55 protein-coding genes (1 of these 55 only partly in view) are annotated in these 56742 nt (G+C 60.9%); 47 read left to right on the forward strand and 8 right to left on the reverse strand.

The annotated features are described in order from the left end of the window. Positions 1-237 precede the first annotated feature (237 nt). From AC0L3X_RS18305 to AC0L3X_RS18320, 4 genes are all read left to right on the forward strand, one after another. Positions 238-2001 carry a relaxase/mobilization nuclease domain-containing protein gene (locus AC0L3X_RS18305; protein WP_473316574.1) on the forward strand — a complete coding sequence of 588 codons (1764 nt, stop codon included), beginning with the start codon at positions 238-240 and terminating at the stop codon, positions 1999-2001. Positions 2002-2041: 40 nt separating this feature from the next. Next, entirely contained in the window at positions 2042-4030 is a 1989-nt protein-coding gene (locus tag AC0L3X_RS18310; protein ID WP_473316575.1) for a conjugal transfer protein TraG, read from the forward strand. 6 nt (positions 4031-4036) lie between these two features. Further along, positions 4037-4462, forward strand: a complete 426-nt coding sequence (locus AC0L3X_RS18315; RefSeq protein ID WP_473316576.1) for a CopG family transcriptional regulator — start codon at positions 4037-4039, stop codon at positions 4460-4462. A 131-nt stretch (positions 4463-4593) separates the two neighbouring features. Next, positions 4594-5916: an MFS transporter gene (locus AC0L3X_RS18320; RefSeq protein ID WP_473316682.1), complete on the forward strand. Its 1323-nt coding sequence runs from the start codon at positions 4594-4596 to the stop codon at positions 5914-5916. 191 nt (positions 5917-6107) lie between these two features. Here AC0L3X_RS18320 and AC0L3X_RS18325 read toward each other — a convergent pair whose 3' ends face one another. Next, on the reverse strand, positions 6108-7433 hold the full coding sequence (locus AC0L3X_RS18325; RefSeq protein ID WP_473316577.1) for an MFS transporter: 1326 nt from the start codon (positions 7431-7433) through the stop codon (positions 6108-6110). A gap of 109 nt (positions 7434-7542) precedes the next feature. Between AC0L3X_RS18325 and AC0L3X_RS18330 the strand changes: the two genes are divergently transcribed. From AC0L3X_RS18330 to AC0L3X_RS18395, 14 genes are all read left to right on the forward strand, one after another. Then, a complete protein-coding gene (locus AC0L3X_RS18330; RefSeq protein ID WP_473316578.1) occupies positions 7543-8232 on the forward strand; it encodes a GntR family transcriptional regulator in 690 nt (229 codons plus the stop codon). Next, the gene (locus AC0L3X_RS18335) at positions 8233-8976 is read left to right on the forward strand and encodes an HAD family hydrolase (RefSeq protein ID WP_473316579.1); all 744 of its coding nucleotides are present in this window, start codon (positions 8233-8235) and stop codon (positions 8974-8976) included. Next, complete coding sequence (locus AC0L3X_RS18340; protein ID WP_473316580.1) at positions 8973-10178, forward strand: pyridoxal phosphate-dependent aminotransferase; 1206 nt, start codon at positions 8973-8975, stop codon at positions 10176-10178. Before AC0L3X_RS18335 ends, AC0L3X_RS18340 begins: the two co-directional genes overlap by 4 nt. 437 nt (positions 10179-10615) lie before the next feature. Beyond that, the gene (gene trbB, locus AC0L3X_RS18345) at positions 10616-11530 is read left to right on the forward strand and encodes a P-type conjugative transfer ATPase TrbB (protein WP_473316683.1); all 915 of its coding nucleotides are present in this window, start codon (positions 10616-10618) and stop codon (positions 11528-11530) included. 1 nt (position 11531) lies between these two features. After that, positions 11532-11858: a TrbC/VirB2 family type IV secretion system protein gene (locus tag AC0L3X_RS18350; RefSeq protein ID WP_473316684.1), complete on the forward strand. Its 327-nt coding sequence runs from the start codon at positions 11532-11534 to the stop codon at positions 11856-11858. Beyond that, the gene (locus AC0L3X_RS18355; RefSeq protein ID WP_473316581.1) at positions 11858-12121 is read left to right on the forward strand and encodes a VirB3 family type IV secretion system protein; all 264 of its coding nucleotides are present in this window, start codon (positions 11858-11860) and stop codon (positions 12119-12121) included. The genes AC0L3X_RS18350 and AC0L3X_RS18355 overlap by 1 nt, the downstream gene beginning before the upstream one ends. An 11-nt stretch (positions 12122-12132) precedes the next feature. Continuing rightward, on the forward strand, positions 12133-14574 hold the full coding sequence (gene trbE, locus AC0L3X_RS18360) for a conjugal transfer protein TrbE (RefSeq protein ID WP_473316582.1): 2442 nt from the start codon (positions 12133-12135) through the stop codon (positions 14572-14574). Continuing rightward, positions 14571-15302 (forward strand): P-type conjugative transfer protein TrbJ, encoded by a 732-nt coding sequence (gene trbJ / locus AC0L3X_RS18365; protein WP_473316583.1) that lies wholly within the window; start codon positions 14571-14573, stop codon positions 15300-15302. The genes trbE and trbJ overlap by 4 nt, the downstream gene beginning before the upstream one ends. Further along, positions 15302-15673 (forward strand): putative entry exclusion protein TrbK-alt, encoded by a 372-nt coding sequence (gene trbK-alt / locus AC0L3X_RS18370; protein ID WP_473316584.1) that lies wholly within the window; start codon positions 15302-15304, stop codon positions 15671-15673. The genes trbJ and trbK-alt overlap by 1 nt, the downstream gene beginning before the upstream one ends. After that, entirely contained in the window at positions 15670-16896 is a 1227-nt protein-coding gene (gene trbL, locus AC0L3X_RS18375; RefSeq protein ID WP_473316585.1) for a P-type conjugative transfer protein TrbL, read from the forward strand. Before trbK-alt ends, trbL begins: the two co-directional genes overlap by 4 nt. A 101-nt stretch (positions 16897-16997) precedes the next feature. After that, positions 16998-17681 carry a conjugal transfer protein TrbF gene (gene trbF / locus AC0L3X_RS18380; protein WP_473316586.1) on the forward strand — a complete coding sequence of 228 codons (684 nt, stop codon included), beginning with the start codon at positions 16998-17000 and terminating at the stop codon, positions 17679-17681. Continuing rightward, positions 17678-18712, forward strand: coding sequence for a P-type conjugative transfer protein TrbG (trbG, locus tag AC0L3X_RS18385; RefSeq protein WP_473316587.1), 1035 nt, complete (start codon positions 17678-17680; stop codon positions 18710-18712). The genes trbF and trbG overlap by 4 nt, the downstream gene beginning before the upstream one ends. Further along, positions 18709-19920 carry a TraB/TrbI/VirB10 family type IV secretion system protein gene (locus AC0L3X_RS18390; RefSeq protein ID WP_473316588.1) on the forward strand — a complete coding sequence of 404 codons (1212 nt, stop codon included), beginning with the start codon at positions 18709-18711 and terminating at the stop codon, positions 19918-19920. The genes trbG and AC0L3X_RS18390 overlap by 4 nt, the downstream gene beginning before the upstream one ends. A 4-nt stretch (positions 19921-19924) precedes the next feature. Next, on the forward strand, positions 19925-20170 hold the full coding sequence (locus AC0L3X_RS18395) for a DUF2274 domain-containing protein (protein ID WP_473316589.1): 246 nt from the start codon (positions 19925-19927) through the stop codon (positions 20168-20170). Here AC0L3X_RS18395 and AC0L3X_RS18400 read toward each other — a convergent pair. The 4 genes from AC0L3X_RS18400 to AC0L3X_RS18415 form a co-directional block, all read right to left on the reverse strand. Next, on the reverse strand, positions 20137-21096 hold the full coding sequence (locus tag AC0L3X_RS18400; protein WP_473316590.1) for a LysR family transcriptional regulator: 960 nt from the start codon (positions 21094-21096) through the stop codon (positions 20137-20139). The genes AC0L3X_RS18395 and AC0L3X_RS18400 overlap by 34 nt on opposite strands. A gap of 84 nt (positions 21097-21180) precedes the next feature. Continuing rightward, positions 21181-21813, reverse strand: coding sequence for an acyl-homoserine-lactone synthase (locus AC0L3X_RS18405; protein ID WP_092117184.1), 633 nt, complete (start codon positions 21811-21813; stop codon positions 21181-21183). A gap of 85 nt (positions 21814-21898) precedes the next feature. Continuing rightward, a complete protein-coding gene (locus AC0L3X_RS18410; protein WP_473316591.1) occupies positions 21899-22627 on the reverse strand; it encodes a LuxR family transcriptional regulator in 729 nt (242 codons plus the stop codon). 292 nt (positions 22628-22919) lie between these two features. Further along, positions 22920-23519, reverse strand: a complete 600-nt coding sequence (locus tag AC0L3X_RS18415; RefSeq protein ID WP_473316592.1) for a TetR/AcrR family transcriptional regulator — start codon at positions 23517-23519, stop codon at positions 22920-22922. Between the two features lie 331 nt (positions 23520-23850). Here AC0L3X_RS18415 and AC0L3X_RS18420 point away from each other — a divergent pair, with 331 nt between their 5' ends. From AC0L3X_RS18420 to AC0L3X_RS18450, 7 genes are all read left to right on the forward strand, one after another. Further along, positions 23851-25053, forward strand: a complete 1203-nt coding sequence (locus AC0L3X_RS18420; RefSeq protein ID WP_473316593.1) for an LLM class flavin-dependent oxidoreductase — start codon at positions 23851-23853, stop codon at positions 25051-25053. Between the two features lie 28 nt (positions 25054-25081). Further along, positions 25082-25876 (forward strand): enoyl-CoA hydratase/isomerase family protein, encoded by a 795-nt coding sequence (locus AC0L3X_RS18425; protein ID WP_473316594.1) that lies wholly within the window; start codon positions 25082-25084, stop codon positions 25874-25876. Positions 25877-26038: 162 nt separating this feature from the next. After that, complete coding sequence (locus tag AC0L3X_RS18430; protein WP_473316595.1) at positions 26039-26887, forward strand: enoyl-CoA hydratase/isomerase family protein; 849 nt, start codon at positions 26039-26041, stop codon at positions 26885-26887. 25 nt (positions 26888-26912) lie between these two features. Next, positions 26913-28814: an AMP-dependent synthetase/ligase gene (locus AC0L3X_RS18435; protein ID WP_473316596.1), complete on the forward strand. Its 1902-nt coding sequence runs from the start codon at positions 26913-26915 to the stop codon at positions 28812-28814. Positions 28815-28828: 14 nt separating this feature from the next. Next, positions 28829-29620 (forward strand): creatininase family protein, encoded by a 792-nt coding sequence (locus AC0L3X_RS18440; RefSeq protein ID WP_473316597.1) that lies wholly within the window; start codon positions 28829-28831, stop codon positions 29618-29620. Next, positions 29608-30096, forward strand: coding sequence for a flavin reductase family protein (locus AC0L3X_RS18445; protein ID WP_473316598.1), 489 nt, complete (start codon positions 29608-29610; stop codon positions 30094-30096). Before AC0L3X_RS18440 ends, AC0L3X_RS18445 begins: the two co-directional genes overlap by 13 nt. Positions 30097-30253: 157 nt before the next feature. Continuing rightward, a complete protein-coding gene (locus AC0L3X_RS18450; protein WP_473316685.1) occupies positions 30254-31486 on the forward strand; it encodes an ABC transporter substrate-binding protein in 1233 nt (410 codons plus the stop codon). Between the two features lie 148 nt (positions 31487-31634). Here AC0L3X_RS18450 and AC0L3X_RS18455 read toward each other — a convergent pair whose 3' ends face one another. Next, positions 31635-32102, reverse strand: coding sequence for a MarR family winged helix-turn-helix transcriptional regulator (locus AC0L3X_RS18455; RefSeq protein WP_473316599.1), 468 nt, complete (start codon positions 32100-32102; stop codon positions 31635-31637). A gap of 334 nt (positions 32103-32436) precedes the next feature. Here AC0L3X_RS18455 and AC0L3X_RS18460 point away from each other — a divergent pair, with 334 nt between their 5' ends. The 9 genes from AC0L3X_RS18460 to AC0L3X_RS18500 all read left to right on the forward strand — a co-directional run bounded on the left by AC0L3X_RS18460 (position 32437) and on the right by AC0L3X_RS18500 (position 42021). Next, on the forward strand, positions 32437-34779 hold the full coding sequence (locus AC0L3X_RS18460) for a xanthine dehydrogenase family protein molybdopterin-binding subunit (protein WP_473316600.1): 2343 nt from the start codon (positions 32437-32439) through the stop codon (positions 34777-34779). Positions 34780-34783: 4 nt separating this feature from the next. After that, positions 34784-35233, forward strand: a complete 450-nt coding sequence (locus tag AC0L3X_RS18465) for a CoxG family protein (RefSeq protein WP_473316601.1) — start codon at positions 34784-34786, stop codon at positions 35231-35233. A 2-nt stretch (positions 35234-35235) separates the two neighbouring features. After that, positions 35236-36108 (forward strand): FAD binding domain-containing protein, encoded by an 873-nt coding sequence (locus AC0L3X_RS18470; protein ID WP_473316602.1) that lies wholly within the window; start codon positions 35236-35238, stop codon positions 36106-36108. Next, entirely contained in the window at positions 36105-36635 is a 531-nt protein-coding gene (locus AC0L3X_RS18475) for a (2Fe-2S)-binding protein (protein ID WP_473316603.1), read from the forward strand. Before AC0L3X_RS18470 ends, AC0L3X_RS18475 begins: the two co-directional genes overlap by 4 nt. Then, positions 36632-37876 carry an FAD-dependent monooxygenase gene (locus tag AC0L3X_RS18480; protein ID WP_473316686.1) on the forward strand — a complete coding sequence of 415 codons (1245 nt, stop codon included), beginning with the start codon at positions 36632-36634 and terminating at the stop codon, positions 37874-37876. The genes AC0L3X_RS18475 and AC0L3X_RS18480 overlap by 4 nt, the downstream gene beginning before the upstream one ends. Next, positions 37873-38589 (forward strand): isochorismatase family protein, encoded by a 717-nt coding sequence (locus AC0L3X_RS18485; RefSeq protein WP_473316604.1) that lies wholly within the window; start codon positions 37873-37875, stop codon positions 38587-38589. Before AC0L3X_RS18480 ends, AC0L3X_RS18485 begins: the two co-directional genes overlap by 4 nt. Next, positions 38586-39476, forward strand: a complete 891-nt coding sequence (locus AC0L3X_RS18490) for an alpha/beta fold hydrolase (protein WP_473316605.1) — start codon at positions 38586-38588, stop codon at positions 39474-39476. Before AC0L3X_RS18485 ends, AC0L3X_RS18490 begins: the two co-directional genes overlap by 4 nt. Then, complete coding sequence (locus tag AC0L3X_RS18495; protein WP_473316606.1) at positions 39457-40509, forward strand: 2,5-dihydroxypyridine 5,6-dioxygenase NicX family protein; 1053 nt, start codon at positions 39457-39459, stop codon at positions 40507-40509. Before AC0L3X_RS18490 ends, AC0L3X_RS18495 begins: the two co-directional genes overlap by 20 nt. 162 nt (positions 40510-40671) lie before the next feature. Next, positions 40672-42021: an MFS transporter gene (locus AC0L3X_RS18500; protein WP_473316607.1), complete on the forward strand. Its 1350-nt coding sequence runs from the start codon at positions 40672-40674 to the stop codon at positions 42019-42021. 880 nt (positions 42022-42901) lie between these two features. Here the strand turns inward: AC0L3X_RS18500 and AC0L3X_RS18505 are convergent. Continuing rightward, complete coding sequence (locus AC0L3X_RS18505) at positions 42902-43525, reverse strand: Lrp/AsnC family transcriptional regulator (protein WP_473316608.1); 624 nt, start codon at positions 43523-43525, stop codon at positions 42902-42904. A 476-nt stretch (positions 43526-44001) separates the two neighbouring features. On the opposite strand from AC0L3X_RS18505, the gene AC0L3X_RS18510 reads away from it, so the two are divergent. The 12 genes from AC0L3X_RS18510 to AC0L3X_RS18565 all read left to right on the forward strand — a co-directional run bounded on the left by AC0L3X_RS18510 (position 44002) and on the right by AC0L3X_RS18565 (position 55147). After that, the gene (locus AC0L3X_RS18510; protein WP_473316609.1) at positions 44002-44352 is read left to right on the forward strand and encodes a VOC family protein; all 351 of its coding nucleotides are present in this window, start codon (positions 44002-44004) and stop codon (positions 44350-44352) included. Positions 44353-44451: 99 nt separating this feature from the next. Then, the gene (locus AC0L3X_RS18515) at positions 44452-44937 is read left to right on the forward strand and encodes a flavin reductase family protein (RefSeq protein WP_473316610.1); all 486 of its coding nucleotides are present in this window, start codon (positions 44452-44454) and stop codon (positions 44935-44937) included. Positions 44938-44946: 9 nt separating this feature from the next. Then, positions 44947-45816, forward strand: coding sequence for a branched-chain amino acid ABC transporter permease (locus AC0L3X_RS18520; RefSeq protein WP_473316611.1), 870 nt, complete (start codon positions 44947-44949; stop codon positions 45814-45816). Then, positions 45800-46831 carry a branched-chain amino acid ABC transporter permease gene (locus AC0L3X_RS18525; RefSeq protein ID WP_473316612.1) on the forward strand — a complete coding sequence of 344 codons (1032 nt, stop codon included), beginning with the start codon at positions 45800-45802 and terminating at the stop codon, positions 46829-46831. Before AC0L3X_RS18520 ends, AC0L3X_RS18525 begins: the two co-directional genes overlap by 17 nt. Continuing rightward, a complete protein-coding gene (locus tag AC0L3X_RS18530; protein WP_473316613.1) occupies positions 46828-47553 on the forward strand; it encodes an ABC transporter ATP-binding protein in 726 nt (241 codons plus the stop codon). The genes AC0L3X_RS18525 and AC0L3X_RS18530 overlap by 4 nt, the downstream gene beginning before the upstream one ends. Continuing rightward, entirely contained in the window at positions 47546-48265 is a 720-nt protein-coding gene (locus tag AC0L3X_RS18535; RefSeq protein ID WP_473316614.1) for an ABC transporter ATP-binding protein, read from the forward strand. The genes AC0L3X_RS18530 and AC0L3X_RS18535 overlap by 8 nt, the downstream gene beginning before the upstream one ends. A gap of 17 nt (positions 48266-48282) precedes the next feature. After that, on the forward strand, positions 48283-49047 hold the full coding sequence (locus tag AC0L3X_RS18540) for an enoyl-CoA hydratase/isomerase family protein (protein WP_473316615.1): 765 nt from the start codon (positions 48283-48285) through the stop codon (positions 49045-49047). Then, positions 49048-49815: a creatininase family protein gene (locus tag AC0L3X_RS18545; RefSeq protein ID WP_473316616.1), complete on the forward strand. Its 768-nt coding sequence runs from the start codon at positions 49048-49050 to the stop codon at positions 49813-49815. A gap of 186 nt (positions 49816-50001) precedes the next feature. Further along, positions 50002-51132, forward strand: a complete 1131-nt coding sequence (locus AC0L3X_RS18550; protein WP_473316617.1) for an LLM class flavin-dependent oxidoreductase — start codon at positions 50002-50004, stop codon at positions 51130-51132. Between the two features lie 29 nt (positions 51133-51161). Next, positions 51162-51941 (forward strand): enoyl-CoA hydratase/isomerase family protein, encoded by a 780-nt coding sequence (locus tag AC0L3X_RS18555; protein WP_473316618.1) that lies wholly within the window; start codon positions 51162-51164, stop codon positions 51939-51941. A gap of 1 nt (position 51942) precedes the next feature. Continuing rightward, the gene (locus AC0L3X_RS18560) at positions 51943-53814 is read left to right on the forward strand and encodes an AMP-dependent synthetase/ligase (RefSeq protein ID WP_473316619.1); all 1872 of its coding nucleotides are present in this window, start codon (positions 51943-51945) and stop codon (positions 53812-53814) included. Between the two features lie 100 nt (positions 53815-53914). Beyond that, positions 53915-55147 carry an ABC transporter substrate-binding protein gene (locus tag AC0L3X_RS18565; protein WP_473316620.1) on the forward strand — a complete coding sequence of 411 codons (1233 nt, stop codon included), beginning with the start codon at positions 53915-53917 and terminating at the stop codon, positions 55145-55147. 49 nt (positions 55148-55196) lie between these two features. Here AC0L3X_RS18565 and AC0L3X_RS18570 read toward each other — a convergent pair whose 3' ends face one another. Further along, complete coding sequence (locus AC0L3X_RS18570; protein ID WP_473316621.1) at positions 55197-56060, reverse strand: AraC family transcriptional regulator; 864 nt, start codon at positions 56058-56060, stop codon at positions 55197-55199. 596 nt (positions 56061-56656) lie between these two features. Between AC0L3X_RS18570 and AC0L3X_RS18575 the strand changes: the two genes are divergently transcribed. Next, a protein-coding gene (locus AC0L3X_RS18575) for a hypothetical protein (protein WP_473316622.1) crosses the window boundary here: on the forward strand, positions 56657-56742 show its 5' end (the start). The gene runs 571 nt beyond the window's last position; the window shows 86 of its 657 coding nt (coding positions 1-86); its start codon is at positions 56657-56659; its stop codon lies beyond the right edge, outside the window.

Consider the following 56742-nt stretch of genomic DNA (forward strand, 5'->3'; position numbering starts at 1 on the left):
GTCGGTAATGGCTGAAGTACGAAGAGTCGAAGAAAAGCGTAGGAATGAGTTGACTTTGCCCGCCCGATTAGGAAGGCGAGATAAAAGGGGCTCGCCGGTCGAACCGCAAGCCATTGACATGGCTTGTGTTCCGACGTGCCGGTCGGTCGGGGAGCGTGCCGCGCCCAAGATTTTCTCCAGAAGATTCAGGGATGTTTTCGGCACTGTGGGAGCCTGTGCAGGTTTCGAGGCCCGGCCATGACCGCTGATGACAGCGATCTTCGTATTCGGCCCGGGCGCATCCGTGGCACCCGCACACCGAAGCCCAAGAGCTTCATCAACCAGGTACTTCGTGCCGCGAAGAAGGCCGGACACACCTCGGGTCAGGCCGCGGGTGGCAGGCGTTCTGCGGTCTATGGGCGCTCGACGTTTGGCCGCGGCCGGCTAGCGTTCAGTCGCAGCCGGTTGTTCAGCCCAACGCGCCGAGTCGTTGTGAAGGCGCGCGTTGTTCGCCACAAGGGACGAGCCTTCCGCTCGGCACCACTGTCTGCACATCTCTCGTATTTGAAACGCGATGGCGTCACCCGAAGCGGCGAGAGGGCCGAGATGTTCGATGGCGGCAGCGACCGTGCTGACGGCACGGCTTTCGCAGAACGCTGCAAGGACGACCGCCATCATTTCCGGTTCATCGTCTCGCCCGAAGACGCCGGCGACATGACCGATCTCAGGGCTTTCACCCGTGACTTCGCCAGGCAGATGGAGACCGATCTCGGCACGCGGCTCGATTGGGTAGCCGTCGATCACTGGAATACGGACAACCCTCACGTCCATCTTCTCGTCCGGGGCGTCGATGAGAACGGGGCCGATCTCGTGATCTCCCGCGACTACATCAGCCGAGGCCAGCGCTCACGCGCCGAGGAACTGGTCGCCATCGAACTAGGCCCAAAGCCCGAGCATGAGATCCGCAATTCCCTGGAGGGGGAAGTCACGGCGGAGCGATGGACGCGGCTCGATCAGCAGATACGGCTGGCGGCTGATGAAACCGGCTATGTCGATCTTCGTCCCGAAAATCCCGCGAGGTCTGATCCCGAGATCCGGCGCCTGATGGTCGGCCGGCTTCAACACCTGGAGAAGATGGGCCTTGCTGCATCGGCCGTACCTGGGCGGTGGATGGTGGGACTCGAGGCCGAACGTAGGTTGCGTGACCTCGGCATGCGCGGCGACATCATCAAGACCATGCACCGCGCCTTCACCGAGCGTGGGGAAGCGCGCGGCGTCGCCGACTACGTCATCGAAGGTGGGCCGCCGACGTCCCAGATCACTGGACGACTGGTTGATCGGGGATTGCACGACGAACTGACGGGCGAGGCTTATGCCCTGATCGACGCAACGGACGGACGCGCTCACCACGTGCGCTTCAGAGGGATCGAGGCCTTCGAACATGCTCCGCGAGTCGGGGGGATCGTCGAAGTCCGACGCTTCGGTCAACCCGGCGATGCGCACCCCACCTTGGTCCTCGCGACTCGTTCCGATCTGGATCTCAGCGCGCAAGTTACGGCGAACGGGGCGACCTGGCTCGATCATCGGCTGGTCGAACGCGATCCGATGGCGCTCGCTATGGGCGGATTCGGGCGCGAAGTCCGCGCCGCCTTGGAAGCTCGTACTGAGCATCTGATCCGGGAGGGCCTGGCACGGCGACAGGGCCAGCGCATTATCCTGCAGCGCGACCTCCTGAACACGTTGCGGCGACGTGAACTGGACGTGGTGGCAGCGAAGGTCTCAGCTGACACCGGCTTGCCTTATGTGAGGGCCTCCTCCGGCGAGCATGTGGCGGGCACGTATCGCCAGCGGCTGACGCTCGCCTCGGGACGTTTCGCCATGATCGACGACGGGCTTGGCTTCCAACTCGTGCCCTGGTCGCGCGACCTCGAAAAAAGGCTCGGCCAACACGTCGCCGGCTCGGTGACGGACGGGAGCGGCATCGAATGGGGCTTTGGTCGGAAGCGCGATCTCGGCCTCTAGCTTGATCTCCCTCAATTCAATTCTGCAAAGGACTTTCGGGATGTCCGGAACCAAGATCCTCTGGGGACAATTGTTCGCTGTCGGTCTGATTGTCTTGCTCGCCATCTGGGGAGCAACCGAGTGGACGGCCTGGCGGCTGGCCTACCAGCCGGAGCTCGGGCGGCCCTGGTTCGAACTGTCGGGCTTCAAGGTCTATTACCCGCCATCCTTCTTCTGGTGGTGGTTCGTCTACGACGCCTATGCGCCGCAGGTCTTTGCCGAGGGGGCCTTCATCGCGGCGTCGGGGACCATCGTTTCGATTGCCGTGGCGATCGGCATGTCGGTCTGGCGGGCGCGTGAAGCCAAGAATGTCGTCACCTATGGGTCGGCCCGCTGGGCCGATGCGGACGAGGTTCGAGCGGCCGGACTTCTCGGTCCGGATGGCGTGGTGCTGGGCAAGCTCGACCGCGACTACCTCCGCCATGACGGACCGGAGCATGTATTGTGTTTTGCACCCACTCGATCCGGCAAAGGCGTCGGTCTTGTCGTGCCCTCGCTGTTAGCGTGGCCCGGCTCGGCCATCGTGCACGATATCAAGGGAGAGAACTGGCAACTGACCGCCGGCTTCCGCTCGCAGCGTGGCCGAGTCTTGTTGTTCGACCCGACCAACCCAAAGTCCTCAGCCTACAATCCGCTCCTCGAGGTCCGGCGCGGTGAGTGGGAGGTCCGCGACGTTCAGAACGTAGCCGACGTCCTAGTTGACCCCGAAGGCTCGCTCGACAAGCGGAATCATTGGGAGAAGACCAGTCATTCGCTCCTGGTGGGTGCAATCCTCCATGTCCTCTATGCCGAGGCAGACAAATCTTTGGCCGGCGTGGCCGCCTTTCTGTCCGACCCGAAGCGGCCAATCGAAGCCACGTTGAAGGCGATGATGACCACGCAGCACCTTGGCGAGCAGGGCGCTCATCCCGTGGTCGCCTCGACCGCGCGCGAGCTCCTCAACAAGTCGGAGAATGAACGATCCGGCGTCCTCTCGACCGCGATGTCGTTCCTGGGACTCTACCGCGATCCCGTGGTGGCCCAGGTGACCTGCCGTTGCGACTGGCGGATCGCTGATCTGATCGCCGATGGCAGCCCGACGACGCTCTACCTCGTGGTGCCGCCCTCTGATATCTCGCGGACCAAGCCGCTGATCCGCCTGGTGCTGAATCAAATCGGCCGGCGCCTGACCGAGGATTTGCATGCCCGCGACCGCCGGCATCGAGTCCTCATGATGCTTGACGAGTTTCCGGCACTTGGGCGGCTTGATTTCTTCGAGTCCGCGCTCGCCTTCATGGCTGGATACGGCATCAAGAGTTTTTTGATCGCGCAGTCGCTCAATCAGATCGAGAAGGCCTACGGGCCAAATAACGCCATCCTCGACAACTGCCACGTCCGCGTCAGCTTCGCGACGAACGATGAGCGAACCGCCAAGCGGGTATCCGACGCGCTCGGCACAGCGACCGAGATGCGGGCGATGAAAAATTATGCGGGACATCGGTTGAACCCCTGGCTGGGGCACCTCATGGTCTCGCGCCAGGAGACGGCAAGGCCCCTGCTGACCCCGGGCGAAGTCATGCAGCTTCCGCCGATGGACGAGATCGTCATGGTGGCGGGCACGCCGCCGATCCGGGCGAAGAAGGTTCGCTACTACGAGGATCGGCGGTTCACCGAACGGGTCTTGCCGCCGCCCGATCCGGCGGGGGCCGGTCGATCATCACGAACGGACGGATGGTCAACGCTTGGAACGCTGAAGCCGGCGACTGGTCCAACCGAGAGCGCCGCGGAGGGCGAGGAAGACACCGCAAACAGCGGCCTCCGCCGCGAGCCCGAGCTTCCCGATCACGTCGCGATCGCCAAGGAGACAACCGAGCTGACGCCGGTAGAAGAATTTTCCGTCGTTCTTGACGACGACGAGGATGCCGTCCGTCAGTCCCGACTTATGCGTCAGCTGATGCGCGGCGTCGCCCGTCAGGTAGCCATGGACCCGAACGACGGTTTGGAGCTTTGAGGCAGTATGCGTGACCGGATGAACGTCTATTTCCCGCCAGAGCTTTTGAAGCAGATTTCAGATCTCGCTGATCGCAAGAAGCTTTCCCGGTCTGCGATCGTGGAAGCGGCTGTTGCTTCGTTTCTGTCGCCCGACGGAGCGGAGCGGCAGGAGGCGGCGTTTGCCCGTCGCCTCGATCGGTTGTCGCGTCAGATGCAACGGCTGGAGCGTGATGTTGGTTTGACGGCAGAGGCCCTGGCCCTCTTCATCCGCTTCTGGCTAACGATCACTCCGCCCTTGCCCAACGATGCGCAGGCGGCCGCGCAGATGAAGGGCAGGGAGCGCTTTGAAGGATTTGTGGAAGCGCTCGGGCGTCGCTTGCAAAAGGGGCAAAGCTTTCTGCGCGAGGTCCCAGAAGATATCGGCCGTCAGGAACCCGCCGGCGACGCTTGATTGAGCGTCCTAACACTATCGTGCCCGCTCCTTCTTTTTCTACGCCAGCCTACGACCGCAGCAATTTAGCCGAACTGAGAAAAGCTGACCGCGCTATCGGCTCGAATGAGCCGAGAGCAAAAGGGGCCAGCATGCGATTATCAACAGTATGGCATCGAATTGTGCGCGTTTTTCTCCCCTTTGCCGCTGGGTATTATCTTTCGTATCTCTTTCGCACGATCAACGCCTTGATCGCCGGTCATCTCAGCTCGGATACCGGGATTGGGATTGCCGACCTCGGATTGCTTACGTCAGTCTATTTCTTGGTATTCGCGGCGGCTCAGATCCCCGTCGGCATCTTGTTGGACCGCTTTGGTCCGCGTCGCGTCCAGAGCGCTCTGCTTTTGCTCGCAGCAGTGGGCGCCGGACTGTTCGCGGTCTCGACCAGCTTCCTGTCGCTCTTGATCGCGCGAGCAATGATCGGACTTGGCATGGCGGCGGCGCTGACGGCCGGATTGAAGTCCATCATCCTTTGGTTTCCCAGGGAACGAGTAGCCTTGCTGAACGGCTACATGATCATGTTGGGATCACTGGGGGCAGTCACCGCCACGGCTCCGGCCGAGCACCTGCTCACTTTGATGGGCTGGCGACAGCTGTTTGAAATCCTGGCGACCGCTACCGGTGCGATGGCCATGCTCATCTATGTCGTGGTGCCTGAACGAAGCATTGTCCCATCGACAACGTCCGCCACCCTTAGCTTCGTTTTCGGCGATCGACGCTTCTGGCGAACGGCACCATTGTCGGCGGCCTGCGTTGGATCGGCCTGGTCCCTGCAAGGCTTGTGGGCATCGTCGTGGCTGATGGACGTGGAGGGCCTCGATCGTGCGAGCCTCGTTGGACAGCTGTTCATAATGTCGATCGTACTAAGCGGCGGCGCCTGGTTATTCGGTACGACGGTCCACAGCTTTAGGCGAAGGGGAGTCGGGGCGGAGATCGTATTGGCGGTAGTTGCGCTGCTGTTCATCGCAGCGCAGCTTGCCGTGATCCTGCGCGTGCCTTTGCCATCCATTTTGCTCTGGTCCGTTGTCGCAATTGTTGGAACGGCACCCGTGGTCAGCTTCGCGGTGATAGCCGACTACTATCCGCCGGAGCTTGCCGGTCGTGCCAATGGCGCCTTGAACGTACTCCACTTTGGATGGGCATTTCTGGCGCAATACGCGACAGGACTGATCCTGGAGCAATGGCCCATGAACGATGGCCACAGGTCCATCGAAGCCTATCAAGTCGCGTTCGGTTTCAGCGTAGCGCTGCAGATCTTGACGTTAGTTTGGTTCGCGCTGCCTTCGCTTCAATGTCTCTTTTGGCGGATTGGTTCATTTTATATGGTCATCGCCATATCCGACGAAGTGAAGCCAATCTTTTTGTATGAGGAGGCGGGTATGCTCATGCCCTTGGATTATGACGCGGAGTGGTGAGTAACGCCCTGCAACGCCATGCGGTAGCACTGTTTTGCGAACATCAGCTTGATCAGCGGGGCGCAGTTGGCTGCTGCGCCACTTGCTCGCCGGTGATTGTCATCGCGTGGCAATTTGAGTTTGCGCCGTGCGTTTCTGCCATCGGACGTGAGAATGTGCCCGGTCGCTTCTGGGCACACTCTCTTTGATGCTCAATCCATTTCTTCGGACAGTGACCGCGATCGCGTTTCGGGCGCGGCAACCGCGGCGATCAGGCTCACCAAGGCGAGGCCCGCGAGCCAAGCGGGAGCCGGCCAGTAATTGCCATCCGCCCATTTGACCAATGCGGTCGCGATCAGCGGGGTCAGTCCGCCGCCGAGCGCGGCTGACAATTGATAGCCCAGCGAAGCCCCGGTGTAGCGGACGCTGGTCTTGAAGAGCTCGGGGCCGAACGACCCCATGATTCCGAACAGGACACCGTTGGATATTCCTCCGATGGCCATGCCGAGGAAGATCAACGAGGTCACTTTGGTGTTGACGAGCCAGAACAGGGGGAAAGCGAACAGTATCGTGAAGATCGCAGCCGCCATGAAGACCGGCCGCCGTCCGATCCGATCGGAGAACGCGCAAACCGGCACAATGATCAGCAGCTCGGTGATTGCAAACGTCAGAACCCCGTTGAGCATCAGCTCCCTGGACAAACCGAGGTTCGTCGAGCCATAGGCGACCATGAAAGTCACATAGACGTAGAAGCCGCCGCTGGTGACGAGAAACAATCCAGCCGCGAGCAAAACCTCCCGCCACTGGGTGCGAAATGTTTCCACGAGCGGAAACGCCGCGATTGCATTGGTGCGCTTCGCCTTCGAAAAAGCTTCGCTTTCGGGCATGGAGAATCTGGCGAGCGCGCCGACCACCACCAGCACAATGCTCAGAAGGAAAGGCAGTCGCCAGCCCCAGGACGCAAATTGATCCTTACCCAGAATTGCCGTGGTTGCGGCAAAGACCAATGTCGCGATCACCAATCCGGCAGGAGATCCCAACTGGGGAAGGCTGCCGAGAAGCCCGCGCCGTGTTTGCGCCTTGCTTTCGGTCATGACCAGCACGGCACCACCCCATTCACCGCCGAGGCCAATGCCCTGGACAAGGCGAAGCAGCACGAGAAGGACGGGCGCGAATACGCCAATCGCATCGTAGTTCGGAAGACAGCCGACAAGGAGTGTCGCAACGCCAGTGAGCAGGAACGTTGCGATCAGCGTCGACTTCCGGCCGATGCGATCACCCATATGGCCGAAGATGATCGCGCCGATCGGGCGCGCGAGAAACCCGACGGCGAACGTGGCGAATGACAGCAGCGTGCCGGCCAGCGGGTCGAAGTTCGGGAAGAATTGCGAGTTGAAGATGAGCGCCGCAGCCAGGCCGTAGACCTGGAAATCGTACCATTCGATCGTGGTGCCGACCGTGGCCGCCAGGGCCGTCCGGGATAGCGTGCCGGGCCGAGCCCCGGTCGCAAGAATCGTCGTCTCCGAAATTTCCGCCATTTTTTCAGCTCCTTACGCGCTTGGCTATGCAAGCAAAGGCCTCTTGATTTCATATCGATATTAGATTATCGATAATCGAAGATCACGCGATACGACAGGAATGTCAAGAATGACGCTCTCCGACGCCCTCGCAGGCATCTCGGCAGTCAAGCTCTCAACCTCGGACCTCATCGCCGAGCAACTGCGCCGCGCCATCCTGCTAGGAACGATCACCGGCGGTGCGCAGCTCAAGCAGAACGACGTTGCCGCACGGTTCGGCGTCAGCGTTGCGCCAGTGCGCGAAGCGCTTCAGCGGCTGATTGCCGACGGGCTGGCCGTGCTGCATCCCAACCGCGGCGTGACCGTCTCTCCAATCTCGGAGCAGGACTTTCTCGAGATCGCCGAACTGCGCGGTCTGCTCGAACCGCATGCGCTCCGCCACTCGGCCCCACGCCTCACCGCGGCGGACCTGCAATATTCCGAAACTGTTCTGAACAGGGCCGCGCAGGCATCGGATCCGCTCGACCGCGCGAACCTGCATTGGGAGTTTCATCGCAGCCTCTACAAGCGGGCCGAGCGGCCGCGCCTGCTCGCGCAAATCGGGGGCCTGTACCAGGGCATCAACCGCTATCTGCTCCCGGCGTGGGCCAATTCCGGCCTCAGCGCCGACTGGGTCGACAGCCATCTCCTCATCGTCGCGAAGATTCGCGATGGCGACGTCGACGAAGCCTGCCGCTTGATCGTCGATCAGACAGACGCGTCGACCAGACGCGTACAGACGCACCTGCACCGGGACGAACTTTCCAAGGAAGAGAAGTAAATGCTCGCGTTCTCCAAATTCAAACTGCTGACGTTCGATTGCTACGGCACGCTGATCGACTGGGATTCTTCCATATCCAAACTGGTGCAGCCGTGGCTCGCGGAGATGAAGTCCCAGGTCCCCGCGGATCTCGTCGTCAGCACGTTCGCGCTCATGCAGGCCAAGCATCAACAAACGCGTCCGACGTTGCTGTATCCCGAAGTGCTGCGTCGCTCGTGGCGGGACATCGAGGAGCAGTTCGGCTGGGATGAGAACCCCGCCCGCGCGGACGAGTTCGCGCGCTCGGTGCCGTTCTGGCGTCCGTTCGCGGACACTGTCGAGAGCCTGCGATACCTGAGCCAGCACTTCGCTCTCGGCATCCTCTCGAACGTCGACAACGCCTCGCTCACGGGCACGCTCAGGATGCTGGAGGTGCCGTTCCTGTTCACGGTCACGGCGGAAGATGTGAGCTCTTACAAGCCCGGCCAGCCGCATTTCGACTCGGCCATCGCGCAAGCCGCGCGGCACGGGATCGGGAAGAGCGAAATCCTTCACACCGCGCAAAGCAAACACCACGACATCACGCCCGGAAACCGGCTTGGCCTGACCACGGTTTGGGTGAATCGCCGTCACGGGAAGAAGGGCACCGGAGCGACCCTGGCCGCCACCGCTGATCCGACCCTGACCGTCAACTCGCTCGCCGAATTGGTCGACCTGCACAAATCGGCGCAAGATGCACCGCGACCAGTCTCGCTGCCGCAATGATCATCGACAAGTTCGCGGCGCTGGCCACCGCAAGTGCGCCGGGCCAGGAGGTGCGTCAAGCAGCCGGAAACGTCGGCAATTTGATGCGTGGTGAGAAAATTCCGGGACGCCCGGTCGATTTCTCGCACGGTGACGTCGATGCCTTTCCGCCGACGCCCGGTGCATCCGACCGTTTTTCGGAGGCGCTCGCGGCCGGAGGACGACAGGCCTACACGGAGTATCGCGGTTCGGCCGACATCCGCGCCAAGCTTTCCGCAGCACTCGCCACGTTTACGGGCGCTCCAATCTCCGCCGACAATGGCACGATCGTCACGCCGGGCACGCAAGGCGCGCTGTTCTTGGCGGTCGCATCGCTAGTCGATTCCGGCGATAAGGTCGCCATCGTCGAGCCGGACTATTTCGCCAACCGCAAACTCGTCGAATTCTTCGGCGGGCATCCGGTACCGGTGACGATGAATTATTTGGGGGGCTCGGAGGACGCCGGCCTGGACCTCGCGCAACTCAAAGCCGCCTTCGAAGCGGGCGCGCGCGTCTTTCTGTTTTCGAATCCGAACAATCCGACCGGCGCCGTCTATTCAAAGCGTGAAATCGACGAGATCACCCGGCTCGCCGCCGCGTTCGATGTGACGGTCATCGCCGATCAGCTCTACTCCCGGCTTCTCTACGCGAACCAGACCTATACGCATATCCGCGCCGCCGGCCTTCCGGAGGATCGTGTCATCACCATCATGGGTCCGTCGAAGACGGAGTCGCTGAGTGGCTACAGACTCGGCATCGCGTTCGGCGCACCTGCGGTCGTCGAACGGATGGAGAAATTGCAGGCCATCGTTTCGCTGCGCGCCGCGGGCTACAATCAGGCGGTTCTTCGGACCTGGTTTCGGGAGCCGGCAGGTTGGCTAAAGGATCGAATTCAACATCATCAAGCGATCCGCGACAATCTCCTCGCAATATTTCGCGTTGGAGGTCTGGCCACCCGCGAGCCGCAGGCTGGTAGCTATCTATTTCCAACTTTACCTCCCCTCGCGGTCTCACTTGGGGAGTTCGTGCAGCTGCTGCGTCATCAAGCCGATGTGATCGTGACGGGGGGCACCGAGTTCGGGCCGTATCAACACAGCATCCGGCTAAATTTTTCCCAAGATCATGAGGCTGCAGCGTTTGCAGCGCAGCGCATCGTCAAAATGACGCATCGTTATCTGAAATGAGACGTGGTGCCATTGCATTGTCCTTCGGCGCTACGGAAGATGTCACCGGCCCGTTGCACCTCGAAATCGTCGCAGCTGCTACTGCGTAGACCTGCTGAGCGGAGGAATCGTTTTATAGTTCGAGCGTTCTGCGTCGTAGTCAATAAACCTATCAAAACAGCTTAAGCGTGATCACATGCAATTCACACGGCAACTCAGTCGATTTAGCGGATAAGACTCAGAATCGAGCGGCACCTGCACAAATTGAGCAGTCAGATATCCCTTCGCTCCGCCATTCCTGCGCTGGGGTACGATCACAGAAAGCTATTGTTGCGTTGAGCAGATTAGTGCCTTTTCTATTCATCCCCATCTGAGGGGCTCCTGGACGCCCTCAATCGGTGGGGGCGACAGTGGCAATCCATTCCATTCAAGCAGAAGCGAATTCGCGTGGTGCGCGAATGCTACGAAGCGCGCTTGGCACGGCCATTGCCGGTTACCTCGAAGATGAAGCGATCATCGAGGTCATGCTCAATCCTGATGGGCGGCTGTGGATTGACAGGCTGTCGAGTGGGCTCACCGATACAGGCGAAACTCTGTCCTCGGCGGACGGCGAGCGCATCGTTCGCCTGGTGGCACACCACGTAGGCGCGGAGGTGCATGCCGGCTCGCCGCGCGTTTCAGCCGAACTGCCTGGGACCGGCGAGCGCTTCGAAGGCCTCTTGCCTCCGGTCGTCGCCGCTCCCGCCTTTGCTATCCGCAAGCCCGCTGTCGCCGTATTTACGCTCGATGACTACGTCGCCAAGGAGATCATGACCTCGCAGCAAGCCGAGATCCTGAGGTGCGCGGTCGCCGCTCGCAAGAACATACTCGTCGCCGGCGGGACATCAACCGGCAAGACGACGTTGACGAATGCGCTCTTAGCGGAAGTCGCAAAGACTTCCGATCGGGTCGTGCTGATCGAAGATACACGCGAACTCCAGTGCAGGGCACCTAATCTTGTCGCGCTGCGGACCAAAGATGGCGTGGCCACGCTTTCGGATCTTGTCCGCTCCTCGCTGCGACTGCGCCCGGATCGTATTCCGATCGGCGAGGTCCGTGGTGCTGAAGCACTCGATTTGCTCAAGGCCTGGGGCACCGGTCACCCCGGCGGCATAGGTACTATTCATGCCGGCAGCGCGCTCGGCGCGCTGCGGCGGCTCGAGCAACTCATCCAGGAAGCCGTCATCACGGTTCCGCGTGCCCTGATCGCCGAGACCATCAACCTCGTCGCTGTCCTTGCTGGGCGCGGCGCTGACCGCCGTCTCGTCGAACTCGGCCTCGTCACGGGGCTTGGTGCCGCCGGCGACTACAGCCTTTCAGCAGCAGGAGACTGACATGCGTTTGCTATCTCGCTTTCTTGGAGGAGCCGCTTCATTGGCCGCTTCCGGCATGGTTCTTCTGGCGACGGCGCCGGCATTGGCAGCCGGTTCCAACATGCCGTGGGAGCAGCCACTCAATCAAATCCTGCAGTCGGTCGAAGGCCCCGTTGCCAAGATCATCGCCGTTATCATCATCGTTGTCACCGGGCTGACACTCGCTTTCGGCGAGTCGTCCGGTGGGTTCCGCAGGCTGATCCAGATCGTGTTTGGTCTGTCGATCGCGTTCGCGGCTTCGAGCTTCTTCCTCTCATTCTTCTCTTTCGGCGGCGGCGTAGCGATCTGATGGATGAGCAGGTTGCAGGTTTTGCCGTGCCCGTTCACCGAGCACTCACCGAACCAATCCTGATGGGTGGTGCGCCGCGCGCGGTTGCGATCGTCAACGGCACGCTTGCCGCGGCGCTTGGACTTGGACTGCGACTGTGGATCGCGGGTCTCGTGCTCTGGTTCGTCGGTCACATGGCCGCCGTCTGGGCCGCCAAGCGCGACCCCGCTTTTATCGATGTGGTGCGCCGACATTTGCGCATTCCCGGTCATCTCAACGCCTGAGGCTCACGGTCATGATGAACCTTGCCGAATACCGCCATTCCAACGCTCGTCTCGCCGACTTCCTGCCGTGGGCAGCCCTGGTCGACGAGGGCATTATCCTGAACAAGGACGGCTCATTCCAACGGACGGCAAAATTCCGCGGACCTGACCTCGACAGCGCGGTGCCGGCTGAACTTGTCGCGGTCGCCGGCCGTTTGAACAACGCACTTCGCAGGCTGGGATCAGGCTGGGCGGTATTCGTTGAGGCGCAGCGCCATTTTGCGGGTGCTTACCCGCCGAACACTTTTCCCGATGTCGCATCCGCACTGGTCGATGCCGAGCGCAGAGCTCAGTTCGAAGAGGCCGGTGCTCATTACGAGTCCAGTTACTTCCTGACTTTCCTCTATCTGCCGCCGGAGGAGGGGGCGGCCAAGGCAGAGCGATTGCTCTATGAGGGTCGCGATCGCACAGTTGGAGCCGATGCGCGCGAGGTGCTCCGCGGGTTTGCCGATCAAACCAACCGCGTGTTGCAGCTGGTCGAAGGATTCATGCCCGAATGCGCCTGGCTCGATGATCAGGACACGCTGACCTACCTGCACTCGACGATCTCGACCAAACGTCATCGCGTTCGCGTGCCGGAAATTCCCATGTACATCGATACGTTGTTGGCCGACCAACCGCTCACGGGCGGGCTCGAGCCGATGTTGGGCTCGTCCAACCTCCGGGTTCTGACAATTGTCGGTTTTCCCGGCGCGACGACACCAGGAATTCTGGACGACCTGAATCGCCTGCCATTCTCGTATCGTTGGTCGACCCGGGCGATCATGCTGGACAAGACCGATGCCACCAAGCTGCTGACCAAGATTCGTCGCCAATGGTTCGCCAAGAGAAAGTCGATTGGCGCCATCCTCAAGGAGGTCATGACCAACGAGGCGTCGACCCTGCTCGACGCCGACGCCCACAACAAGGCGCTAGATGCCGACGCCGCGCTGCAGGAACTTGGCTCGGACCAGATCGGACAAGCCTTCGTTACGGCAACCATCACCGTGTGGGACGGCGATCCCAATGTCGCCGATGAAAAGCTGCGGCTGGTCGAGAAGGTCATTCAGGGTCGCGATTTCACGTGCATGATCGAGACGGTGAACGCCGTAGAAGCCTGGCTCGGCAGTCTGCCCGGACACGTCTACGCCAATGTGCGGCAGCCCCCGGTTTCGACCCTCAACCTCGCCCACATGATTCCGATGTCGGCGGTATGGGCGGGCGAGGCGAGGGATGTGCATTTTAAAGGTCCGCCCCTCCTGTTCGGCAAGACCGAGGGATCGACACCATTCCGATTCTCGCTTCACGTCGGTGACGTCGGCCATACCTTGGTCGTGGGACCGACTGGCGCAGGTAAGTCCGTCTTGCTGGCGCTGATGGCGCTGCAGTTCCGACGCTATCCGAACGGTCAGGTCTTTGCGTTTGATTTTGGCGGTTCGATCCGAGCGGCCGCGCTCGCCATGGGTGGTGATTGGCATGATCTCGGCGGCGCTTTGTCCGACGGAGGCGATCAACCCGTCGCGCTGCAGCCGCTCGCCTGGATCGACGATCCTTCCGAGCGCGGATGGGCCACGGAATGGATCGGCGCGATCCTGGCACGGGAGAAGATCGAGATCACCCCGGAGGTCAAGGATCATCTGTGGTCGGCGCTGACGTCTCTCGCCTCGGCGCCGATGCAGGAGCGTAGCCTGACGGGCCTGTCAGTCCTGCTGCAATCGAACTCCCTAAAACGTGCCCTGCAACCCTATTGCCTGGGCGGTCCGTCCGGACGCTTGCTTGATGCCGAATTCGAGCGGCTCGGCGAAGCCTCGGTCCAGGCGTTTGAGACCGAGGGGCTGATCGGAACGAGCGCGGCCCCAGCCGTGCTAGCCTACCTGTTCCATCGTATTGGTGACCGCCTCGACGGCCGGCCGACCCTCCTGATTGTCGATGAAGGTTGGCTTGCCCTCGACGACGAGAATTTTGCTGGTCAGCTCCGGGAATGGCTGAAGACGCTTCGGAAGAAGAACGCGTCTGTTGTCTTCGCTACCCAGTCGCTTTCGGACATCGATGGCTCCGCGATCGCACCGGCGATCATCGAAAGCTGCCCAACACGCCTGTTGTTGCCGAACGAACGGGCGATCGAGCCGCAGATCACGGCGATTTACCGCCGCTTCGGCCTCAATGATCGCCAGATCGAGCTGCTGAGCCGGGCAACGCCGAAGCGGGACTACTACTGCCAATCCCGTCGCGGCAACCGGATGTTCGAACTTGGTCTTGGTGAGGTTGCGCTCGCATTTACTGCAGCCTCTTCCAAGATCGACCAGGCTGCCATCGCGCAGCTCCTCAGCGAATTTGGACCTGACGGCTTCGTGCCGGCCTGGCTCCAGCACCGTGGTGTCGCCTGGGCCGCCGACCTGATCCCCAATCTCGTCAATCTGGGGAAATCGCTATGAGGCGTATTGGCCTATTCGTGGCCGCTGGCACCATCACGCTGGTGCTTGGCGTCGCGGCGCCCGCGCGGGCGCAGTGGATCGTCTTTGATCCCAACAACTACGTCCAGAATGTCCTGACCGCTGCGCGAGAACTTCAGCAGATCAACAATCAGATCACCTCGTTGCAGAATGAGGCGCAGATGCTGATCAATCAGGCCAAGAATCTGGCAAACCTGCCGTACTCGTCGCTGCAGCAACTGCAATCATCGATCCAGCGGACCCAGCAATTGCTGGCTCAAGCCCAGCGGATTGCATACGACGTTCAGCAAATCGACCGAGCGTTCTCAACCAGCTACGCGCCGGCCACCGGGAGCCAGTCCAGCCAGGCGTTGATCACCAACGCTCAATCGCGGTGGCAGAACTCTGTTGCTGCATTGCAGGATTCACTTCGCGTCCAGGCCGGCGTGGTCGGCAACCTCGACACCAATCGCATCCAGACGTCGGCGCTCGTAACGTCGAGCCAGGGTGCCAGTGGCGCGCTGCAGGCAACCCAGGCCGGCAATCAGATCCTGGCGCTTCAGGCGCAACAGCTCGTCGATCTTACGGCTGCGGTGGCGGCGCAGGGCAGGGCGCAGAGCCTTGAAGCAGCTCAGCGCGCCTCGGCCCAGGATCAGGGGCGAGAACAGCTCAGGCGGTTCCTGACCCCCGGACAGGGCTATCAGTCCCAAGACGTGCGGATGTTCCACTGATGACCGATGTAAGAGCGTTCAAGGCGTTGTCGCTGCTTACGACAATCGGCGTATTCGCCGTCGCTGCCTGCACGATTCAGCTTCGTGGTGGAGAGGAATCTCCGCCGCCGCCCAAGGCAGAGCAGACGACAGGTGCAACGAGCTCAGACCTCGCACGCTGCCGCGGCGTCACTTCGGAGGACACGGCAGGCTATCAACGTTGCAAGCGGGTTTGGGACGAAAACCGGCGTCGCTTCTTTGGCAAGAAAGATGGTCCAGCGGTTCTTGGCCACGATGATTCCGCCGCAGGCTTGGCGCCCGCCCCAAAGGATCAGAGTCGGATACCGCAAGGATATCCGCCCCGGGCGACACCTGACGCGAGCAAGCCATGACCGGCACCGGAATCATCGACCAGTTCCTGGAAACGTTCACGCGCTATATCGACAACGGCTTCGGGCTGCTGGGTAGCGATGTCGGATATCTCGCTACGACTCTTGCGGCGATCGACATCACGCTTGCCGCGTTGTTCTGGAGTTGGGGGCCGGACGAGGATATCATCGCGCGCCTCGTCAAGAAGACGCTCTTCGTGGGCCTCTTTGCCTACCTCATCGGCAACTGGAACAGCCTGGCGCGCATTGTCTTCGAGAGCTTTGCCGGCCTTGGGCTGAAAGCGTCCGGCGCAAGCCTCTCCTCGGCGGATTTCCTACGACCGGGAAAGATCGCTCAAGTCGGCCTCGATGCCGGCCGGCCGCTGCTCGACTCAATCTCCAACCTGATGGGCTACATCAGTTTCTTCGAGAGTTTCGTCCAGATCGTCGTTCTCCTGTTCGCCTGGGTCGTGGTGCTGCTCGCCTTCTTTATTCTGGCTATCCAGCTCTTCGTCACCTTGATCGAGTTCAAGCTCACGACGCTGGCCGGCTTCGTGCTCATTCCCTTTGGCTTGTTTGGCAAGACCGCCTTCGCGGCTGAGCGCGTCCTAGGCAACGTCATATCCTCCGGAATCAAGGTCTTGGTCCTGGCCGTCATAATCGGCATTGGATCGACCCTGTTCTCGCAGTTCACCACTGGCTTTGGTGGCAATCAGCCAACCATCGAAGATGCGATGACACTGGTGCTCGCGGCGCTCTCCTTGCTGGGCCTCGGTATCTTCGGTCCGGGTATCGCAAGCGGCCTGGTGTCGGGCGGACCCCAACTCGGCGCCGGTGCCGCGATTGGAACAGGTCTCGCTGCCGGCGGCATTGCTGCGGCAGGCGCAGGTGTCGCCGCCGGCGGCGCTGGTCTCGCTGGCGGCGCAATCGCAGGTGCCGCGCGCGGTGGCGGCGCCGTCATAAGCGGAGCATCAGCTGCCTATCGAAGCGGCGGCCTTGCTGGTGTCGCGGAGGCTGGCGCTTCGGTCGCCATGAGTCCTTTGCGTCGAGCGGCGGCCGCCTTCGGAGGTGGACAAGCGGGCGAGCAGGCCGCGAGCACCTCGGCCGATGGGCAGCCTGATTGGGCGCGCCGCATGAAGCGTGCTCAGACCATTCGGCATGGTGCCTCGGCTGCTGGCCACGCCGTCCGCTCGGGCGATCATGGTGGCAGCGGCTCCTCCGTCGATTTGTCTGAAGGAGAGCGATGACACTTAGCCAGTGCGCTTTCGCCACACGCCACGCGGCAGTTCCTTTATCCCGGACGCTACACGCCTTGAAACCGATCACTTGATCCTAGGGGCAATCATCAATGTTCAAACGACCTTCCGTTCATTACGGGCGCATGCCCGAACCAGTCACTCCATATCAAAAGGCAGCGCAGGTTTGGGACCAACGCATTGGTTCGGCGCGCGTCCAAGCCAAGAACTGGCGCCTGATGGCGTTCGGCTGCCTGATGTTATCGGCCAGCCTCGCATGTGGGCTTGTTTGGCAATCGAGCCAAGGATCGATCACTCCCTGGGTGGTCGAGGTCGATCATCTCGGCCAGGCCCAAAGGGTTGCGCCAGCCAACTTCGACTACCAACCCACTGACGCGCAGATCGCCTACCACCTGGCTCGCTTCATCGAGGATGTGAGAGGGCTGCCGGCTGACGGCATCGTTCTGCGCCAGAATTGGCTTCGGGCCTATGATTTTACGACCGATCGTGGCGCCGCCGCGCTCAACGACTATGCCCGCAACAATGACCCCTTTGCCAAGCTGGGCAAGGCGCAAATCTCCGTGGACGTTTCGAGCGTCATACGCGCATCTTCAGAAAGCTTTCGAGTCGCGTGGACCCAGCGCACCTACGAAAACGGTTCGTTGAACTCGACCGAGCGTTGGACCGCGATTCTCACAGTAATGATCGAGATACCGCGCGATGCCGAACGTCTGCGCAAGAATCCCCTTGGCGTCTACGTCCGCGCCATCAACTGGTCAAAGGAGTTGAGCCAGTGACCAAGATGCCGTCTGACTTTCATTCGAAGCATCCTTTCGCGCAAAGCAGGCCCGAATCGACTCGGCCCAAGTTCGTGACCGCCAAGCGATCATGTCTTCATGCTCTCCTGCTTTGTTCGTCGATGCTTGGTGGGTGCGCGACCTACATTCCGCCAGAGATCAGCTATGATGCTGAAGTTCCTCCGTTGCCGGCGCCGCCGGTGGCTCTCGACGACAGACCACGACCACTTCACGTTCCGCCGCTCTGGAAGCCGGCTCTCGGCGGCAAGTCGGGAGGAAAGGAAGACGCTGAACCCGTGAGCCGAGTGGAGACGGCGAATAGCGCGGCCCGGGTCGAACCGCGCAAGCGAGGGTATTTCAACGCGGCGCAAATCTACGCTTACAGTCCTGGGGCACTCTATCAGATTTACGCGGCGCCCGGTCAAATCACGGATATCGCGCTCGAGGAAGGGGAGCAGTTGACGGGATCAGGGCCGATCGCGGCCGGCGACACCGTGCGCTGGGTCGTCGGAGATACCGAGAGCGGCAGCGGCGACACACGACGCGTCCATATCCTGGTCAAGCCGACCCGAGCATCGATCGAGACCAATCTGGTGGTCAATACTGACCGACGCAACTACCTGATCGAGCTCCGCTCCCGCGAACGGCCATACATGCCGTCTGTTGCCTGGTACTATCCAGAAACTGCACGCGATCGATCGCGTTCGGTCGCCCTGAAGCCCGTTCTTCCGGATCCGGCGCAGCGCATCTCCCGCTATGCCATCGAGGGGGACAGTCCTTCCTGGCGGCCGCTCGCTGCATATGACGATGGCCGCAAGGTCTACGTCGAATTCCCGCAAGGCATCGTGCAGGGCGAGATGCCACCGCTCTTCGTCATCGGTCCAGACGGCAAGACCGAACTCGTCAACTACCGCGCTTACGGCAACATATTGATCGTCGATCAGCTGTTTGCTGCTGCAGAACTCCGACTGGGCGGTGAGCACCAGCAGAGGGTCCGTATTGTCAGGACCGATGGGAGGCCGTCGTCATGAACACTCGGAATGTAAACGATCACGAGCAAGCAGTTCCGCCTGAGACACAAGGGGAGCAGTCCGAGAGCTTCCGCTTGAGAGCAGAGCATCCGCGCGTGACCCGGTTGTCGCGGAAGATCTTGGCCGGCGGGAGCGCGGTTGCCCTGCTTGTCATCGGCGGAGCGGTGCTGTGGTCGCTACAGAACAATCGCTCCCGTAGTCAAGCGATCGACGAGCTTTACAGTACCGATCATCACAATGTTGCCGACGGCATTGCGACGCTGCCGAAGGATTATGCTGGCGTTCCGCGCCAGCCCATCCCGCAACTCGGTCCGCCGCTCCCTGGGGATCTCGGTCGACCGATCCTTGCCGCTCAAGGCCAGTCGCCGACGATCGGCGGTGATCCGGAACAGCAGCGCCGAGATCAAGAAACCGAGGCAGCCCGCATCAGCCATTTGTTCGCTGCGACCAATGGACGAGAAGTGCGTCCGGCTTCCGCTTCGGCGGTTGGAAGCGACCGCGTCGTGCCGGTGAGCGCAACGAGCACCGGCGAAGATGGATCTGCGCAGAACGGCCAGGACCGCAAGCTTGCCTTCGTGAACGCCTCCGTGGACGGTCGCACCGTCAGCCCTGACCGTGTCGCCAGGCCGGCTTCACCATATATCGTGCAGGCTGGGACAGTGATTCCGGGAGCCCTGATAACCGGGATTCGATCAGACCTTCCAGGCCAAGTAACCGCGCAGGTCACTGAGAACGTTTTTGATACGCCGACTGGCCGTTTTCTGCTTGTGCCTCAGGGAGCGCGTCTAATCGGCATGTATGATAGTCAGGTCACGTTCGGCCAGTCCCGCGTTCTGTTGGTCTGGACCCGGCTGATCATGCCGAATGGACGTTCAATCGTTCTCGAGCGACAGCCCGGCGCTGACTCCGCAGGATATGCAGGCCTCGAAGACCAGGTCGACAATCACTGGGGCGAACTCTTCAAGGCAGCGGCACTATCGACGTTTCTGGCTGTCGGTACCGAGCTAGGGGCCGGCTCGGACACCAATAGCAACGACAGCGCCATCATCCAGGCACTGCGGCACGGCGCCTCGGACTCACTGAACCAGACCGGACAGCAAGTGGTTCGGCGCAGTCTCAACATCCAGCCCACGCTGACCGTGCGACCTGGTTTCCCAGTTCGCGTTCTTGTCAATCGTGACCTCATACTCGCGCCATACGGAGGATAATGGGATGCCAAAGCTCAGAATAGGAGCGCTGCCAGACGATAAGCCGGTCAAGGTCGCCACTGAACTTCCGGCATCAGTGCATCGGGATCTCGTCGCCTATGCAGAGGCCGTGGCAAGCGAAAGTGGGCAGCGCATCGATCCGGCAAAGCTGATTGCGCCCATGCTGGCGCGGTTTATGGCCACGGACCGCGGATTTGTAAAGGCGAGACGAGCCGGTCACCCCTCGAGAGCCGGCGGAAGCGAGGGATAGCGCTCTGCCAAAAGATTGAGGAAACGGTTTAGAGCTGGATTTTCATTGTCGTCGCGCCAATGCGCAAAGAAGTCCACCCGGCTAGGTCCCCTCCCGTCGTGCAATTCCCGGTACACAAGCCCAGCGAAACTTGCGCCGATATCCGATTCCATCACCAGACTGAGCCCCATGCCCATACTCGTCAGATTTTTGATAATGGCGCGGCTTACGTCGTGGCGCTCTACTGCGGGCCGGTCGTCAGGTGAGGCGAGCTTCGAAATCAGGAGATCCTCGAGCTCTCGTCCAGGATCAATCTTGCTTAGAAGTATCTTTTCGTTACGCAAATCCGCCCAATAGATGGTCTCGCACGCCGCTAAGCAGTGATCCTGAGGCAACGAGATCAAGATGCGCTCGCTCCACAGCAGTAGTGATTTGACGTCCATTGAAGCCAGACGTCCGGGGCTAACGACGACGTCGACGGTCCCGTTACGCAGCGCGGTCATCAGATGAAAGCGAGAGCGTTCCATCGTTGCCAATTCGATCTGCGGGAGCCGCTTCTTAAATTCACCTATCGTCGCTCGCAAATTGCCGGTAGACACGGACGTGTAGAAGCCAATAACAAGATGGCCAGTATCCCCGCGACCACCAGACCTCCCGGTTTCAACGAGTATGTCGACCTGTTCCAGGATCAGCCGCGCAATTCGCAAAACCGCTTGGCCAGCGATAGTGGGCTTGCTTCCTCCGCTGGAGCGCTCGAATAGTGAAGTCCCAACCAGATATTCAAGCTGACCGATGGATCGGCTCAGGACAGTGTGCTTGATCGAAAGGAAATCAGCGGCTCGTCGAAAGCTCCCGTAGTCGCTGGCAACCACAGCGAATCGAAGCTGTTGCAGGTCAATCGCGCTCGCTGCGTTCCGCCGATCGTTTCGGATCCCGGTTTCTGTCATTTTCGAAGCTCGGTAACAAACCACAAGACAGGAAGTCCCCAATCCAGGCGAGGACCTCTATCTCGTTCATTGGCAGGGATCGTTCTAGGCGGCAGCAAAGATTACTGGCGTCCAGAGAGTCGGTGTCGAAAGACCTCCGGCCTTACGGAGATTCCGGAGAACTTCGCTCGAAATCGCAAGGTAACCCGCCAAGGCCACGGTGTTGCCGATTGTGGCTGGATTGCCAATGCGTCGCAGCGGCCAACCGACCCGTCGAAGGATTCGCTCCATTCGGAGATCTGTGACAGTAACGATATCAGTGAGTTGTCGTGAGAGCCCGAACTCGACCATTCCGGCAAACAGCTCGTATGCGGCGCGAGTTATGCCGTGATTTCCTTTGGGGGCGTCGGCTGCAATGTCGATAGCGAACCTGCTGCTTTCCCATATTAGCGAAGTTGACGGCGCGGGTTGACCTTCAAGAAGCGCGGGAAAGGTGTCGCGAAGCATGGTCGGGCCAAGCGTGGGGAGCAGGCGTACGGATCCTTGCACTTGGCCGTTTTCATCCACCTGGATTAGATAGTCAGGATGCAGCGCGTCGAATTCGTCGATCTCCATGTCGCCGCTCGTCTCAACTTCCCATGCCATGCGCAGTTTGAAGACACGATGCCGCAACCGATGCATCTCAACGAGGGTGTCGGAAAGCTCTCCGTACGAAGGTGGTGTGATCAACTGGATCATAATCCCTCCAGAAGTGATGAATAGCCTTCTTTGAAGCGCGATTATCGCCTCAAATCATCACCTGTAGTTGTAGGGGGAGGGCACCCTAATTTTGCTTTTTTCTATTTGCAGCCGCCAAGTGCGTCACCGCCTGCGCGATTGTGCGAACGCCGAGCTTTTCCTTCGCATTCTCTAAGTAATACGCAACTGTGTTGCGCGAGATACCGAGAATGCAGCCGATCTCCCAAGAGCTCTTTCCTCGAGCCGCCCACTCCAAACATTCTACTTCGCGGCGCGACAGTCGAATTCCGTCGAGACCACGTTCGTTTCCGAGCTTGCGACGAACGTGAGCATGAAAATACATTGCCATGAGTTGAAGGACATGCGTGTACGAATCAATGCATTTATCGAATTGCGGCCGGCTCTCGTCAGTGGCGAAAGTCAATGCGGAGATTGGCCCATGCCCATCGTGAATCGGCACCGTGAAGCCGAACCGGATTCCGCATTGCGCGGCTTCATCGAATAGTCGCCGCTGCTCTTTTGAACTGGCTTGTGATCGGAAATCGAGTCCCCATCGAAAGGGCTCGGGGCTCTGAAGGGCTTCTCGAATGACGGGATCAATGACTTGGTATTTCTTGTCTAGATAATGGGTCGTCCATCGCGTTGGATATGTTGAGATGAGTCGAGGCTTCCTGTCTTCTTCGCTCTGGAGAGCGAGATAAGCGAAACACGATAGGTCCAAAGCCGATGCTGTTTCCGCCAGCGCGTTGGAGAAGCCTTCGGCATCTTCGGCGCTGACTATTGCATCAATGAATTGTTGGAAGACCCGATGCATATGCTTTCCCTAGACCAGTGTGCGCAGAAGCCTTGTAGGCGACTCACCGCAGCGTCGTCGCGGTGCTGCGCTTGAGGACGCCTCGCCCGCCGGACCTAAGGGAAAGGCTGCTAATATCAAGCACCACACGCCTCCGTAGCTAAAGCCGAAGGAAATTAGGCAAGACCTGGCCCGCGCCGTACGCGCCAATCACAGTGCGATCTCTCATGTGCAGCCATGGCCAATGCGTGGGATTCTGCGGCCGCGAGGACCGTCTGAGCGATAGGGTTTGCGCCGGCAGGACATGTGTAGATCAGAGGTCGCCGCGGCCAAGCAGCGCGTGCAGCGCTGCCTGCCGCATAGTGGAGAAGATCGACTCCTCGTCGAGGCCCTTCCTAAGCGTCGCAGCCGTGTTGAGCATGGAGAACACGGCCTGGGTCAGCAGTCGTGCCTCGGGTTCGGACAGGTCGGGCCGCAGCGGGATTATCACGGAAATCCACTCTTCAGCGTACAACGCCATCTCGCGCCGGATCCGTCTGTGGTCGTGTTCAGGAAGAGCGTGCTCGTTCTTGGTGAAGATCAGCGTGCTTGGTGGTCCTTTAAGGATCAACCGGATGTGCGACTCAACCATCGCTATCATGGCAGTCTTTGGGTCCTTCGTCGTCTCCGCGATCCGTTTCGCAACCTCGTGCACGATCTGCGTCGGTTCCTCCAGAACTGCAATCAGGACTGCCTGCTTGTTCTGGAAGTGGCGATACAATCCAGGACCAGTGATGCCGGCGCGCGCAGCGATCATTTCAACTGTGACCGCGTCGTATGAGTGCTGCAGGAAGAGCTCAGCAGCGACCGCGATCAACTGCTCGCGCCGCCCGCTACTGTATGCCCGCTTGATCGGTAATGGCTGAATATTCATTGAGGCGCACCGTACCACGTGGCGGGCGCGAAGCACCGCGTCATCCCGCGCGCCACCATCGTCTGTCCCGAACTCAATGAACGGATCATGTGAACGTCTCATTTTATCCCCATGTAAATCTATATTCACTTTTTTGGGCCGCCGCCAGATCGCTAGGCGAGGGGGCTGAATATTTTCCATCGCGCGCTTATCTGGAAATTTATCAATAATGGGGCTAATATCGCAAAGAACGGTCCTAGATGGTCGGCGCCGAAAGGTTGTTGACAGGACGCGATTGCTGATCATAAAGTTAGTAGAAGTTAACATTGAAGATGCAAAGGAGGCACAACGCATGCGGTTTATCTTCTTCAGCGAGGGAGAGACCCAGCCGGGACACACCCACGCGCACCGCTATCGCGAGCTCATCGACGAGGTGATTCTGGCGGAGAGAGTCGGATTCGACGCGTTCGGGTGCTCCGAACAGCATTTCGCGATCGGCACGGCTTCGACCTCCGCTCCCGAGGTGATCTACCCTTACATGATGGCGCTAACCAGTCGGATCCAGTTCATCCACCTGATCACGCCGCTTCCCAAGAAGATCAATCACGCGCTGCGCGTCGCGGAGCGGCTGGCGACCGAGGATATCCTGTCGAATGGCCGCGTCGGGCTTGCCGTCGGCCGCGGCAACACCACCCTCGCGCTGCGCGCCTTCGAGGTCGACCCCGAGGAGACCAAAGCACAGCAGATGGAGGGCATTGAGGTCATCCGCCGGGCCCTATCGAACGACATCTTCTCTTTCGTCGGCGAGCATTACAAGATTCCGCCGCGCAGCCTGACGCCCAAGCACGTGACGCTGCCCTATCCGCCGATCATGATGGCGACCTCGAGCCCGCAATCGATCACCGCCGCGGCGCACATGGGCATCGGCGCCATGATGGGCGGCGGCTATAGCGGATTCGCCTCGGTGCAGAGGTCGGCCGAGCTCTATGACAAGGAGCTGGCGAGCGCCGAGCACGTATACCCCGTGCAGGCGCAGAAGGTGGCAGTGATATCCGGCGGAATGCATTGCGCCGATACAAACGAGGAGGCGGAGCGGTGGGCGGCCACGCTGGCCCATAGCGTCGCCTTGTCCATCGACGCTTATGAGCGGCTGTCGAAGCTGTCCGCCGACTACGGATCGCTCGGCAAGATCAAGAACATCGACTTCAAGAACGAGCGCTATCTGTTCGACGAGTCGGGCAGCTTCATCGTCGGCGACGTCGAGACCTGCACCAAGCAGGTCCAGCGGTTCGTCGACATGGGCATCGACGCGCTCGCGCTGCGCATCGATGGCGTGCCGCACAAGGAGCTGATGAAGTCGATCGAGCTATTCGGCAAGTACGTCATCCCGAGGTTCAAAAACCACCGGTCGGTCGTGCGCACGTCCGACGCGATCCTTGCAGACATCCGCGCCGCCCGCCCCGCCCATTATGCCGAGCGCGAGGCCTTCGAGAACGCCAAGACGGCCGCCGGGACCGTCGATGGCGCAGTCCGTAATCATGCGGCTTCGGCCTGACGCCAATTTGAGGAACTGGAGACTGAAGATGAAAGACAAAAAATATGAAGGCTTGCTCGTAGAGATACGTCCGAGCGGTGTGGCCGTCATAACCATGAACCGGCCTGAAATCCTCAATGCCATCAATTGGCCCATGCATACCGCGTTGGAGAAGGTGTTCGTCGACCTCGATAACGACCCGGCGGTGAAGGCCATTGTGCTCACCGGCGCTGGTCGGGGCTTCTGCTCAGGGGGCGATCAGAACGCGCTTGATACCGGTGGGCATCCGATATCGCCCACGCGCTCGGGTCGACATCTGATTAGGAACATCCTCGAAGTAGAGTCCCCCGTCATCGCTGCCGTGAACGGCGTGGCGGTCGGGTTGGGCGCCACGCTCGCCCTGTTTTGCGACGTTATCTTTGCCCAGCCGAGCGCCCGTTTCGCCGATACGCATGTTACGGCCGGTGTCGTCGCCGGAGATGGCGGCGCTGTCATTTGGCCGCTTCTCCTGGGTCCGGCACGGGCCAAGCACTTTTTGATGACCGGTGACTTCATTTCGGCGGAAGACGCGGCGGCTGCAGGGATGATCAACAAGGTCGTGCCGGAAGGTACTGTTCTTGATCATGCGATCGGATACGCCGAACTGCTCGCGAGTGGTCCCCGAAACGCAATCACTTGGACCAAGTACAGCGTCAACAAGCTGATCAAGGAACAGGTGCATCTCAATCTGGACACCGCGATGGCGCTCGAGGCGCTGACCTTCAAGAGTCCCGATCGCAAAGAAGCTGTCACGGCCTTTCGAGAGAAACGCAAGCGCTTCGCGGAAGCCAAAAAGCCGGCGTGAACCCAGCGCGATGAAGCGGTGCCAAGCTCCGGTGCATGATGATAGCCCGCTGCATCGAGGCTTGGCAGGCGTTCCGCGAGAAGCAGTCGCCGCGCCCTCCCTTGACTCACAGCGAGGGCGGCTTCGCTACCCACCGCAGCAATCAGACACGAGAGACATCCGATGACGGCTCTATCCGCGCGGCACGAAAGCGATGCGGCTGCCGGGCTGTGGACAGCCGACCACGACGGCGTCGTGGTCGCGACGCTCGACAGGCCTCCGGCGAACGCCCTGAACCGTGGGCTTTTGCTCGCGATGACGGCGCTGTTCCGAGATCGTGGCCAGAGCGACCCGACGCCGATAGTGATCACCGGTGCCGGGGGGCGGTTCTTCTGCGCCGGCGGTGACATCAAGGAAGCTGACGGAGCCGCCGCCGACCCGGTCGAAGCCCGAATGCGGGGTTTCCATGACCTTCTTGTCGCGATGGAGCGATACCCGGCTCCGGTCATTGCTGCCGTCAATGGCGACTGTGTCGGCGGCGGCGTGGAGTACGCGCTGTTCGCGGATGTGGTGCTCGCGGCGCCTCACGCCCGCTTCGGATTCCCCGAGATCAGACACGGCCTTCTGCCCGCGGACAAGGGAATCCAGCGCCTCATCCGCCTGATCGGAACACGGCCCGCACGTGACTTGCTGCTGAACGGTGAGCTCGTTGGCGCCGAGCAGGCGGCAGCGTGGGGCCTCGTCGACGCGATTGTCGAGCCTGGTCGCCTGGTGGCGGAGGCGCTTGACCGGGCCCGAGAGGCCGGCCGCCGAGCGCCTGTGCTTTATGCGGCGCTCAAGCAGGCAGTGAACGATTACGACGACGCTGTCGATCGGCGCCAGGTCGAACTGACGCTCGCCAAGGCCACCTCCTGGTTCAACGACCCTGTGGCCCGAGGCCTCCGTCAAGGATGGAGACAGGCGCGGGCATCGTCGCAGCCTTCAGACGAGAGGGCGCCAGCCCGAAACTCCACCCCAAACTTAGGCCGGTAGGCCTGCACAAATCGGAGCGATGACCATGGCCACAAATCCCGTTCCCGCAGCCACTGCCCGCGTAAGGCGGGTGCCGGTCCTGAGCGGCGTCACCGACATCGGCGTCGCCAACTTCCAAGCCGTCGAGCGAACCTTCGCCCAGATGGTGCAGGAACGAGCCGAGGTCGAACCCGATGAGGTCGCGTTTTGCCAGTGGGACGGGACGCGTGCGATCCCGACCACGTGGGCGCAATACGCATCGGCCGTGCGAGAGGTTGCGCTCGGGCTGGCAGCCCTCGGTATAGCGCCCGGCGACAGGGTTGCCATCATGGCGCCGGGCCGGGGCGAGTGGGTGATTGCAGCTCTTGGCATTCTCTCGGCCGGAGCGATTCCGGTCGGTGTCTACCCCTTGAGCTCCGCTGCGGAAGTGAGCCAACTGGTCGGACACAGCGAAGCCGTTGCCATGGTTGTTGGCGACGACAATGACGTGGCAAAGGTTGCCTCCGTTGCCACGGAGCTTCCCGCCCTGCGAGCCGTGATCAGCTTCGATGGCTTCCCGTCAGGACTTCCAGGAACGATTGTCGGCAAGACATGGACCGCACTACGCGAGACCGGTCGAGCCCATGATGTGGCCAACCCAGCGGTGTTCGACGAGCGCCTCGTCGCGGGGCATATCGACCAGCCAGCAGCCTTGTTCTACACGTCCGGCTCCACCGCAGCTCCCAAAGGGGTCATCCATACCCACCGCACCCTGCAATACTCTGTCCTTGGCTCCGCCGTCCTCAACCCGGAGCTGACCACAACCCGCCGAGACTCGCTGAGCTTCCTGGGCCTCTCCCATGTTTCTCCGGCCATGTCCGGTGTCTACGTGCCGATCATGACCCGGGCGGTGGTGACTTTCTGTCGCCTGGACCAGCTTTCGGAGGTCCTCCGCGGCGTACGTCCGACCGGGATCGTCTGGCCGCCGCGGCTGCATGAGAAGCTGCTCAGCGTCGCGCTGGCCGGTATCAAGGGGGCGCCGGCATCGTTCCAGAAATCTTACGAGGACGCGATGGCGGTGGCCCGCGAGGTCGCCGCCGCGCGCCGCCGCGGCGAATGCGTGCCTGCCGAGTTGCAAACGCGCTACGACCAAATCCAGGAACAGGTATTCCTGCCCCTCCGCGCAAAGCTAGGTGTGGACCGCGTCAACATCGCTTGGACCGCGTCGGGAGCGATGACGCCCGAGGTGCATGCCTTGTGGCAGCTGTGGGGCGTGGACTTGCGCGAGATGTACGGCACGACCGAGACCTGCGGCTGGGTCCTCGCGCAGTGGGATCGCGCCTTTCCGCCCCCTGGGACCGTGGGCAAGGCCATGCCCGACCCGCGATTTGGGATCAAGGTCAGTAGCGAGGGCGAACTGCTGGTGAAGGGGCCTCTGCTGTTCCGCGGCTACTGGAACGACGCGGAGGCGACTGCGGACGTGATGGACGGGGAGTGGTACCGCACCGGCGACCTCGTTGAAATCGACGCATCCGGCGAGGTCAAGCTCATCGGACGAGCCAAGGACATCATCGTCACCAGCGGCGGCAAGACCATCAATCCGCAGCCTACTGAAGTGCGCCTCAAGGCCAGTTCTCTCATCGAGGAGGCCGTAGTCGTCGGCGACGGCCGCAAATACCTCACCGTCATCATCTGGCCGACTGAGAACGGCAGCAAGCTCGACAGGGACGGGCTGCACGAGGGCTTGCGAAAGCAGATTGAGGATCTCAACACCGAGCTTGCGCGTCCCCTTCAGCTCAAGGACTTCCGTATCGCGCCACGTGCGCTCTCGCCAGGAGCGGGAGAGCTTACTGCCAAGGGCACAATCCGTCGGGCTGCGGTGCTCACCTCGTTCAGCGCACTCGTGGACGAGATGTACGACTCAGCGGAGCACAACGAGTTCGCTGACCAAGCGCGGCTCCAAGGTTGAAGGAGCGAGAAGTGATGCGTTCCGAGCAACCGCGTGAGCTGCGGATCGAACAGCTGACCAGCTCTGAGATCGCCGAGGCGATCGCGGCCGGCGCCCGCACAGCGATCCTTCCGCTGGGCGCGATAGAGCAGCATGGACCTCACCTTCCGCTGTCAATGGACAGCGATCATGCCGACGCGCTGGCGCTCCGCATCGCCCGCAAGCTTGGTGCTGCACTGGTCCTACCGACGGTCAGGGTTGGGTACTCGCCCCACCACCTCGGCTTCTGCGGCTCGCTTTCGCTGCGTCCCTCTACGCTAGAAGCGATCTGTCTGGACTATTGCAGCAGCCTGGCTGCCCACGGGTTCGCCCGCGTGATCCTCTTCTCCGGGCACATCGGCAATTACCCGATCATGCGCGACTTCGAACCGCGGCTGGCCGCAGCGCTTGCTCCGGCGCTTCAGGTCATCGTCTATAGAGACAGTGCCGCGATCCTCGACGCGTGGCGGAAGTCCGCGGAGTCGGTCGCCGGTCTGGGAAGCCACGTTGGTGGCCACGCAGACGTGGCGGAGACCTCGGTGATGCTCGTCCTGCACCCCAAGAGGGTTCGGGCCGACCGGGCGGCGGCGGGGTACCGGGGCACGGTCGACGAGGAGTTCCTGCGTCGGGCATTCGTCGAGGGCATCGACGCGGTCTCACCCAACGGTGTCCTCGGCGACCCCACCGGGAGTTCGAAAGTGATCGGCCACGCCGCGTTGGACGCCGTGACCGATCTGGTCGTCGAGTACGCCACCGCACACGGAGCGCGAGCCGCATGCCATCCATGAGCGAGCAGATGGACAGCAGGATGTTGCGCGAAGCCTTCGGCGCGTTCCCGACGGGCGTCGTGGCCGTGGCTGCGCAGGTTGACGGAAGGCTGGTGGGTCTCGCGGCCTCCTCGTTTACCTCGGTCTCTCTCGAGCCCCCGCTAGCGTCATTATCAGTCGCGAAAGGTTCGACCACGTGGCCCAAGCTGCGCCGAGCCAAGCACCTCGGAATCACCGTGCTCGCCGAAGACCACGGCGCATTGTGCCGCCAGCTCGCGGGTCCGGCCCAGGAGCGGTTCAACGGCGTCGCCTTCGAGATCGCCGACAGCGGTGCGGTGATGCTTGCCGAGGGGATCGCCCAGTATGACTGCACTGTCCGCGAGGAGCTGGAGGCGGGCGATCACGTCATCGTGCTGCTCCAACTCCATGCCGTCGTCGTCCATAGCCGCAGGCAGCCCCTCATCTTCCACCGTAGCGAGTTCGGAAGGCTTGCGTAGCAGCTTACGGAGCCTGGGGACATATGGCCGCTTTGGCTCGCGCAGATGGATTGGGAAGTTATGTGCTCGAAGACGCTGGGCGGCGCTTCCTAACGATCACCTCGTTTTTCGATAGCACGGGAGGAGACATCGCATGAAGAAGCGCATGGGGAGAGAAATGGGAACGAAGAATAGGCTTTTGCGTCTGGCTATCGGAACGGTGCTGACCGTTGCGCTTTCGGTTTCATCGGCCAATGCCCAGAAAAAATACGATCCCGGCGCCAGCGATGCGGAGATCAAGGTCGGCCAGACCGTGCCGTTCTCGGGACCGGCATCGGCCTATTCGTCGATCGGCAAGACAGAGGCCGCCTATTTCAAGATGATCAACGATCAGGGCGGCATCAACGGCCGCAAGATCAGCTTGATCCAGTATGACGACGCCTATTCGCCGCCGAAGGCGGTGGAGCAGGTGCGCAAGCTCATCGAGAGCGACGAGGTGCTGTTGACTTTCCAGATCGTCGGTACGCCTTCAAACGCAGCAGTGCAGAAATATCTCAACTCCAAGAAAGTGCCGCAGCTGTTCGCGGCCGCAAGCGCCTTGAGGTTCTCCGATCCGAAGAACTATCCGTGGACCATGGGCTATGATCCAAACAACTTTGTCGAGGGGCGCATCTACGGCCAGTATATCCTGAATGAGCATCCGAACGCGAAGATCGGCGTGCTCTATCAGAATGACGATTTCGGCAGGGACTATCTGAGCGGCATCAAGGCGGGGCTCGGAGACAAGGCCGCCAAGATGGTGGTCGCGGAAGCTGCCTACGAAGTGACCGATCCGATCGTCGATTCGCAAGTCCTCAGGATCAGGGATGCTGGCGCCGACCTGTTCTTCATCGCCGCAACCCCGAAGCAGGCGGCGCAGGCGATCAAGAAGACCGCCGAGATCGGGTGGCATCCGGTGCAGATCGTCGATATGAAGGCTAGCTCGGTCGGCAGCGTCCTGAAACCGGCTGGGCTTGAAAACGCCAAGGATCTCATCAGCACCAACTACGGCAAGGAGCCGCTCGATCCTCAATGGAAGGACGACCCGGGCGTCAAGCGCTATCTCGCCTTCATGGAGAAGTATTATCCGGACGGGGACAAGAGTTCGAACTTCAACACCTATGGTTACGGCGCGGCCCAGCTTCTGGTCCACGTACTACGGCAGTGCGGCGACGACCTGACGCGCGACAACGTCATGAAGCAGGCGGCCTCGCTCAAGGATGTTGTAGGCGACCTCGCGCTGCCTGGGATCAAGATCAACACCTCGCCGACCGACTACCGCCTCCACAAACGGCTGCAGATGATGCGGTTCGACGGCGAACGCTGGGAGCCGTTCGGCCCAATCCTCGAGGCTGCCGGGCCTGCGGGTTAGTTGTTTAGCTCTGAAATCCAATCGGCGGCCGGTGGGTCGCCGATTTTTTCGGAGGCGTCTATGTTGGGATATTCACAAAGGTCCTGCGGACCGACCGCATAGCGCGCCGGATCAAGCGCGAAATCCTCGCCCCCCGACCGGAACGGGCTCAGCGGCGTATGATCTTCTTGAGGATTTCGGTTAGTACTCGAGATTCATCTCGGGTCAAGGGAGCGAATGTCTCGCTTGAAATCGCACCGACAGTTTCGATTGCGGCGTCCGCTACTCGTCTGCCCTTGTCGGTCAAATCGATCTCCCGCCGTCGCGGATCCAAAGGATCCTCGGAGCTCTTGATCAAGCCGCGCAATTTGAGACGACTAATAACGCCGGTAATGGTGGCTGAGTCGTAGTGTATCAGCCGTCCCAGATGATTTTGGGAGCAAGGTCCGACTTCCCTCAATTTTGCCAACGTCGAGAACTGGGGGCCCGTTAGTTCTTCAATCATCTTCGCGGCAAAGATGGCCGTGTGGGTACGCAGTGCGACGCGCAATAAGAAGCCCGGTGCGTCATCAAGCCGATATGGCTGTACAGCTTCCTTCGGCTTCTCCACCGAACGCCGCTTTTTATTCGGTTGCACGACTTTAGTCCCCTTTGCGCTACGCCGCCACGGCTCATATCGAGGAAGTTCGACTGCTCGCGGCTCCAAAAGCCTTCGGCGCCGACTCGGTTTTCTACATGCGTTGAACCCTGGAATCCACCTTTGTTGGACGGCGGCCCACTTTATCGCGCGTCCCCGTTGAGACGCTTTGGACCTGGCTGCCCTTGCCAGCTCGGCTGTCCTCTGTGCGTCGAAATCTAGAGCCCCCAGAATATTGAAACCGACCGAAGGCGGCCACTGGCTGCGAGGCGCTTTGCCGGGGTTACGCCTCTAGTTGCGGATCCACGTACATACGGTTTTCAGTCGTGTACAAGTGGAGCACTTGCATACGAGCAATAACTGTCATAATGTTCGCAGATCGCCTTACGGAAGCACCAAGGTTCTATCGGTTTCGCGGATGTCAGCAGTTGACAACATGAGTTCCGTTCGGCCCGACCTGATCGAGAAGGTCACTGGTCGCGCCGAATACATTACCGACCTGACGGTCCCGGATATGCTGCACGGCTTTGTGGTTCGCTCGCCGGCCGTTCATGCCCGAATCGTTTCGATCGACACGAGCGCCGCCCGTTCGATGGACGGCGTCGTGGACGTGCTTCTCGGAGAGGATGTCGCCTCGTTCGGCTGCTGGGGCGTGGTGCTGAAGGACCGGCCGATCATCGCCATCGACCGCGTGCGCTATGTAGGCGAGCCGGTTGCGATCGTGATCGCGGAAACGCTTGAGATCGCGGAGAATGCCGCCGAGCTGGTCGATGTCGGTTACGAGGAGCTTCCGCGAGCAACGACTATACAGGAAGCCATGGCGGACGGTGCGCCGCTGATCCACGAACACCATGAAAATCTTCAGGACTTCTATTTTAAGGGTGGCGCCAAGCCGACGCAAGGCAGCAATGTCTTCCACACGTACCGCAACAATGTCGGCGACGTCGACGCCGCCGAGGCGGCCGCCGCCTACGTTCATGAAGATCACTTCACATTTCCGGCCATCTCGCACTTTGCGATGGAGCCGCACGCGGTCATCGCAGACTTCAAGGGAGATTTCCTCACGGTCTGGGCCGGTGCGCAGACGCCGACCGCGGTTCAAAAGGTGCTGTCGCGCCTGTTCGGTCTGCAGTTGGCCAAGGTCCGCGTGATCGTTCCTTTCGTCGGCGGCGGCTTCGGCGGCAAGGCCTCCGTCAAGATCGAGCCGCTGGTTGCGGGGGCCTCGTGGAAGGTGCAACGCCCGGTCCGCGTGGCCCAATCCATTTCCGACTCGATGCTGACGTGCCGAAGGCTCGGCGCCGAAATCGCGATTCGCACGGCCGTGGACGCCAAGGGTCGGATCCTCGCGAAGAGCGCCAAACTGCTGCTCGATGGCGGCGCCTATTCCGACACGGGCTCGGCCGTAGCGACGAAATCTGCCAATCGCATCATCGGCCCTTACGCCGTGCCAAATCTGCGCCTCGAGGCCTCGGCCGTTTACACCAATACCGTCCCGGGCGCCGCCTTCCGTTCAATCGGCGGGCCACAGGCTGTTTGGGCCAAAGAATCCCATATGGACAACGTCGCTGCGGCCATCGGCATGGACCCGGCCGAGTTCCGGTTGAAGAACCTCGCAGCTCGCGGCGAGCGCACGCGGCCCGATCTGCGCGCGCTCGACATGGACATGAGCGAGCTGATAGGCCGCGTGACCCAGTCGTTCGCATCGGAGTCGCAAGGTTCAAATCGGCAGTCTCGCGGAATGGCGGTCGCTGCGACCGATCCGGCGAACACGCCGATCGCCAACGCGATCGTCCGTCTCAAGATTGATGGATCTATCCTGGTTTCGGTCTCCAGCATCGAAGTCGGGCAAGGCGCGCATGCAACCATGGCGCGGATCGCCGCGCAGACGCTGAAGCAGCCGTTTTCCGCAGTCAGCACGTTGCGCACCGATACGGCCGTCGCGCCTTACGACTGGGGCACGGGCGCGAGCCGATCGACCGTCGTGGTCGGCTTGTCCGTGGAGAACGCGGCGCTCGATGCCGCCGATCAGATCCTAGACATGGTTGTGGATGTTTGGGAGCTGCCCAAGGAGAGTCTGACGCTCGTTGAGGGTGGCGTCTCTACCGGGTCGGAGGTTCTGACCTTCCATCAGATTTTCCATCGCACGCTGGGAGTCGACTCCGGGGAGGTCGTCGGGCGTGGCGCGATCACGCCGCGCTCGAAGAAAGGTGCGTTGGCGGAGTCGCCGCTGTTCTGGGAAACGTCCGCCGGCCTCGCGGAAATCGTCGTCGATGAGGACACCGGCGAGATTCGCGTGCCCCGTTACGCGAGCGCCGCCGACGTCGGGCGCGTGATCAATCGCGTTGCTGCCGAAGGACAGGACGAGGGCGCCGCCGCCATGGGCTTTGGACACGCGCTCTACGAACAGCTGGAATTCGAGGACGGTCAGCCCGTCAACGCGACGCCGATCGATTACACGATCCCGCGCATTTCGGACGTGCCGCCGGTGTTCGACACCATCCTGGTCGAGAACGGCGACGGGCCGGGCCCGGGTGGCGCCAAAGGAATGGGTGAAGGAGCAATCCTGCCCGTCGCGCCGGCGATCGCCAACGCGCTGTTCGCGGCCTACGGCGTCCGGATTACCGATCTCCCCATGACGCCTGAAAAGGTGTGGCGCGCCCTGCAGAAGAGGAAGTGAGTTCATGGAATTCAATATGTCGATGGTGGTGCCGGCGACGCCAGAGGATCTCTGGAAGACGTTGACCGACGTGCCCAGCATCTCGTCCTGCATTCCCGGATGCGAGAACGTCGAAGAGATCGCGCGGCTGGAATCCTACAAAGCGACGGTCAAGCAGAAGATCGGTCCTTTCAAGGTCGAAGTGCCGGCCGAGATCCTCGTCGAGTCGGTGACGGAGCCGTCTCACGTCCGCACGCGGGCCACTGGCCGCGACAAAATCACCGGGACCAGGCTCGCGGTCGTCCTAGACGTCAGCGTGATCCCGGAAGTCTCTGGGTCCAAGCTGGCCGTCGACGCGAAGGTCGACATCCAGGGGCGCCTGGCGACCATGGGAATCGGCATCATCAAACGCCGCGTCGACCAGAATTTCGAGGAATTCGAGACGCGACTTAAAAAGTTGCTGGGCGCCGCCTGATCATGCTGCCGACACCCTTCGAATTTGAGAGGTCATCCACCATCGACGACGCCATCAGGGCCGTCGGGCAGGAGGGCGACGGCATGTTCTATTCCGGCGGCACGGAGCTGCTGCTGGCGATGAAGATGCGCGTCATCCATACAGATCGGCTTGTCGACATCAAGGGAATCCCTGGACTTGACCGCATCGTCCTGAACGATGCGAACGAGCTGGAAATCGGCTCGCGATGCACACACAAGAAGATCGCGGGCGATCCCGTCATTCGCGAACATGTGCCGGCACTGGCCGCGCTCTGTGCCAACGTGGCGAACGTTCGGGTCCGAAGCGTCGGAACAATCGGCGGCAATCTGTGCTTCGGTGAGCCGCATGCGGATCCGCCAACGATGCTCGCGGCGTTGGATGCGCGGCTGGTGCTCCAAGGTCCGAACGGCACCCGCTTGGTTTGCGCCGACGATTTCATCCGCAGCGAGCTCGAAACGGTGCGCGAACCGGACGAATTGCTGACGGTCATCGTGTTTCCGCGTCCAACTGGTCCTGTGATCTATCGCCGGTTCAAGCATGGCGAGCGGCCCTCCGTGAATGTCGGAATGGCCTGGTCGATGGAGGCCGGTGCTCATTCGATCAAATCCGCGCGGGTGCGCGTTGGTGCCCTCGGATCGAGGCCGCAGCCCCTGAAAGCTGTCGAAGGCGTGCTGAACGGACTGCCGGTCCGTGACGCGCACAAGGCGATCCAGTCCGTGCTTGCGGAAGCATTGGACGAGCTCGACGTCAACGAGGACCGGCACGGCAGTGCGGACTACAAGCGGCATCTGGCGGGCGTTCTGCTGCTGCGAAACGCCGAAGAGGCTGTCGCGAAGCGGGGGCACGCCAAATGACGAATGTGCAGCCCATTGCGTTTTCGTTGAACGGACAGCCGGTCAAGATGGAGATTCCTACCCATACGCTGTTGATTGATCTCATCCGGGATCGCATCGGCCTGAAGGGCACCAAACGGTCCTGCGACATGGAAGTGTGCGGTGCCTGTACCGTGCTCCTCGATGGCGATCCGATTTCGAGCTGCACGACGCTCGCTGTCGACGTCGATGGGAAGGAGATAACGACCATCGAGGGCGTCACGCCACGCAATGGCCTCTCGCGCATCCAGAAAGCGTTCGTGCTCCATGGCGGCCTTCAATGCGGATTCTGCACGCCCGGGTTCATCATGGCGGTCACCGCGCTGCTGAAGACGAACCCGCATCCGACCGAGGAGGAAATTCGCCACCACCTGCACGGCAACCTTTGTCGTTGTACCGGATACACCAAGATATTCGACGCCGTAAGGAGCCTTGCCGTGGAGCAGGTCTCCGAGGACGCCGCCTTACCCGCTGCACGACAGCGCAAATTCAGTTTGGAGACATCATGAGCGTTCACCAAGTCAGTAAATCAAGCGTCCTCATTGCCGGCGCGGGCATTGGTGGCTTGGCGATGGCGCTTTCGTTGCTTCGTCGCGGCATCGATTGCGACGTATTTGAGCAAGCGTCCGAGCTGCGCGAGGTGGGAGCTGGACTTTGGGTCTCCATGAACGGAGTGCGTGTTCTCAGGGATCTCGGCCTTACCGAGCAGGTAGAGCAGAACTGCATCGCCGCCGAGCGACGCTCGATCAGGCTCTGGAGCACCGGCGACCGGTGGCCCCTCTACAATCGCAACTCCGACGCGGCGCGCAGCCAGCCTTATTTGCTGCTACGCGCTCACTTGCTGAAGATCCTTGTGGACGGCGTGCGCGAGCTGAAGCCGGGCGCCATCCATTTGAACGCTCGCGTTGTCGGGTTCAGGCAGGACGACGAAAGGGTTCGGGCCAAGCTCGCAGACGGCTCCGAAGTCGAAGGGCGCGCGCTGATCGGTGCCGACGGCGCTCACTCAAAGGTTCGTCTTGGCCTCATCGGCAACATCGAGAGCCAGTACACGAAAGCTATCGCTTGGCGTGGTCTCGTTCCGGTCGACCGCCTTGCACCGCATCAGCGCGAACCCGAGGTGGCAACGTGGATCGGACCCAGTGCGCATGTCACGGCCTATCCGGTTCGCTGGCAGAACACGGTGATGATGACCTTTTCGGGTCAGGTCGACCATGACGATTGGCTTCTCGAGTCGTGGTCGGAGAGCGGTTCGATCGAGGAATGCCTGAAGGACTTCGAGGGCTGGCATCCCGACATCATCGAGCTGATCAAGAACGTCGATACCCTGAACAAATGGGGCCTGTTCGTGCGGCCGTCGCTGGCTACGTGGTCGAAGGGGCGCGTTACCCTGCTTGGCGACGCCTGCCATTCGATGTTGCCGTACCTCGGGCAGGGCGTGAACATGGCGCTGGAGGATGCATCAGTCCTCGCCCGTTGCCTTGATGAGAATGCCAACGATGTCGCGGCGGTATTCGAGACATACCAGGATCTCCGGCTCGATCGCACCAGCAAGGTCGTGAAGTCGGCGGCCGGCATGCTGCCGATCTTCCATAACCAAGCGCTATGCACGCCAGAGACGGCCAGCGACTACATCAAGACCCAGTGGACGCCGGAGGCAACGGCCGCGCGTTACGATTGGATCTACCAGTACGACGCGACCACCGCTCCGCTTGACATTCTCGCGACCGAGACTGCCGGAGCACAACAGTGACTAGCATCAAGCAACTTTGGGACGATGTAATACCTCTGGAAGAGCGCGAGACGTATGCGCTCGCAGGGCTGGGTGGCGCGGCTGGATTTGGCAAACGACCTGCACTTCTAGTCATCGATGTGCAGTACCGCTCGGTCGGCGACAGGCCGATGCCGATCCGCGAGGCAATCAAGCAATATCCCACCAGCTGCGGCGAAGCAGGTTGGTATGCCATCGCACATATCGCCGAATTGACTCGTTTATTTCGCGAGAAGAACTGGCCGGTGATTTTCCCGCATGTCGCGCGGAAGGTAACCCAGGATCAGGGCGCGTTCTCCGCGAAGATCCCGGGGATCATGCGTATCCCGCCGGAGGGGTACGATTTCGTCCGCGAGGTGGCTCCGAAGCCCGGTGAGTTGCTCCTGTCGAAAACACAGGCGAGCGCGTTCTTCGGCACTCCGCTTGCAACGTATCTGATCGGCGCCGCCGTCGATTCGCTGGTCGTGACCGGCTGCACGACCAGCGGCTGCGTGCGGGCCTCTGTCGTGGATGCGTGTGCGCTGAACTTCAAATCAATCGTGCCGAGCGACGCGGTCTACGACCGTTCGCCCACATCCCACGCCGTCAATCTGTTCGATATCGCCAGCAAATACGCCGACGTCATGTCGACGCAGGCCGCCATCAATCGGCTACGCGCGCTGTCGGATGACGACACAAAGGATCAGCCGACGTGAGCCGTGCCGTGCCATCCGGTTTGCTGTACGGCGCCAATGTGCGCGCTAACGGCATCCGTCAGCACTATCTGCGTTTCGGTGGAACGGGACCTGCTATCGTGATTGTGCCGGGCATATCGACGACAGCGGCGCAATGGGCTTTCATCGCGGAGCGCTTTTGCATCAGATACGACGTATACGTGATCGATGTCCGCGGTCGCGGCCTGTCCGAAAGCGGCCCGCATCTCAATTACTCGCTCGACGTGTGCGCATCCGATCTCGTCTCGTTCGCCGAAGCGCTCGGACTTGGTCCGTACACGCTGCTGGGCCACTCCATGGGTGGCCGCATCGGAATACGCGCTGCGCGCTGGCGGCCGTCGTCTGTAGAACAGCTGATATTGATCGATCCACCGGTCTCCGGTCCGGGACGCCGGGCTTACCCGATCCCGATCGAACCTCTGCTCAAATTGCTTCATAGCGCGAAGCTTGGCGAGATCGACGCAGTGCTACGAAGCGCTTCCGCGCCTCGGTGGCCTGAGCAGCACATCCGCACCAGGGCGGAGTGGATGCATACCTGCGACGAGCGCGCGCTCATCGAAAGTCACAAGGGCTTTCATCACGATGACATTCATCGTGACCTTGCCCAACTCAGCGTTCCCACATCACTCATCGTTGCGGGACGGGGCGACGTCATTCGACCCGAAGATCAAAGGGAAATTCTCCGATTGCTACCTTCGATCGTAGTTAAGACGCTGGAAAGCGCGGGTCATCAAATGCAGATCGACGACACGGAGGGCTTCCTTTCGATCGTTCAAGACCTTCTAACGCGACCCCGCGATCGGTCGGACGGCGGCGTACCCACTCTGGATAAACAGGAGATCGGCAAAGATGTCTCGACAACGCGTTGACGTTGAAATGCTTGAGTTGTTCAAGGCGGAGCTTGCGCTGTGTAAGGTGAAGGAGGGTGAGGTCGTCGCAGTCTTGAGCGGTGGCGAGGATCAACCGGAATACGCCCAGACGTTCATGTTGGCCGCGCAGAGCCTCGGAGCAGCAACCTTTCATCTCAACGTCCCCAAATACGGTCAAAGCAAGGTTGCCGGCCTGCAGGGCCGACATGCCCTCACCGGCAACCAGCCGGCGATCGACACGCTCAAACGTGTGGATATGGTGATCGATCTTCTGGGTCTGCTGTTCTCCCGCGAGCAAGCCGAAATACAGGAAGCTGGCGCGCGCATTTTGCGGGTGATGGAGCCGTTCCACATTCTCAAGAAGATGTTTCCGACAGAAGATCTGCGTCGTCGAACCGAGCTCTCGCGAAGTCTGCTGCAGTCCGCCAGCAAAATGCGAATCACGTCGCTTGGCGGAACAGACGTAATCTATGGCTTGAAGCAGTATCCGGTTATTTCCGAATTCGGCTATACGGACGAGCCGGGGCGTTGGGATCACTTCCCATCTGGGTTTGCTTTCACACAGGCCACGGATGGCGATGTCAACGGTACGGTCGTTCTGATGCCCGGTGACATCCTCTGCGCCTTCAAACGCTATATCCAATCGCCGGTCACGCTCACTGTGAGGGATGGTTACATCGTCGACCTCAAGGGCGAGGGCACCGATGCGCTGCTCATAAGAAACTACATCGACAGCTTCGGCGATCCGCGCGGCTGGGCGATCTCGCATATCGGCTGGGGATCAAACGAGCGGGCCACCTGGCACCACATCGCGGCTTCCCAGGACCTCTCGTCGGAGCACATCATGAATGCGCTCTCCTTCTATGGAAACGTCCTGTTCTCGACGGGACCGAACACGGAGCTCGGTGGTACGAATGACACGCCCTGTCATTTGGACATTCCGCTTCGCGGCTGCAGCCTGTGGCTCGACGATATCCATATCCTCGACAAAGGCGAGTTCGCTTATCCGGAGCTGAGAGCGCCGGGCCGCTAAGCGCTGCCTATCAAGCACGAGAGTCGCGAATACGACTCCGAATGGTACCGGAGTCGCGTTCGCGAGTCCCAATGCTGCCGAAGTCGGGTTTCGACTTTCAAAGACGCGGCAAGCGTCTCGGCACATCCATCGACTTCAATCCTCCAACAGGAAACGCGTCACATGTCGGCAGCCACCTCGAGTTCGGAAGACTACACGCCGGGGCAACGGTATTCGATCATGGTCTCAGCGATGCTGGGCTACATACTCGATTTTTACGACGTTCTGATATTTCCGTTCCTCTTGCCTGCGATCCAGCGATCGATGTCGCTATCGCTGACTGAGGTCGGTTCGCTGCAAGCTCTCACATTGTTCGGGTCGGCCATTGGTGGAGCGCTATTCGGCGTCATCGGTGATCGGCTCGGCCGAAAGACCTCGCTTCAACTCACAATCGCATTGTTCTCCGTTGCCGCGATTATTTCGGCGTTCGCATGGAATTACTGGTCGCTTGCCGTGCTGCGGTTGATCACCGGCATCGGTCTTGGCGGCGAGTACGGCGTCGGCATGGTGCTCTTCAACGAGGCTTGGAAGAAAGGCAGCCGGGGTTTGGGGGCGGCCGCGCTTCAAGGCTGTGCCGTGATCGCGTCGTCCACGGCGTCAATCGTTGGCATCTGGCTGATTGCGACGTTCAGCGACGAATGGAGCTGGCGCATCGGTTTGCTGAGTGGCGGCGTGCCAATTCTGCTGATTATCTTCATTCGTTTCTTCATGCCTGAATCCAAGATCTGGCTGGATTATGAGGCGCAACGCAAGGCCGGTCAGGCCACCGCAGAAGCCCGCACACTTCCCCTTGCGGATCTCTTCCGCGATGGCCTGGCACGGCAGACCGTCATCGCCTTCGTATGGCTGATGAGCTACATGCTCTGCTACTACAGCGTCGTCTCCTTTATTCCGACGCTGCTGTTGCGGGATATGCATACGCCGGGCGATATCGTTCGCACGACAGCCGTTCTGCTCTCCGTGGTCAGCGGCATTTGCTACCTCGCGAATGGTTTCCTCAACGATAGGGCCGGCCGCCGCTTCGGAGCTCTTGTGCCCGCGCTGTTTTGGATCGGGTCTTTGGTCGGCATGGCATTGTGGGGCAGCGAACTCTACGCCGGATCGAAGCTGGAGTGGCCGATGTTCTGGCTCTACGTCGCCTTCGGCGTGGGCAACGTGGCGCTGGGCGTGACCGGTGTCTGGATATCTGAGCTCTATCCAGTCAATCTGCGTGCGACGGCGGTGTCGACGTTCTATATGGGCGGTCGCGGGCTCGGCAGCACGGCGCCTGTGATTGTGCCTCTTGCGGCCGCTCACTTCGGTGGAAGCTTGCTCAACGGCATGGTTGCGGTGGCCCTTCCTGCTGCGACTGTCTTCATTATTGCCTCTCTTCTGCTTCCAGAGACCCTCGGTCGTGATTTGTCCGCCAAGGGCGCTAACGTCGACAAGGAAACGGAGGCCACCATGAAGACTGCTTCGGTGTCGAGCGTTTGACGCTGGTGGAAGGACGCTTGATCGGTGAGATAAGGTTGGCGACCTGCTCATCTCGTCGATGCATGCTTAAGAAAAGGGAATTGGCGCTCCGTCAATCGACCCCTGTCGTAGATGTCTGGTCCAGTCGGCCCAGGCCGTCGCGAACGCGTCGTTCGGAGTCTGCCATGAAGGACATGGCGCACAAAGCTCGAGCCGCTCGACGTCGGACGAAAACCGTCAGTTAGATCGGAACCTGAATTGAGTGTCGGTATCGGTGGTTGCGCCTCCCCGTAACCCCGCCACAGCGTGCCTCCGTAATCCGCGTTACGTTGCCTTGCGAAATGGCGCTATGGCTCTTCCGGCGGCATCGACTACCGACGGGAATTGAAGCGTTGGGCCAGAACTTCGATTAGCCCCAGGAATTGGACGGCGATCAGGCTGAACGGCGCGACGACAAATTGCCTTTCGCTGCGCTAGTCGCTTGATGGCCCTGTTGTCGATGATGGACCATCGGCTCAACAGGCTGTTCCCGGCGGCGAAACCCCCATTTCGGGTAGCTCAAATGGTGGGATTTGGTCTAGAAAGGTCGAAAATGCATTATATTTCAATGGGGTGTGACTGACGCTCTCTCCGCTATTTGTACGATTTTACACGCCAGGCTACGATTTCGCGCGATCCGCAGCGACCCGTGAACATGGCAAGCCGGCGCCCGCTGCCACGGAGAGAAACGACCGTGCATACCATGACCACTAGGCCGATCTGAAGCGATCGCCTGAAAGCCGCCCCGATGTCGACGATGCCCATACCGGAGAACACCCTGCCGAACGCTGCAAGGGACATGTTGCCCGGGGGAAAGGTCTTGCGCCATCGTGTCCCTGAAACGACAAGAGCTGCCCGGTCGCTAGAAGCTGGCCGCGTTGTGGTCGAGCGCGCGCGAAGTCTCGATGTTCATGCCGTCGATCCGTGTCTGAAGGGCGGCGTCGTAGTGTGACTTGGCCGGTCTCTCGATGCGCCTGGAGGCCGGACTGGGCGACTTGATCTGAACGGGCTGATTGGAGTCGATAGGAAGTATCGTCTTGTGAGAAATCCGCTTCAACGCCAGGTTTGACCGAATGCTGGTCACGCCGGGTATGCGCGAGAGCTTGTTCACGATGAGGTCTTCAAGCGCCTCGATGTCGGACACCATCACACGCAGAAGATAATCGCTATCGCCCGTCATCAGGTAACACTCCATCACCTGGTTCAGGCGATCGATCGAGCGCGTGAAGTTCTCGAGTGAGAGCTGGACCTGCTTCTCGAGCTTGATTTGTATGAACGCAGTAACGCCGATCCCGACGACCGCCGGATCCAACACGGCAATTCGCCGGTCGATCACTCCGAGTTTTTCAAGCGTGCGAACGCGGGCGAGGCAGGGTGACGGTGAGAGATTGACGCGCGAAGCAAGCTCGACGTTGGTCAAGCCGGCGTTCTGCTGCAGTTCATTCAGAATCTTGATGTCGATCCTGTCCAGAGCGGTCGTCGTCATTCGATTTCTCCCTGGCAAACTGTGGCGTCATCGAGTCCCGTGCGTTATCTCACGCGGTGACATCTCCATGACAGCGATGCTAACCGCAGTTGCGACCGTAGGAATTTCGACAAAACGACGACTTGTATCGAAAAACGGTCAATCTCCCCCGGGGCTGGCCATGGGCATGAGGCAAGCGTCTGCATGGACCTCATCAGGGATTGCGCAACGCCGAACGTCGCAATCGCGCGTTGAGAACGTCGGTCCTTTGCAAATGCCAGGCGTGAGTCAAGTAGGGATAGATCGTCTCCGCGCGCCGCGCACGCCGGTGGATCATGACGCCAAAGCCTGCATGTCTCGGCACAAGATGCTGCTCAACGGCGAGGACGACCAACTGTTCGAGCAATAATGCCGCGCAAACGGCTCGATTATCGCGGGACGATCGAGGCCCACGGAAATCGCAGATTAACGGCCTGTCCGGAATCGGGAGTGAGAAAGTGAAGCTCAAGCACGTCTATCTTACTGCCGTCGAGCCAGAAGAACTGGCGGGGTTCTACGAGGCCCTCGGATTGACGATCCGCTTCGCCGACCGCGGCAAATGGATTCAATTCGCTGGAGAGAAGGCCGCTCTTTGTGTCGCGAGTCCGGCCGAATCCGTATCTGAACCGTCCCGGAATGCTGTCCTCGTATTTGAAGTGGATAATCTGGAACTGGCGCTCGGTCGCGCGCGGGCACAGGGGGCTGAGATGCTTGATGAAGTCCACGACATGGGCGCGCATGGCCGGGTGGCCCATTTCAAGGACCCCCAGCGCAATAAGATCCAGCTCTTTCAGGCTGCGGCCAGGTAGGCCGCGAATCAACTCCCTGGGTAATTTCGGTTCCATGTAATAGGGCAGTCCATCACCATGAACGTCCGAATCTCATCCACGCCCAGTCAGGAAATCCCGGTGTTCAGCAGCGCGGAATTCCGCAGCGCCATGCGCAACGTCCCGGGCGCTGTGTCTATCGTAACGAGCGGTGCGCGGCCGGGCAGGCACGGTTTGACGCTCACGGCCGGTTGCTCGGTGTCGACCGAGCCATCGAGCGTGCTCGTCTGTGTCAACAAGTCGGCTGGCGCCCACGACACGATCAAGCAGAGCGGATCATTCTGCTGGAATATCCTCACGGCCGATCACGCTGCGCTGGCGCAGAAATTCGCCGGCCAGGACGGCAGCAAGGGCGACATCCGTTTCAGCGAAGGTCTGTGGCGCGAGCTCGCGACGGGCGCGCCGAGTCTCGTCGAGGCGATCTGCAGCTTCGATTGCCGGGTGTCCGATTCATACGACGCGGGTACGCACTCAATCTTCGTCGGCGCGGTGGTGGCGCAGGCGACGAATGCCGATCGCGAACCGCTTGTCTATGTGAAGGGCGAATTCACCGTGCCCAAGCGATAGCGGCCATCCATGCTGTCACTCTGGCTCAATGTCCTCGCGAGCGGCGTTCTGCTCGGTCTCGTCTACGGGCTCGTGGCGCTCGGCCTGACCATCATCTTCGGCGTCATGCGCGTCGTCAACTTCGCGCATGGCGAGATGGTGGTGTTCGGCGTCTATATCGGCTATTGGGCCGTCCGCCTCTGGGACGTTCCGATCATCGTCGCGGCGGCTATCGCGGCGGTCGTGATGTTCGTCTTCGGCTATTTGCTGGAGAGCCTGGTCGTCAAACGGTTCGTCAACCGGCCGCATCATTATCAATTCATCGTCTTTATCGGCCTGTCACTGCTGTTCACTGGCGCCCTGCTCGTGGCGTTCGGACCGGATCCGCGCCCCACGGCATCCCAGCTGTCATTTCACACCGTATCGCTCGGCGTCGTGACGCTGGATCTGGCGCGGCTTCAGGCGGCGGCAACCGCTGGCCTGCTCATTGTCCTGCTGGGAGCGTATCTGAAATTCTCATCGTTCGGACGGGCCTTGCGCGCGGCTGCGGACAACCGCTTGGGCGGCCTGGTTGTCGGGCTGAACATTCCCCGGGTCTATGCGGTGACCTTCGGTATCGGAGCGGCCTGTGCGGGCGTCGCCGGCGCGTTGATATCGCCCTTGTTCGATGCCCAGCCCTATCTCGCCGTCGACTTTACCCTGCTGGCCTTCGTGACTGTGATCGTCGGCGGTCTCGGCAGCTTCGGCGGGGCGCTGCTGGGCGGCCTGGTGATCGGCGTGGCCGAGGCCATTGCAGCGCTGATGTTCACGCCGTCGATGAAGACCGCGCTTCCCTATGCGCTTCTGATCGTCATTCTGGTTTTCCTTCCGAGAGGCTTCTTCGGTGCAAAAGAGATTTGAGGGCGCGATCGACATCAAGCGGTGGCTCGCTGGAGCACTGGTCTTCGCGACCCTCGCTTTGGTCGGCGCGCTGGCAAATCCGTATCTCATCTCGCTGCTAACGATCGTGTTGCTGTTCACGTTTCTCGGCCAATCCTGGAATTTGATGCTTGGGATCGGTGGACAACTGTCGATCGGCCATGCGCTCTTTGTCGGCATCGGCGCCTATTCGGTGGCCGTGCTCGACGTCAAGTACGGCATTTCGCCATGGCTCGGCCTGCTGCTCGGAATGTTCATTGCGGGATCGGTCGGCGCGTTGCTGGCGTGGCTGAGCTTCCGGTTCGAAGTGCGTGGCATCTATTTCGCGCTGCTGACGATCGCGGCCGCGGAGTTCGCCAGGATCATGTTCAGCGGCTGGGCGTTCGTCGGCGCCATGCAGGGCCTGTTCTTTCCCGCACCGACGAACGCGATCGATATTGCGATGCTGCGCGGAGACGCGCGCTTCTACTACTTCGTCGCGCTTGCGCTGGCGGCGCTCGGGATCGCCGGAACGGAACTGATTTCGCGATCGTATCTCGGATATGTCTGGCGCGCGATGCGGGACGACGAGCAGGCGGCGCGCGCGCTCGGCGTCCGCACCTTCCGGCATAAGATCCTGGTGATCGCGATATCGGCGGCGACGGCGGCCGCCGGCGGTGGAGTTCTGGCGCTGGTGCAGGGATCGATATTTCCGGACTCGATCATGGGCATGGGCCTGTCCGTTGACGTCCTGATCGGGCCGGTGGTCGGCGGGCTGGGCACGACGTTCGGTCCGCTGGTCGGGGCGCTCACAGCCATTCCCCTGAACCATTTGATGGGCGCCCTCGGCGACCATCTTCGGATCCCCGGGCTGAACAACATCACCTACGGCGTCGTTCTGATTTTGGTCGTCTGGTTCCTGCCCGACGGCATCTGGCCGGCCATCGTCCGGCTGTCCAAGACGATCCAGCTGCCGTCGTGGACATGGCTGCCGCAACCGCGGAAGGCCGAAGAATGACCGTCCTGCTCGAGGTCAAGAACCTGTCCCGATCGTTCGGGGGATTGGTCGCGGTGAACAATGTCAGCTTCGCACTGGAAGCCGGACGGATCACCGCGCTGATCGGGCCGAACGGTGCGGGAAAGACGACATGCTTCAACCTTGTGGCAGGCGCCCTGCGGCCAACGAGTGGCCAAGTGATCTTCGAGGGACGCCCGATCGAGAATGCGCCGCCGGAGGCCGTCTGCAGGATGGGGGTTGCACGGACATTCCAGATCGTGCGGCCAATGCGCGACATGTCGGTGCTCGAGAACGCCATGGTCGGCGCCTTCAGCTGGACCAGGAACGTCAACGAAGCCCGATCGACGGCTTACGGGTCGCTTGAAAGCGTCGGACTGGCCGGCAAGGCCGATGCGCGGACGGACCAGCTCACCCTGCCGGATCGGAAGATGCTGGAAACGGCCAAGGCGCTATCGACACGACCCAAACTGCTGCTACTGGACGAGGTGATGGCAGGTCTCCGGCCCACCGAGGCCGCCGGCGTCGTTCGCGTGCTGCAGAGGCTTGCCGAAGCTGGCCTCACGATCCTTCTCGTCGAGCACGTCATGCGGATCGTGATGGAAGTCGCCTCGCATGTCGTCGTGCTTCATCATGGCGCCAAGATCGCCGAAGGACGTCCTGGCGAGGTGGTCGCGGACCCGCGGGTGCTCGAAAGTTATCTGGGGACCGGCTTCCATGCGTGACGAGGTGCTCCTGTCGATCGATGGGCTTTGTGTTGCCTACGATGGATCGACTGCCCTGAACGGCGTTTCGTTACGGCTCCAGAAGGGTGAGTTGATCTGCGTCGTCGGTGCGAACGGCGCCGGAAAGACCTCGCTGATCAGATCGATCTCGGGCATCGTTCCATCCTCGGCTGGCGTCGTGAAGATGAACGGCGTCGATATCACCGGGATGCCGCCATGGGAGATCTGCGAACGCGGGATCGCGCAGGTCGCCGAAGGCCGGCAGACTTTTGGAAACCTCTCGGTCGAGGACAATCTGCTGCTGGGCGGATCGCTCAAGCGCGCGAGGGCCAGTCAGTTCGAAACGCTCGAGTCCGTCTACCAACTGTTCGAGCAGCTTCGCGAGCGCAGGCGGCAATTGGCCGGGACCCTATCCGGCGGCGAGCAGCAGATGCTGGCGATCGGACGCGCGATCATGGCGAAGCCCGAAATCGTCATGTTCGATGAGCCGTCGATCGGACTGTCACCCGCCCTGACGGAGGTGATGTTCGGTGTGGTGAAGTCGCTGCACGCGCAGGGCATCACGGTGCTGCTGGTCGAGCAGAACGTCGCGAAATCGCTCGCCTTGAGCAATCGCGGCTACGTGCTGGAAAACGGCTCGATCGTGCTGCACGGATCGAGCGACGCATTGCTGAGCAACGTTGAGGTTCAGCGGGCCTATCTCGGGATGTAGCTGGCTGGTGCAATACCATGGAGAGTGACGCCCTTATCATCCAACGCGACGGCGACATCGTCACAATGACGATGAACAGGCCGCCGGCGAATGCGTTGAATAACGCGCTGGTCAGCCGCTTGCTGGATGCCATTCGCGCAATGTCCGCGGAGGCATCGCCGCCAGGCATCGTTCTGACCGGCGGAGGCGATCGCTTCTTCAGCGCGGGCGGCGACATCAAGGAAGTGGCGGGCCTCGAGATATCGAGGCCGCGCATGCGGACGTTCCACGCGCTGCTGTGCGAGATGGTGCGATATCCGGCTCCGCTCGTGTGTGCCGTACGCGGGTATGCGGTCGGCGGGGCGCTGGAATTTCTCCTGTTTGCCGATTACGTCGTCGCCAATCGCGAATGCATGATCGGGTTTCCGGAAATCAATCATGGCCTCTTGCCGGCCGCCAAGGGAATGCGGCAGGCGGCGTGGAAACTGGGACTTCGGCAAGCCCAGGCACTGCTTTATCGGGGGGAGTTGGTTGGCGCGCAGAAGGCGCTTGAGATCGGAGCGGTCAACGAGATCACAGCGGCCACGCATGTGATCAGTCGTGCCGTGGAGGTCTGCGGGACTCTGCGTGCGAAGGAACCAAAGCTGTTTGCCGCGATCAAGCGCTCGTTGAACTTGACGGGACAGATGGATGACGCTTCGCTGGAGGCCATGACGATTGACGATCTCAGCGCCTATCTGTCCGAGGACAGTTCGGCAGATGCGCGCGCCCGCTTTCTCTCAAAGAGCTCAATGAAGGTATGAATGACATCCCTCGCGCCGCCTGACCATCTCCACCTTGAACTTATGAGCTTCGAGGACGTATCGGATGCCGTGGCGAGGGGGAACTCGACGGTCCTGATACCATGCGGCGCTGTCGAGCAGCATGGGCCGCATCTTCCGCTTTGCATGGATGCCGATCACGCGGATGCGCTTGCCCTCAACGTGGTGCAGCGCCTCGGCAGGGCGCTGATAGCGCCGACGATCAGGGTCGGCTGTTCAGCTCACCATCTTGTCTTTCCCGGCACCATCTCGCTCCGGCCGGAAACCTTCGAAGCGATCTGCCTGGATTACTGCACGAGCCTCGCGCAGCATGGCTTCAAGCGGATCCTGCTGTTCTCTGGGCATATCGGAAATTTTCCCGTCTTGCGCGACATGCTTCCGCGGCTGAAGGACGCGGTTCCGCAGGATGTCGAGATCGATGCATTCTGTGACTCGATTGCTTGGATCGACAGGTGGCGAAGTGCCGTCAGGGAGGCTGCGGGTAACCCGAACGCGGTCGGTGGTCATGCCGACATCGCGGAGACGTCGCTCATGATGTTGCTTCGCCCGGACAGCGTGCGGCTCCATCGTTTCGAAGTGGGGTACCTCGGAGCGCTGTCCGAAGCGCAGCTTCAGGCCATGTGGAAGAACGGGATCAAGTCGGTCACGGACAATGGCATCATTGGCGACCCGCACGGTTCGTCGGCCGAAATCGGCGCGCGGTGTCTCGACGCGATCGCGGATCTGCTGGCTGCCTCGTTCCGCAAGTGAGTCGACGCGGCTTCCGCGCCGCCGGGCGCGCGATGCTGCGATCCTTAATTGGGGGCTGGAATGTGATCCGCCTGCCGACAGCATAAAATTCGGAAAGTTACGTAGCCTCAGTCAGCATTCGGACGAAAATGTTGCTGCGCCTGTGAAACGCTGTGCCATCTCGAATTTCCCTAGAGGACCTCAAAGATGGCACTTAAGTTCGGCTTCTGGTCGGAGCAGGAAACCCAGGTCGGGCAGAGCTACGCGCGCCGGCTTCATGAACTGGTCGACGAGGTGCGCCTCGCGGAAAAGATGGGGTTCGACTGCGTCGCGCTATCCGAGCAGCATGTCGCGCTCGGCGGCATTTCGAGCTCCGCGCCCGAAGTGGTCTACGGCTACCTTGCCGCGGTCACATCGCGCGTGAAGCTGCGGTCCGCGGTGACCCTGATGCCGCAGAAGACCAATCACGCCTTGCGATCGGCGGAACGGCTGGCGGTCACCGACATCCTGTCGCATGGCCGCATGGAGTTCTATGCCGGCCGCGCCAACACGACCATCGCCATGCGGGCCTTCAACGTCGACCCGAATGAAACGCTCCCCCAAATGGAAGAAGGGCTCGCGCTGCTCAAGAAATCGATGCGCGAGGATATCTTCACTTTCGAAGGCAAGTACTACCAGATTCCACCGCGAATGCTGGTTCCGAAGCCGCTTCAGAAGCCCCATCCAGTGATCGGCATCGCCGCCACAAGTGAGCGTAGCCATAGCTGGGCAGGCTCCGAAGGGTTCGCCGTGCTGAGCAGCAACATCTACCAAGGGTGGGACTATCAAGCCAAGCTGATCAACACCTACCGTCAAGCCTGGAAGCGTGATGAGCGCGGTCCGCTCGATCGCTCTCGCATCGGCCTTCCGCTCTTCCTTGGTATTGGCTCCACGGACCAGAAAGCGAAGGACGACTACGCTGAGCCTCTGATGCACTACGCCCGGATAGCGACCGACGCTTATCCCCGCCTGGCGAAGCTCTCTGATGACTATGCATACATGAGCGAGAGCCAGCCGGCGGCGGAACGCGCCGGAAAGGATTGGGACTACCTGCTCAACGAATCGGCGACCACCGTTTGCGGGAGCCCGGACACCGTCATCCGTCAGCTCGAGAAATTCGAGGCATTGGGCATTGATGAAGTCCTGCTTCACCTCGATTCGGTGAACCACGAGAAGATCATGGAGGCGATCGAAATGTGCGGTCGCTACGTGATCCCGCACTTCAACGACAAAAACAACGTGGTGCGACCAACCGAGGAAATCCTCGACAAGATCCGCGCCATGCGGCCTCAAAAGTAGTTCCAGGACAACAGGACGGAAATAGACCAATGTCACAGCACAGCTACAAATATCTGATCGTCGAGAAGCGCGCGAGCGGCGCTGCCGTTGTCACGATGAACCGGCCGGAGATCCTCAACGCTATCAATTGGGACATGCACGAGGAGCTCGAGCAGGTTTTCGTCGAATTGGATCACGATAAGGACGTTCGCGCGATCGTGCTGACTGGAGCGGGGCGTGGCTTCTGTTCGGGCGGCGATCAGAAATCGCTCGACAAGGGTCCGCTACCGTCGCCAACGAGGAGCGGACGCCATCTGGTCCGCAACATGCTCGAGGTCGAGGTGCCGATCGTGGCGGCGGTCAACGGTGTTGCCGTCGGTCTCGGGGCGACGCTTGCTCTGTTTTGCGATGTCATTTTCGCAAATCCGACCGCGCGATTTGCGGATACACATGTAACGGCGGGTGTGGTCGCGGGCGACGGCGGCGCGGTGATCTGGCCGCTGCTGATGGGGCCGGTGCGTGCGAAGCACTACCTGATGACGGGTGAGTTCATCTCTGCCGAGAAGGCCTCCGCCATGGGCATGATCAATGAGGTCATTTCGGGAATGGACGTCAAGGACGCGGCGATCGAATACGCCGAGATGCTTGCAAGCGGCCCGCGGGAGTCGATCATCTGGACAAAGTACAGCGTCAACAAGATCATCAAGCAGTACGCGCATCTGGTACTCGACACCTCGGGCGCGCTGGAGATGCTGACCTTCGCGCTGCCTGAGCGCCGCGAAGCCGTCGCCGCCTTCGCTGAGAAGCGGAAGCGCTTCGCGGAGCGGTGAGATGGACGTCGAATCCATCGCGTCCGGAGCCCAACTCGTCGACGTGACCATTCCGCAACTCCTGAAAGCGCGACGGGCGGAGCGGGCCGAGGCGGTCGCGTACAAGCAAAAGCGTCGCGGCGAATGGATCGCCGTGACGTGGAGGCAGTATTCCGATCAGGTGGCCAATCTGGCAGGCGCCCTGCAGCAGGCCGGGTTCGAGCGCGGTGATCGTGCAGCCATAATGGGGGATGTGTCCCAGGAATGGCTTCTCGCCGACATGGCGACGATCTGCGCTGGTGGCGTCGTGGTCGGCGTGTACTTCACCTCGTCGGCGGAAGAAGTCGGCTATTACCTGAGCGATTCCGGCGCCTCCTTCATCTTTGTCGGCAGTGAGCTTCAACTCGGCATCGTCCTGGCGTCCGGCCAGGCCGAACAGTTGCGGAAGATCATCGTGCTCGATCCGGATTGGAATGGGGGCGATGCGGCGGCGAACATCGTTTCTCTCAAGAACTTTTGCGGCACGACCTCGGTCGATGCCGATGGATTTCTTCGTAAGCAGGCTGCGCAAGCGAAGGCGAGCGATCTGGTCAGCATCGGATACACCTCAGGCACCACCGGCTTTCCGAAGGGCGCGATGCTGACCCATATGTCGCTGCTTGCCGGTGCGCACAGCGTGACGACGTTCAGCCCGCGGATGCGTTCCGACACGCACCGCGTCGTCGTGCATCTGCCGATGTCGCATACGGTTGCGCGCGCGCAGGCAACGACCTTGCCTTTGCTCGCGCGGATGGTGCCGCATTTCGGCGAGACCAGCATGGAGTTCGCCCAGACGATCAAGGAAGTGAAGCCGACATATTTCACGGCGCCGCCCCGCTTCTATCAGCGGTTTGCCACGCAGATCCTCAGCAAGGTCCATTCCGGATCCGCGAAGCAGAAGCAGGACTATCAATTTGCGATGACGATCGCCCGCAAGGCGCTCGACGACCGTCAGGCCGGCGGCACGCCGGATCCCCTGATATCGGCCCTGTTCGCCGTGTGCCAGGACCAGATCTTCCGTCCTCTGCTTGCAGAAGTCGGGTTCGAGGAACTCTCGGTCACCTATACATCGTCGGCTGCCATGCCTTCCGAACTCATGTCGCTCTGGCAGCTATGGGGGCTACAGTTGAAGGAATGTTACGGCCAGACGGAACTGGTAGGAGCCAATCTGGTCCAGATGGCGGAATGGCCGGAAGCTGGCACGGTTGGCGTGCCCGTGCATGATGCGGCCTGGGAGACCGCGGTTCTCGAGGACGGAGAGATGATTGTCCGCGGACCGGGGCTTTTCGTCGGGTACTGGAACAGGCCGGACGAAACCAAGTCGGCCCTGCGCGATGGCTGGCTTTACACCGGAGACATCGTGGATATCGGCCCGACGGGCCTCTTCAAGTTGGTCGATCGGAAGAAAGAAATTATCAATACGTCCAACGGGAAATCCATCAGTCCGACGCAGATCGAGAATGAAATCCGGCAAAGTCCGTTCATCTCCGAAGCCGCGGTGATCGGGGAAGGAAAGAAGTATCTCACTGCGTTGATCGAAGTTGACGCTGTTGCGACGATGGAGTGGGCGCGATCGCGTGACCTTCAGATCGCGCAGTACGCGGATCTGGCGAATTCCGAAGTCGTCGTCCGGATGATCGAGGGAGAGATCGGCAAGGCCAACAGCAAATTGGCCAGAGCCGAACAGATCAAGGCCTTCCGGATCCTGCCGGAAGAGCTGTCGCCGGAGAACGGCGTGATGACGCCGACAAGGAAGAAGCGCCGGAGGCAGATTATCGAAAGATATCGGTCGTTGATCGATACGCTTTACGACGAGAGTGAAGACGAACTGGTCAGGGCCGAGATGAAAACGTGATTTGAACGGGCGCGTCTGCTGCGAGATGCGCGCCGCCACTGATCGAGTTTTTTGATTTGATTGCCGCAATATTCATGCAGCCGACTGAGGAGAATGTCACATGAAGAATCGCAACGAAAGTGGCCTGACGCGTCGTGCATTGCTGGGCAGTGGCGTCGGTGCCGCCGTCGGGCTCGTATCGTGGACGGCAAAGGCAAACGCTCCCGGCAAGGTACGGGTCGGAGCGATCAATCCGAGCAGCGGGGTGCTGGCGTTTCCTGGCCAGGCCTGTGTGCGCGGCATCGATGCCGGCGCGAAGTTCGCTAAGGAGAAATTCGGAATAGACATGGAAATCATCCATGCCGATACGCAGAGCAGGCCGGAGAACGGGCGAATTGCCGCCGAGAACCTGATCCGGCAGGGCTGCACGGTGCTCATCGGGGCCTGGGACTCCGGCGCAACGATATCCGCGCTGCAGGCCGCGGAAGCCGCGAAGGTCCCGATGGTGGTGCATATCGCGACCGCGACCCAGGTGACTTCACAGGGATTCACCCAGGTCTTTCGCTACTGCCCGACGTCGCTGACGATCGTCAGGAAGTCCCTGGCCGAATTGAAGTCGCTGTTGTCGCCGCTCAAGGATGTGCCGACGAGCGCGGCGATCATGCATCTCAACAACACGATGGGGCAATCGACCGCGGCCAGCATCGATCAGGCCTGGAAGGAGGTCGATGTCCCTCTGAAGATTGCGCAGTACATCCCATACGACGAGAAGGCCAGGGATCTCTCGGTTGAGGTGGCGAAGGCGAAAGCATCCGGCGCCGACGCGCTGATATCGGTGACGCGTGTCAACGACGCCATCATGATCATCCGGGAATGCGTCAAGCAAGGGTGGAATCCCAAATTGATCTTCTCGCCGAATTCGAATGGCGTGCAAGACAAGGCATATTACGACGCATTGGGCAAATACGGTGACGGCGCGGTACTGTCGACGTTGTGGTACAACCCTAAGGCGCCGGACGCCGCAGCGATCCTCAAGCGGTTTGCAGCCGACTATCCAAATGACTGGATCGACGCAAATTCAGGAGCTGGTTTCGAAGCCGTGCAGATCGTTGCGGATGCCGTCAGCCGCGCGGGCTCTTCCGAATCGGGGGCGATTCATGCCGCGCTCAAGGCGACCGATATGACGCCGATCCTGATGTCTAGCGGCAGGATCAAGTTCGATGCGAGCGGCCAGAACATGGGGGGGGATGTGACGATGCTGCAGGGACAGAACGGAAGGCCTCGCGTGGTAGCGCCGCAAGCCGTGGCCGAAGCAACCCTTCAGTACCCGCTGGCGCCGTTCAACTCGAGGTAAGGACCTGAGTTGCGGCTCAAGAAGATAAGCCGCATGCGGGGCGGAGGGCCTATTCCAGCGTCTCGCGATCGACGAAGCTGGACCGCTCGGAGAGGAAGCGGCGGGGGCTCTTGCCCATCGTCTTCTTGAACATGGTAATGAAGGCGCTGGGCGTTTCATAGCCCAGATCGAGCGAGACCGTCTGGACGGAAGATCCGGCCGACAGGCGCTGCAGCGCGACAAGGATGTGAAGGCGCTGTCGCCAGCGTCCGAATGTCATTCCGGTTTCCTTCAATACCAGGCGGGCGAATGTGCGCTCGCTCATGGCGTATCGAGCAGCCAACTCATCGATCGTGCTCCGATCGGCAGGATCATTGAGAAGCGATGCGGCAAGATGCTGAAGTCGACTATCGGTGGAGATCGGCAGGTATATCTGCTCGGTCGTCATCTGCACCAATTCGTCGAGCAGGACGCGCCCGAGACGGCTTGTCGGGCCCTCCATCGGATACAAGGGTGGAAATACCGACAATCGATGGATCAACTCGCGGACCAGCGACGATATCGTGAACGTGCAGCATGTGGTTGAAAGCGCACACGCCTGCGGATCGATGAATACGACGTAAACCTTTCCGGCGTCCGACATGCAGTTGCTGTGCAGGACTCCGGCGGGTATCCATACAGCACCCTGTGGCGGAACGATCCATAGTCCTCCCGGAGCGCGGCACATGACCGATCCATGAGAGGCCACCACCAACTGCCCCTTCTTGTGCGAATGAAGCGGCAGTTCATCGTTCCCCTGACCTGTCTCGATGGACATGGAGATAATCGGTCGGTCGAACTGGTCTGGATCGATCGGATCGTAATTGATCCGAATGTCCGGCAAGCTCATTCGGGCCAAGCCGTCGTCCGTTTCAACAGCAGGTGACTTGTGCATTGGATTCGCTCGTCGAAATCGCAGTTCCAATCTGTTGAGCGGCGCTAACGCCGACGGAGGGTTTCTTCAAAGGATAGCTCTTTGACAGGTGATCGTCACGGGAAAGTAGGGCGAAGGAGAAGATGCCGCGGCAGAGGACTGAATGTAGGCCACCCGTCGCGGAGGCGAGGCGATTGGCCCGCGAGGGTTGCGGTCGCCGCTCGGCGTCCTGCCTGCGGGACGTGGATTCTGTCGAGCAAGTTCGCGCGTTATTGCAAGGCCGGTAGCGAGCACTGATGCGGGCCTCGGCGAAGTGGTTTCAAAGCAAAACCGAGGCCGCACCGACCCGATTCGAACGCATGGCCTTCCCCTTCGGAGGGCGATCGTCATGCTACCGGCAATTGAGGAAAAACTCACTCGATCAAGCATAAGAATTGGGTGTTGTGCGCTCGCTTTCGAAGCCCTAGTCAGACGCGCACAAAAAGCGGTATTTGGCGGACCATCAAAGGGCCGCTAGGCCAGTTACGCTGCACGCCGATAGGAAAACAGGGCCCCCGCAATAGTGGGAACCTGATCCGGCTGGTACGTGAGATCGAATCGCATGATGCTTCTGCCTTATGAGGGAAGCTTTCAGCCTGGTCTGGTCGGTGCTGGCGTTGTTGTTCCGCTTGCGGGTCTCGCTGGAAGCTGAGATCCTGGTCCT

It is taken from the genome of Bradyrhizobium sp. MI1.7 (assembly GCF_055811795.1).

Coding starts and splice junctions, on each gene's coding strand:
- AC0L3X_RS18530 (WP_473316613.1), top strand. CDS start 46,828: ATGACCGTCCTGCTCGAGGTCAAGAACCTGTCCCGATCGTTCGGGGGA.
- AC0L3X_RS18315 (WP_473316576.1), top strand. CDS start 4,037: ATGCGTGACCGGATGAACGTCTATTTCCCGCCAGAGCTTTTGAAGCAG.
- AC0L3X_RS18350 (WP_473316684.1), top strand. CDS start 11,532: ATGCGTTTGCTATCTCGCTTTCTTGGAGGAGCCGCTTCATTGGCCGCT.
- AC0L3X_RS18330 (WP_473316578.1), top strand. CDS start 7,543: ATGACGCTCTCCGACGCCCTCGCAGGCATCTCGGCAGTCAAGCTCTCA.
- AC0L3X_RS18310 (WP_473316575.1), top strand. CDS start 2,042: ATGTCCGGAACCAAGATCCTCTGGGGACAATTGTTCGCTGTCGGTCTG.
- AC0L3X_RS18540 (WP_473316615.1), top strand. CDS start 48,283: ATGGAGAGTGACGCCCTTATCATCCAACGCGACGGCGACATCGTCACA.
- AC0L3X_RS18550 (WP_473316617.1), top strand. CDS start 50,002: ATGGCACTTAAGTTCGGCTTCTGGTCGGAGCAGGAAACCCAGGTCGGG.
- trbL (WP_473316585.1), top strand. CDS start 15,670: ATGACCGGCACCGGAATCATCGACCAGTTCCTGGAAACGTTCACGCGC.
- AC0L3X_RS18400 (WP_473316590.1), bottom strand. CDS start 21,096: ATGACAGAAACCGGGATCCGAAACGATCGGCGGAACGCAGCGAGCGCG.
- AC0L3X_RS18320 (WP_473316682.1), top strand. CDS start 4,594: ATGCGATTATCAACAGTATGGCATCGAATTGTGCGCGTTTTTCTCCCC.
- AC0L3X_RS18395 (WP_473316589.1), top strand. CDS start 19,925: ATGCCAAAGCTCAGAATAGGAGCGCTGCCAGACGATAAGCCGGTCAAG.
- AC0L3X_RS18415 (WP_473316592.1), bottom strand. CDS start 23,519: ATGAATATTCAGCCATTACCGATCAAGCGGGCATACAGTAGCGGGCGG.
- AC0L3X_RS18405 (WP_092117184.1), bottom strand. CDS start 21,813: ATGATCCAGTTGATCACACCACCTTCGTACGGAGAGCTTTCCGACACC.
- AC0L3X_RS18465 (WP_473316601.1), top strand. CDS start 34,784: ATGGAATTCAATATGTCGATGGTGGTGCCGGCGACGCCAGAGGATCTC.
- trbK-alt (WP_473316584.1), top strand. CDS start 15,302: ATGACCGATGTAAGAGCGTTCAAGGCGTTGTCGCTGCTTACGACAATC.
- AC0L3X_RS18565 (WP_473316620.1), top strand. CDS start 53,915: ATGAAGAATCGCAACGAAAGTGGCCTGACGCGTCGTGCATTGCTGGGC.
- AC0L3X_RS18305 (WP_473316574.1), top strand. CDS start 238: ATGACCGCTGATGACAGCGATCTTCGTATTCGGCCCGGGCGCATCCGT.
- AC0L3X_RS18545 (WP_473316616.1), top strand. CDS start 49,048: ATGACATCCCTCGCGCCGCCTGACCATCTCCACCTTGAACTTATGAGC.
- AC0L3X_RS18435 (WP_473316596.1), top strand. CDS start 26,913: ATGGCCACAAATCCCGTTCCCGCAGCCACTGCCCGCGTAAGGCGGGTG.
- AC0L3X_RS18500 (WP_473316607.1), top strand. CDS start 40,672: ATGTCGGCAGCCACCTCGAGTTCGGAAGACTACACGCCGGGGCAACGG.
- AC0L3X_RS18470 (WP_473316602.1), top strand. CDS start 35,236: ATGCTGCCGACACCCTTCGAATTTGAGAGGTCATCCACCATCGACGAC.
- AC0L3X_RS18555 (WP_473316618.1), top strand. CDS start 51,162: ATGTCACAGCACAGCTACAAATATCTGATCGTCGAGAAGCGCGCGAGC.
- AC0L3X_RS18420 (WP_473316593.1), top strand. CDS start 23,851: ATGCGGTTTATCTTCTTCAGCGAGGGAGAGACCCAGCCGGGACACACC.
- trbE (WP_473316582.1), top strand. CDS start 12,133: ATGATGAACCTTGCCGAATACCGCCATTCCAACGCTCGTCTCGCCGAC.
- trbJ (WP_473316583.1), top strand. CDS start 14,571: ATGAGGCGTATTGGCCTATTCGTGGCCGCTGGCACCATCACGCTGGTG.
- AC0L3X_RS18535 (WP_473316614.1), top strand. CDS start 47,546: ATGCGTGACGAGGTGCTCCTGTCGATCGATGGGCTTTGTGTTGCCTAC.
- AC0L3X_RS18570 (WP_473316621.1), bottom strand. CDS start 56,060: ATGCACAAGTCACCTGCTGTTGAAACGGACGACGGCTTGGCCCGAATG.
- AC0L3X_RS18340 (WP_473316580.1), top strand. CDS start 8,973: ATGATCATCGACAAGTTCGCGGCGCTGGCCACCGCAAGTGCGCCGGGC.
- trbF (WP_473316586.1), top strand. CDS start 16,998: ATGTTCAAACGACCTTCCGTTCATTACGGGCGCATGCCCGAACCAGTC.
- AC0L3X_RS18410 (WP_473316591.1), bottom strand. CDS start 22,627: ATGCATCGGGTCTTCCAACAATTCATTGATGCAATAGTCAGCGCCGAA.
- AC0L3X_RS18390 (WP_473316588.1), top strand. CDS start 18,709: ATGAACACTCGGAATGTAAACGATCACGAGCAAGCAGTTCCGCCTGAG.
- AC0L3X_RS18445 (WP_473316598.1), top strand. CDS start 29,608: ATGCCATCCATGAGCGAGCAGATGGACAGCAGGATGTTGCGCGAAGCC.
- AC0L3X_RS18335 (WP_473316579.1), top strand. CDS start 8,233: ATGCTCGCGTTCTCCAAATTCAAACTGCTGACGTTCGATTGCTACGGC.
- AC0L3X_RS18325 (WP_473316577.1), bottom strand. CDS start 7,433: ATGGCGGAAATTTCGGAGACGACGATTCTTGCGACCGGGGCTCGGCCC.
- AC0L3X_RS18560 (WP_473316619.1), top strand. CDS start 51,943: ATGGACGTCGAATCCATCGCGTCCGGAGCCCAACTCGTCGACGTGACC.
- AC0L3X_RS18425 (WP_473316594.1), top strand. CDS start 25,082: ATGAAAGACAAAAAATATGAAGGCTTGCTCGTAGAGATACGTCCGAGC.
- AC0L3X_RS18475 (WP_473316603.1), top strand. CDS start 36,105: ATGACGAATGTGCAGCCCATTGCGTTTTCGTTGAACGGACAGCCGGTC.
- AC0L3X_RS18355 (WP_473316581.1), top strand. CDS start 11,858: ATGGATGAGCAGGTTGCAGGTTTTGCCGTGCCCGTTCACCGAGCACTC.
- AC0L3X_RS18440 (WP_473316597.1), top strand. CDS start 28,829: ATGCGTTCCGAGCAACCGCGTGAGCTGCGGATCGAACAGCTGACCAGC.
- AC0L3X_RS18505 (WP_473316608.1), bottom strand. CDS start 43,525: ATGACGACGACCGCTCTGGACAGGATCGACATCAAGATTCTGAATGAA.
- AC0L3X_RS18520 (WP_473316611.1), top strand. CDS start 44,947: ATGCTGTCACTCTGGCTCAATGTCCTCGCGAGCGGCGTTCTGCTCGGT.
- AC0L3X_RS18450 (WP_473316685.1), top strand. CDS start 30,254: ATGGGAACGAAGAATAGGCTTTTGCGTCTGGCTATCGGAACGGTGCTG.
- trbB (WP_473316683.1), top strand. CDS start 10,616: ATGCTACGAAGCGCGCTTGGCACGGCCATTGCCGGTTACCTCGAAGAT.
- AC0L3X_RS18430 (WP_473316595.1), top strand. CDS start 26,039: ATGACGGCTCTATCCGCGCGGCACGAAAGCGATGCGGCTGCCGGGCTG.
- AC0L3X_RS18495 (WP_473316606.1), top strand. CDS start 39,457: ATGTCTCGACAACGCGTTGACGTTGAAATGCTTGAGTTGTTCAAGGCG.
- AC0L3X_RS18480 (WP_473316686.1), top strand. CDS start 36,632: ATGAGCGTTCACCAAGTCAGTAAATCAAGCGTCCTCATTGCCGGCGCG.